This is a genomic window from Methylobacterium nonmethylotrophicum (assembly GCF_004745635.1).
GTDB lineage: Bacteria > Pseudomonadota > Alphaproteobacteria > Rhizobiales > Beijerinckiaceae > Methylobacterium > Methylobacterium nonmethylotrophicum.
This window is the reverse complement of the sequence record NZ_SRLB01000010.1, coordinates 112,460-168,339: the sequence shown is the minus strand read 5'-3', so window position 1 is coordinate 168,339 and position 55,880 is coordinate 112,460. Positions and strand designations below refer to the sequence as shown.

General features: G+C 70.5%; 55 protein-coding genes, 1 pseudogene and 1 riboswitch (2 of these 57 running past the window's edge). Of the genes and pseudogenes, 24 read left to right on the top strand and 32 right to left on the bottom strand.

Annotated features, from left to right (window positions below; genetic code table 11):
• The 7 genes from EU555_RS15325 to EU555_RS15295 all read right to left on the bottom strand — a co-directional run.
• A protein-coding gene (locus tag EU555_RS15325) for an NAD(P)/FAD-dependent oxidoreductase (protein ID WP_135415513.1) crosses the window boundary here: on the bottom strand, positions 1-1,424 show its 5' portion. It extends 10 nt beyond the left edge of the window; the window shows 1,424 of its 1,434 coding nt (coding positions 1-1,424); the start codon lies at positions 1,422-1,424; its stop codon lies off the left edge, out of view.
• A complete protein-coding gene (locus tag EU555_RS15320; protein ID WP_135415512.1) occupies positions 1,421-1,717 on the bottom strand; it encodes a (2Fe-2S)-binding protein in 297 nt (98 codons plus the stop codon). The genes EU555_RS15325 and EU555_RS15320 overlap by 4 nt, the downstream gene beginning before the upstream one ends.
• Positions 1,718-1,967: 250 nt before the next feature.
• Positions 1,968-3,107: an NAD(P)/FAD-dependent oxidoreductase gene (locus EU555_RS15315; RefSeq protein ID WP_135415511.1), complete on the bottom strand. Its 1,140-nt coding sequence runs from the start codon at positions 3,105-3,107 to the stop codon at positions 1,968-1,970.
• 35 nt (positions 3,108-3,142) lie between these two features.
• A complete protein-coding gene (locus EU555_RS15310) occupies positions 3,143-3,943 on the bottom strand; it encodes an ABC transporter permease (protein WP_135415510.1) in 801 nt (266 codons plus the stop codon).
• Positions 3,940-4,830, bottom strand: coding sequence for an ABC transporter permease (locus tag EU555_RS15305; protein WP_425375117.1), 891 nt, complete (start codon positions 4,828-4,830; stop codon positions 3,940-3,942). The genes EU555_RS15310 and EU555_RS15305 overlap by 4 nt, the downstream gene beginning before the upstream one ends.
• A 20-nt stretch (positions 4,831-4,850) precedes the next feature.
• Positions 4,851-5,927, bottom strand: coding sequence for an ABC transporter ATP-binding protein (locus EU555_RS15300; RefSeq protein ID WP_135415508.1), 1,077 nt, complete (start codon positions 5,925-5,927; stop codon positions 4,851-4,853).
• Between the two features lie 352 nt (positions 5,928-6,279).
• Positions 6,280-7,317, bottom strand: coding sequence for an ABC transporter substrate-binding protein (locus EU555_RS15295; protein WP_135415704.1), 1,038 nt, complete (start codon positions 7,315-7,317; stop codon positions 6,280-6,282).
• A gap of 167 nt (positions 7,318-7,484) precedes the next feature.
• On the opposite strand from EU555_RS15295, the gene EU555_RS15290 reads away from it, so the two are divergent.
• Positions 7,485-8,390 carry a LysR substrate-binding domain-containing protein gene (locus tag EU555_RS15290; RefSeq protein WP_135415507.1) on the top strand — a complete coding sequence of 302 codons (906 nt, stop codon included), beginning with the start codon at positions 7,485-7,487 and terminating at the stop codon, positions 8,388-8,390.
• An 87-nt stretch (positions 8,391-8,477) separates the two neighbouring features.
• On the opposite strand, the gene galU is transcribed toward EU555_RS15290, so the two are convergent.
• Positions 8,478-9,344 (bottom strand): UTP--glucose-1-phosphate uridylyltransferase GalU, encoded by an 867-nt coding sequence (gene galU, locus EU555_RS15285; RefSeq protein ID WP_135415506.1) that lies wholly within the window; start codon positions 9,342-9,344, stop codon positions 8,478-8,480.
• Positions 9,345-9,523: 179 nt separating this feature from the next.
• Between galU and galE the strand changes: the two genes are divergently transcribed.
• The 3 genes from galE (at position 9,524) to EU555_RS15270 (ending at position 12,588) form a co-directional block, all read left to right on the top strand.
• The gene (galE, locus tag EU555_RS15280) at positions 9,524-10,516 is read left to right on the top strand and encodes a UDP-glucose 4-epimerase GalE (protein WP_135415505.1); all 993 of its coding nucleotides are present in this window, start codon (positions 9,524-9,526) and stop codon (positions 10,514-10,516) included.
• Positions 10,517-10,518: 2 nt separating this feature from the next.
• Positions 10,519-11,715, top strand: a complete 1,197-nt coding sequence (locus EU555_RS15275) for a lytic murein transglycosylase (RefSeq protein ID WP_135415504.1) — start codon at positions 10,519-10,521, stop codon at positions 11,713-11,715.
• A gap of 69 nt (positions 11,716-11,784) precedes the next feature.
• Positions 11,785-12,588: an aldolase gene (locus EU555_RS15270; RefSeq protein ID WP_135415503.1), complete on the top strand. Its 804-nt coding sequence runs from the start codon at positions 11,785-11,787 to the stop codon at positions 12,586-12,588.
• Here EU555_RS15270 and EU555_RS15265 read toward each other — a convergent pair.
• The 7 genes from EU555_RS15265 to EU555_RS15235 all read right to left on the bottom strand — a co-directional run bounded on the left by EU555_RS15265 (position 12,576) and on the right by EU555_RS15235 (position 18,806).
• On the bottom strand, positions 12,576-13,010 hold the full coding sequence (locus EU555_RS15265; protein WP_135415502.1) for a DUF4267 domain-containing protein: 435 nt from the start codon (positions 13,008-13,010) through the stop codon (positions 12,576-12,578). The genes EU555_RS15270 and EU555_RS15265 overlap by 13 nt on opposite strands.
• A 245-nt stretch (positions 13,011-13,255) precedes the next feature.
• Positions 13,256-14,266, bottom strand: coding sequence for a zinc-binding alcohol dehydrogenase family protein (locus EU555_RS15260; RefSeq protein ID WP_135415501.1), 1,011 nt, complete (start codon positions 14,264-14,266; stop codon positions 13,256-13,258).
• Between the two features lie 540 nt (positions 14,267-14,806).
• Positions 14,807-15,589 carry a transporter substrate-binding domain-containing protein gene (locus EU555_RS15255; protein ID WP_135415500.1) on the bottom strand — a complete coding sequence of 261 codons (783 nt, stop codon included), beginning with the start codon at positions 15,587-15,589 and terminating at the stop codon, positions 14,807-14,809.
• 23 nt (positions 15,590-15,612) lie between these two features.
• The gene (locus EU555_RS15250) at positions 15,613-16,341 is read right to left on the bottom strand and encodes an amino acid ABC transporter ATP-binding protein (RefSeq protein WP_135415499.1); all 729 of its coding nucleotides are present in this window, start codon (positions 16,339-16,341) and stop codon (positions 15,613-15,615) included.
• Positions 16,325-16,978 (bottom strand): amino acid ABC transporter permease, encoded by a 654-nt coding sequence (locus EU555_RS15245; protein ID WP_135415702.1) that lies wholly within the window; start codon positions 16,976-16,978, stop codon positions 16,325-16,327. Before EU555_RS15245 ends, EU555_RS15250 begins: the two co-directional genes overlap by 17 nt.
• A gap of 14 nt (positions 16,979-16,992) precedes the next feature.
• A complete protein-coding gene (locus EU555_RS15240) occupies positions 16,993-17,676 on the bottom strand; it encodes an amino acid ABC transporter permease (RefSeq protein ID WP_135415498.1) in 684 nt (227 codons plus the stop codon).
• A complete protein-coding gene (locus EU555_RS15235) occupies positions 17,673-18,806 on the bottom strand; it encodes a mannitol dehydrogenase family protein (protein ID WP_135415699.1) in 1,134 nt (377 codons plus the stop codon). Before EU555_RS15235 ends, EU555_RS15240 begins: the two co-directional genes overlap by 4 nt.
• A 214-nt stretch (positions 18,807-19,020) precedes the next feature.
• Between EU555_RS15235 and EU555_RS15230 the strand changes: the two genes are divergently transcribed.
• The gene (locus tag EU555_RS15230) at positions 19,021-19,980 is read left to right on the top strand and encodes a GntR family transcriptional regulator (protein ID WP_135415497.1); all 960 of its coding nucleotides are present in this window, start codon (positions 19,021-19,023) and stop codon (positions 19,978-19,980) included.
• Positions 19,981-20,327: 347 nt separating this feature from the next.
• On the opposite strand, the gene mmsB is transcribed toward EU555_RS15230, so the two are convergent.
• The 3 genes from mmsB to EU555_RS15215 form a co-directional block, all read right to left on the bottom strand.
• A complete protein-coding gene (gene mmsB / locus EU555_RS15225; protein WP_135415496.1) occupies positions 20,328-21,215 on the bottom strand; it encodes a 3-hydroxyisobutyrate dehydrogenase in 888 nt (295 codons plus the stop codon).
• A 51-nt stretch (positions 21,216-21,266) separates the two neighbouring features.
• Positions 21,267-22,409, bottom strand: coding sequence for an acyl-CoA dehydrogenase family protein (locus tag EU555_RS15220; protein ID WP_135415495.1), 1,143 nt, complete (start codon positions 22,407-22,409; stop codon positions 21,267-21,269).
• A 175-nt stretch (positions 22,410-22,584) separates the two neighbouring features.
• Complete coding sequence (locus tag EU555_RS15215) at positions 22,585-24,081, bottom strand: CoA-acylating methylmalonate-semialdehyde dehydrogenase (protein ID WP_135415697.1); 1,497 nt, start codon at positions 24,079-24,081, stop codon at positions 22,585-22,587.
• Positions 24,082-24,176: 95 nt separating this feature from the next.
• On the opposite strand from EU555_RS15215, the gene EU555_RS15210 reads away from it, so the two are divergent.
• The gene (locus tag EU555_RS15210; RefSeq protein WP_135415494.1) at positions 24,177-25,088 is read left to right on the top strand and encodes a LysR family transcriptional regulator; all 912 of its coding nucleotides are present in this window, start codon (positions 24,177-24,179) and stop codon (positions 25,086-25,088) included.
• Positions 25,089-25,304: 216 nt separating this feature from the next.
• Here the strand turns inward: EU555_RS15210 and EU555_RS15205 are convergent, their stop codons facing one another.
• The gene (locus tag EU555_RS15205; RefSeq protein WP_135415493.1) at positions 25,305-26,183 is read right to left on the bottom strand and encodes an oxidoreductase; all 879 of its coding nucleotides are present in this window, start codon (positions 26,181-26,183) and stop codon (positions 25,305-25,307) included.
• 66 nt (positions 26,184-26,249) lie between these two features.
• Here EU555_RS15205 and EU555_RS15200 point away from each other — a divergent pair, with 66 nt between their 5' ends.
• Positions 26,250-26,693 carry a helix-turn-helix domain-containing protein gene (locus EU555_RS15200; RefSeq protein WP_135415492.1) on the top strand — a complete coding sequence of 148 codons (444 nt, stop codon included), beginning with the start codon at positions 26,250-26,252 and terminating at the stop codon, positions 26,691-26,693.
• A 429-nt stretch (positions 26,694-27,122) separates the two neighbouring features.
• Positions 27,123-27,269, top strand: a complete 147-nt coding sequence (locus EU555_RS36170; RefSeq protein WP_167858554.1) for a hypothetical protein — start codon at positions 27,123-27,125, stop codon at positions 27,267-27,269.
• 6 nt (positions 27,270-27,275) lie between these two features.
• Here EU555_RS36170 and EU555_RS15195 read toward each other — a convergent pair whose 3' ends face one another.
• Complete coding sequence (locus tag EU555_RS15195; protein ID WP_135415491.1) at positions 27,276-27,506, bottom strand: BrnA antitoxin family protein; 231 nt, start codon at positions 27,504-27,506, stop codon at positions 27,276-27,278.
• 161 nt (positions 27,507-27,667) lie between these two features.
• On the bottom strand, positions 27,668-28,474 hold the full coding sequence (locus EU555_RS15190) for a cyclase family protein (protein ID WP_135415490.1): 807 nt from the start codon (positions 28,472-28,474) through the stop codon (positions 27,668-27,670).
• 113 nt (positions 28,475-28,587) lie between these two features.
• Between EU555_RS15190 and EU555_RS15185 the strand changes: the two genes are divergently transcribed.
• Complete coding sequence (locus tag EU555_RS15185; RefSeq protein WP_135415489.1) at positions 28,588-29,010, top strand: GNAT family acetyltransferase; 423 nt, start codon at positions 28,588-28,590, stop codon at positions 29,008-29,010.
• Between the two features lie 254 nt (positions 29,011-29,264).
• On the opposite strand, the gene EU555_RS15180 is transcribed toward EU555_RS15185, so the two are convergent.
• Both EU555_RS15180 and phaR read right to left on the bottom strand, forming a co-directional pair.
• A complete protein-coding gene (locus EU555_RS15180; protein WP_135415488.1) occupies positions 29,265-29,477 on the bottom strand; it encodes a hypothetical protein in 213 nt (70 codons plus the stop codon).
• Positions 29,478-29,547: 70 nt separating this feature from the next.
• On the bottom strand, positions 29,548-30,144 hold the full coding sequence (phaR, locus tag EU555_RS15175) for a polyhydroxyalkanoate synthesis repressor PhaR (protein ID WP_135415487.1): 597 nt from the start codon (positions 30,142-30,144) through the stop codon (positions 29,548-29,550).
• A gap of 291 nt (positions 30,145-30,435) precedes the next feature.
• Here phaR and EU555_RS15170 point away from each other — a divergent pair, with 291 nt between their 5' ends.
• Positions 30,436-31,617 (top strand): acetyl-CoA C-acetyltransferase, encoded by a 1,182-nt coding sequence (locus EU555_RS15170; protein WP_135415486.1) that lies wholly within the window; start codon positions 30,436-30,438, stop codon positions 31,615-31,617.
• 190 nt (positions 31,618-31,807) lie between these two features.
• The gene (phbB, locus tag EU555_RS15165) at positions 31,808-32,536 is read left to right on the top strand and encodes an acetoacetyl-CoA reductase (protein WP_135415485.1); all 729 of its coding nucleotides are present in this window, start codon (positions 31,808-31,810) and stop codon (positions 32,534-32,536) included.
• A gap of 98 nt (positions 32,537-32,634) precedes the next feature.
• Here phbB and EU555_RS15160 read toward each other — a convergent pair whose 3' ends face one another.
• Entirely contained in the window at positions 32,635-33,870 is a 1,236-nt protein-coding gene (locus EU555_RS15160; RefSeq protein WP_135415484.1) for an ABC transporter substrate-binding protein, read from the bottom strand.
• Between the two features lie 245 nt (positions 33,871-34,115).
• Here EU555_RS15160 and secA point away from each other — a divergent pair, with 245 nt between their 5' ends.
• Both secA and EU555_RS15150 read left to right on the top strand, forming a co-directional pair.
• Positions 34,116-36,986, top strand: a complete 2,871-nt coding sequence (gene secA, locus EU555_RS15155) for a preprotein translocase subunit SecA (protein WP_135415483.1) — start codon at positions 34,116-34,118, stop codon at positions 36,984-36,986.
• A 183-nt stretch (positions 36,987-37,169) separates the two neighbouring features.
• A complete protein-coding gene (locus tag EU555_RS15150; RefSeq protein WP_135415482.1) occupies positions 37,170-38,165 on the top strand; it encodes an alpha/beta fold hydrolase in 996 nt (331 codons plus the stop codon).
• A gap of 57 nt (positions 38,166-38,222) precedes the next feature.
• Here the strand turns inward: EU555_RS15150 and EU555_RS37715 are convergent.
• The 7 genes and pseudogenes from EU555_RS37715 to EU555_RS15115 all read right to left on the bottom strand — a co-directional run.
• A pseudogene (locus tag EU555_RS37715) lies at positions 38,223-38,768 on the bottom strand (dihydroxy-acid dehydratase); the annotation flags it as partial.
• 264 nt (positions 38,769-39,032) lie between these two features.
• Positions 39,033-39,479, bottom strand: a complete 447-nt coding sequence (locus tag EU555_RS15140; protein WP_135415481.1) for a hypothetical protein — start codon at positions 39,477-39,479, stop codon at positions 39,033-39,035.
• A gap of 9 nt (positions 39,480-39,488) precedes the next feature.
• On the bottom strand, positions 39,489-39,728 hold the full coding sequence (locus EU555_RS15135; protein ID WP_135415480.1) for a dihydroxy-acid dehydratase domain-containing protein: 240 nt from the start codon (positions 39,726-39,728) through the stop codon (positions 39,489-39,491).
• A gap of 60 nt (positions 39,729-39,788) precedes the next feature.
• Entirely contained in the window at positions 39,789-40,739 is a 951-nt protein-coding gene (locus EU555_RS15130) for a ketopantoate reductase family protein (protein ID WP_135415479.1), read from the bottom strand.
• Between the two features lie 102 nt (positions 40,740-40,841).
• Complete coding sequence (locus EU555_RS15125) at positions 40,842-41,297, bottom strand: hypothetical protein (protein ID WP_135415478.1); 456 nt, start codon at positions 41,295-41,297, stop codon at positions 40,842-40,844.
• A gap of 294 nt (positions 41,298-41,591) precedes the next feature.
• Positions 41,592-41,798: a hypothetical protein gene (locus EU555_RS15120; protein ID WP_135415477.1), complete on the bottom strand. Its 207-nt coding sequence runs from the start codon at positions 41,796-41,798 to the stop codon at positions 41,592-41,594.
• A 357-nt stretch (positions 41,799-42,155) separates the two neighbouring features.
• Entirely contained in the window at positions 42,156-43,400 is a 1,245-nt protein-coding gene (locus EU555_RS15115) for a metal-dependent hydrolase family protein (RefSeq protein WP_135415476.1), read from the bottom strand.
• Between the two features lie 135 nt (positions 43,401-43,535).
• On the opposite strand from EU555_RS15115, the gene EU555_RS15110 reads away from it, so the two are divergent.
• The 8 genes from EU555_RS15110 to EU555_RS15075 all read left to right on the top strand — a co-directional run bounded on the left by EU555_RS15110 (position 43,536) and on the right by EU555_RS15075 (position 52,520).
• A complete protein-coding gene (locus EU555_RS15110; protein WP_135415475.1) occupies positions 43,536-44,189 on the top strand; it encodes a TetR/AcrR family transcriptional regulator in 654 nt (217 codons plus the stop codon).
• 126 nt (positions 44,190-44,315) lie between these two features.
• Positions 44,316-45,176 (top strand): ABC transporter permease, encoded by an 861-nt coding sequence (locus EU555_RS15105; RefSeq protein ID WP_135415474.1) that lies wholly within the window; start codon positions 44,316-44,318, stop codon positions 45,174-45,176.
• The gene (locus EU555_RS15100; RefSeq protein ID WP_135415473.1) at positions 45,176-46,267 is read left to right on the top strand and encodes an ABC transporter ATP-binding protein; all 1,092 of its coding nucleotides are present in this window, start codon (positions 45,176-45,178) and stop codon (positions 46,265-46,267) included. Before EU555_RS15105 ends, EU555_RS15100 begins: the two co-directional genes overlap by 1 nt.
• The gene (locus tag EU555_RS15095; RefSeq protein ID WP_135415472.1) at positions 46,264-47,289 is read left to right on the top strand and encodes an extracellular solute-binding protein; all 1,026 of its coding nucleotides are present in this window, start codon (positions 46,264-46,266) and stop codon (positions 47,287-47,289) included. The genes EU555_RS15100 and EU555_RS15095 overlap by 4 nt, the downstream gene beginning before the upstream one ends.
• Positions 47,290-47,525: 236 nt before the next feature.
• Positions 47,526-48,353, top strand: a complete 828-nt coding sequence (locus tag EU555_RS15090; RefSeq protein WP_135415471.1) for an ABC transporter permease — start codon at positions 47,526-47,528, stop codon at positions 48,351-48,353.
• 27 nt (positions 48,354-48,380) lie between these two features.
• Positions 48,381-50,006, top strand: coding sequence for an amidohydrolase family protein (locus tag EU555_RS15085; RefSeq protein ID WP_135415470.1), 1,626 nt, complete (start codon positions 48,381-48,383; stop codon positions 50,004-50,006).
• Positions 50,003-51,031 (top strand): CobW family GTP-binding protein, encoded by a 1,029-nt coding sequence (locus tag EU555_RS15080; protein WP_135415469.1) that lies wholly within the window; start codon positions 50,003-50,005, stop codon positions 51,029-51,031. Before EU555_RS15085 ends, EU555_RS15080 begins: the two co-directional genes overlap by 4 nt.
• Positions 51,032-51,173: 142 nt before the next feature.
• Positions 51,174-52,520 (top strand): AmpG family muropeptide MFS transporter, encoded by a 1,347-nt coding sequence (locus tag EU555_RS15075; RefSeq protein ID WP_135415468.1) that lies wholly within the window; start codon positions 51,174-51,176, stop codon positions 52,518-52,520.
• A 227-nt stretch (positions 52,521-52,747) separates the two neighbouring features.
• Here the strand turns inward: EU555_RS15075 and EU555_RS15070 are convergent, their stop codons facing one another.
• Complete coding sequence (locus EU555_RS15070) at positions 52,748-53,170, bottom strand: RidA family protein (protein ID WP_135415467.1); 423 nt, start codon at positions 53,168-53,170, stop codon at positions 52,748-52,750.
• Positions 53,171-53,281: 111 nt separating this feature from the next.
• Here EU555_RS15070 and EU555_RS15065 point away from each other — a divergent pair, with 111 nt between their 5' ends.
• From EU555_RS15065 to EU555_RS15055, 3 genes are all read left to right on the top strand, one after another.
• Positions 53,282-53,869 carry a TetR/AcrR family transcriptional regulator gene (locus EU555_RS15065; protein ID WP_135415466.1) on the top strand — a complete coding sequence of 196 codons (588 nt, stop codon included), beginning with the start codon at positions 53,282-53,284 and terminating at the stop codon, positions 53,867-53,869.
• Between the two features lie 40 nt (positions 53,870-53,909).
• Positions 53,910-54,035, top strand: a riboswitch (TPP riboswitch).
• Positions 54,036-54,118: 83 nt separating this feature from the next.
• The gene (locus tag EU555_RS15060) at positions 54,119-55,195 is read left to right on the top strand and encodes a LuxE/PaaK family acyltransferase (protein WP_135415465.1); all 1,077 of its coding nucleotides are present in this window, start codon (positions 54,119-54,121) and stop codon (positions 55,193-55,195) included.
• Positions 55,192-55,880, top strand: partial view of an acyl-CoA reductase gene (locus EU555_RS15055; RefSeq protein ID WP_135415464.1) — the start only. It continues 766 nt past the right edge of the window; only the first 689 of its 1,455 coding nucleotides appear in the window; the start codon lies at positions 55,192-55,194; its stop codon lies off the right edge, out of view. The genes EU555_RS15060 and EU555_RS15055 overlap by 4 nt, the downstream gene beginning before the upstream one ends.

Genomic DNA, 55,880 nt, shown 5'->3' with positions numbered 1-55,880 from the left:
ACCACCGCCTCGGTGTCGGCCTGGGCCTTCGGCAGGGCGGCGAGCTCGGACAGCGCGATCGGCTTCACCGGGGCGCGCAGGCGGTAGTAGCCGATCTCCTGCGGCGTCTTCCCCCGCGCCTCGGCCATCAGCTCGGTGACGGTCAGCCCGCAGAGCCGGCCCTGGCACGGGCCCATGCCGGTGCGGCGATAGGCCTTGAGCTGGTTGGGTCCCGTCGCCCCTGTGGCGACGGAGTCGCGGATGTCGCGGGCGGTGACCTCCTCGCAGCGGCAGACGATGGTGTCGTCGGCAGGGATGCGGAACGGCTTCGAGGGTCGGAAGAGCAGGTCGAGGAAGGGCCGGCCGCGCTCGGCCCGGGCGAGATCGGCCCGCACGCGCGCGGCGGGTTCGAGCGTCGCCAGCGCCGCCGGCGCCAGGGCCTCGACCGCGGCGAGCGCCGCGAGGCGGCCGCGCAGGGCCGCGGCCTCCGCCCCGCCGATCCCGGCGCCGTCGCCGGCGACCGCGATGCCGTCGATCGAGGTCGCGCCGTCACGCCCCAGCACCGGCAGCCAGGCGAGCTGGACGTCGTCCCAGGCATGCTCGACGCCCGCCGCCATGGCGAGGTTGACGTTCGGCACCACGCCCTGGTGCAGGAGCAGCAGCGAGGCCGGCAGGGTCTCCTCCCGCGTGGCGACCCGGTAGGTGACGCTCGACAGCCGCCCCTCTCCCTTCGCGGCGAGTGCGGTGACGCCGGAGACCACCCTCACCCGGGCGCGCACCTCGCGCATCAGGGCGAGACCTTTCCGGAAATACGGCGAGGTCGCGAAGGCGAGCGCGTGCGGCAGGGCGCTGAGGGCATTTCTCCGGTCGGTCGTGTCGAGGATGTGGTCGATCCGGCCGCCGAGGCGCAGGATCTGCGCCGAGAGCAGCCAGAGCAGCGGCCCCTGCCCGGCGATCACTGTCGGCTCGTCCGGCACCAGTCCGGAGGATTTCAGCATCGTCTGCGCCGCGCCCGCGGTCATCACCCCGGGCAGCGTCCAGCCGGGGACCGGGAACGGGCGCTCGAGCGCGCCGGTCGCCAGGATCACCCGCCGGGCGGTGACGAAGGCCGAGCCGCCGCCGACCGAGACGGCGATCTCGAGGCTCCTGTCGAGGCTCCAGACCGTGGCGCGGTGGATCACCTCGGCGCCGCTCGCGCGCACCGCCCGCACCAGGTCCTCGCCGCTCCAGAAGTCGGCCCCGAGCTGCGCGCGGTCGGCGAGCGGCGTCGAGGTGATGGCGCGCCAGACCTGGCCGCCGGGGCCGGCATTCTCGTCGAGGAGCAGCACCGAGAGGCCGGCCTTCGCGGCGGTGGCGGTGGCGGCGAGGCCCGCCGGGCCCGCGCCGATCACCACGACGTCGTAGGCGTCGCGACGAGGTGCCGTGATCGTCGGGGCGCTGCTCATCGGCCGATCTCCCGCCTGCCTTTCTGGATCTCGATGCGCATGCCGTCCGCCACGGGCACCAGGCAGCCCTGGCGGTTGCCGACGCCGTCGATGGTGACGAGGCAGTCGAAGCACACCCCCATCATGCAGTAGGGCAGCCGCGGCGCCCCGCTGACGGCGGTCAGCCGGCGCACGTCGCGGCCGGAGGCGAGCAAGGCGGCCGACACGCTGTCGCCCGCCCGCGCCTCGACCGGCGCACCCTCGACGAGGATGCGCACGATGGGTCTGGTGTCGTGGTCGGATCGCTTGAACATGGGCGTCTCCGGGCCCTGGGCCCTCGTGGAATCTCAGAATCTGTCCGGATGTTTCGTCGCTGGATCCCATCCTGAACCTCATCCTGAGGCGCTGCTGCTTGCAGCAGCCTCGAAGGAGGGCTCCAGATAGCTCCGCGACCCCTGGAACCCTCCTTCGAGGCCGGCGATCGAAGATCGACTCGATCTTCGATCGCCGGCACCTCAGGATGAGGTTCAGGATGGGATGGATCGTCGAAGGATTGTGTCGTCCTCAATAATACCCGCTGCCGGCCCGGCTCTCCTCCGCCTCGAACCGCTTGGCCGTGAAGGCGCCGACCAGCTCCGGCTCCAGGTGGCCGGCCGCCACCATCCGGGCGATCTCGAAGGCGTGGTTGGAGGCGAGGGTCACGCCGGAGTGGCAGCAGGCCACGAAGGCGCCGGGATGCGTCTGCGACTGGTCGTAGATCGGGAACCCGTCCCGCGGCATCACCCGGATGCCGGACCAGCTGCGCACCACGTTGAGCCGGGCGAGATGCGGGAAGGTGCGCTGGGCCCGGTCGGCCATCACGGCGTTGATGCCCTGGCGCATCGACCGGTCGTCGAGGATGTCCTCCTTGCTGTCGCCGATCATCACCGTGCCTTCGTCGGTCTGGCGCAGGGTCGAGAGCGGGTGGGGCAGGAAGGGCGCGGTGCGCTCGGTGACGACGATCTGGCCCCGGGTCGGGCCCATCGGGGCCGAGAGCCCGACCATCGGGGCGAGGTCCTGGTTGGCGTTGCCGGCGGCGAGCACGACCTTCCCGGCCCTCACCTCCCCCATGGGCGTCGTCAGCCGGAACTCGGCCCCCTCGCGGGTGATCCCCGAGACCGGCCGCTCCGGCAGGTAGTCGATGCCGAACGCCTTCAGGCCCATGTGAAAGGCCCGGTAGGTGCGCAGGGAGTTCACGTGGCCGTCGAGGGGGCAGTAGCTGCCGCCGGAGACCTCCGGGCCGATCCCCGGCAGCGCCCGCTCGACCTCGCCGCGGGAGACCATCTCCATCCGGTAGTCGGCGGCGCCGATCTGGTTGTGCATCCGGGCGACGAGGTCGGCGCGCCTTCCATACTCGTCGTCCCCGAGGGTGATGTGGAAGCCGCCGTTCTGCTGCAGGGCGACGTCGAGCCCGGTCTGCTCGCGCAGCGCCGCGGCGAGCTCTCCCCAGCTTTTCGCCGCGCGGACGGTCCAGCCGGTATAGGCCGGCATCCCGAGGCCCTTGCTCTGCACCCACACCAGGGCGAAGTTCGCCCGCGAGGCGCGCTTGGTGACGTCGCCCTCGTCAAGGACGGCCACCCGCTGGCCGAGCCGGCCGAGGCCCCAGGCGATGGCCGAGCCGAGCAGGCCGCCGCCGACGACGGCGACGTCGTAGTCCTTGGACATGTGAACTCCTGTACGCCGGCGATGGGCCGCGATTGTCAGTGGCTGCCCTTGCCGGCGAGCACGCGGTCGAGGCCGTAGAGGCGGTCAAGGACGACGAGGAACACCAGGGTGATCGCGATCACGCAGGCCGAGACCGAGGTCACCAGGGGGTCGATGTTGTCCTGAATGTAGAGGAACATGCGCACCGGCAGCGTCTCGGTGCCGGGCGCGGCGAGGAAGACCGTCATGGTCAGGTCGTCGAAGGACTGGATGAAGGCGAGCGCCCAGCCGCTCACGACGCCCGGCAGGATCAGCGGCAGGGTCACCCGGCGAAACAGCGTGAACCCGCCGGCCCCGAGCGAGACCGCCGCCCGTTCCAGGGCCGGATCGAGCCCGGCCGCCGCCGCGAGCGTCAGCCGGAACGCGAAGGGGAAGACCACGACGATATGGGCGGCGAGCAGCGCCAGGAAGGTGCCGCCGAACCCGATCGCGGTGAAGAAGCGCAGGAAGGCGACGCCGAGCACGACGTGCGGGATCATCAGGGGCGACAGGAACAGGGCCTGGAGCGCGCCCCGGCCGGGGACCGCGTAGCGGGTGAGCGCCAGCGCCGCCGGCACCGCGAAGAGCAGGGCGATGAAGGAGGACAGCGCGCCCAGCCCGAGGCTGACCCAGAAGGCGTGGACGAATTCGGGATAGTCCGCGATCGCCCTGAACCAGCGAAGGGAAAAGCCGTTCGTCGGCAGCGAGAGGAAGCCCTCGGGCGTGAAGGCGACGAGGCAGACGACGACGATCGGCGCCAGCATGAATATCACGAACAGGCCGTGGAAGGCGAGCGCGAGGGGGCCGTTGCGGCTCATCGGAACACCTCCGCGTAACGCCGCTCGACGAGCGCGTTGGCGCCGACGACGATCAGGACGAGGCCGGCGAGCAGCAGCACCGCCACCGCGGCGCCGAGCGGCCAGTTCAGGGTGTTGAGGAACTCGTCGTAGGCGAGCGTCGCCGCGACCTTGAGGCGGCGCCCGCCGATGATCGCCGGCGTCGCGAAGGCGCTCGCCGAGAGCGAGAACACGATGATCGCGCCGGACAGCACGCCCGGCATGACCTGCGGCAGCACGATGCGGCGCAGGATGGTGAGCGGCCCGGCGCCGAGCGACATCGCGGCGTGCTCGACTTGGCTGTCGAGGCGCTGGAGCGCGGCCCAGACCGACAGCACCATGAACGGCATCATCACGTGGACGAGGGCGATGACGACGCCGGTCTCTGTGAACAGGAATGGCAGCGGCGAGGCAATGAGCCCGAGCGACAGCAGCAGCTTGTTGGCGAGCCCGTTAGACCCGCCGAACAGCAGCGCCCAGCCGAGGGTGCGCGCCACCACCGAGATGAGGAGCGGCCCAAGGATCAGGAGCAGGAAGATCCCGCGCCAGCGCCCGCTCATCCGGTTGAGGATGTAGGCCTCGGGCGCGCCGAGGAGCGCCGTGAGGAGCGTCGTGATCAGCGCGATGCGCAGCGTCCGCCCGAACATCTCGGCGTAGTACGGGTCGGTGGCGATCTCGTGCCAGTTCTTCAGGATCAGGACCGGCTCGATGCCCTTGTACTGGCCCCAGTCGTGGAACGAGAGCAGGACCGTCATCGTCAGCGGCACCAGGACGATGCCGGTGAACAGCATCAGGGCCGGCAGCACCAGCCAGAGCGGCGCGCGGCTGGCGCGGGGCTCCGGAACGGTTGCCGGGGCGGCGGCCGGCAGCGTGGTCGCGGCGGCGGCGCTCACGCGGCGGCCCCCGCCCTGAGGCTCATGTCCCGGATGCTCATGTCTTCTTCGCGCCAGGCGAGGCGCACCGCCTCGCCCTCGCCGGGCTGGGCCAGCCCGTCGTTGGGGCGCACCACGATCGCCGGGCCGCACTCGGTCTCGCACTGGAAGAGCCAGTGGTTGCCCTGGAAGATGCGGGCGGCGACCCGGGCCGGCAGGCCGGATTCGGAAAAGCTGATCCGCTCGGGCCGGACGCTGATCGTCACCGGGCCGCGCAGGCCCGCCGGCGCCGGTGCGCTCCAGCCGCCGGCGACGATCCGGGCCGGAGCCGCGCCCTCGATGCGGGCGGAAAAATCGTTGGTCTTGCCGAGGAACCGGGCGACGAAGGCGGAGGCCGGGCGCTCGTAGGTGTCCTGCGGCGTGCCGATCTGCTCGATCCGGCCCTTGCTCATCACCACGACGCGGTTGGAGAGGGAGAGCGCCTCGGTCTGGTCGTGGGTGACGAGGATCGTGGTGGTGCCGAGGTCGCGCTGGATCTGGCGCAGCTCGATCTGCATCTCCTCGCGCAGCTTGGCGTCGAGGTTCGAGAGCGGCTCGTCGAGGAGCAGCACGCTCGGGCGGATCACGAGGGCGCGGGCGAGCGCCACCCGCTGCTGCTGGCCGCCGGACATCCGGCGCGGATGACGGTCCTCGTAACCGGCAAGTCCCACCATCGCCAGCGCGGCGCGGACCCGCTCGGTGCGCTCCGCCTTGCCCACCCGCTGCATCTCGAGCCCGAAGGCGACGTTCTCGGCCGCCGTCATGTGCGGGAAGAGCGCGTAGCTCTGGAACACGATGCCGAGGCCGCGCTTCGACGGATGGACCTGCGTCAGGTCGCGGCCCTGAAGCCGGATCGTCCCGCGGGAGGGGCTGAGGAAGCCGGCGATCATCTGCAGCGTCGTGGTCTTGCCGCAGCCCGAGGGTCCGAGGAACGAGACGAACTCGCCGGGGGCGACCGCGAGGGTGAAGTCCTCGACCGCGACGTGGCTGCCGAAGGCCTTGGCGACGTGCTCGAGTTCGAGCAAAGGCGCGGAGGGGCGGAGGTTCGTGGTCATGCGCGGATCCGGGGCTGTCCGGGGAAGGAAAGGCGTAGGTCTCCCCTCTCCCACACGGGAGAGGGGATCCCGCGTCTTAGAGCCTGTTTGACTGCGGAGAGCGGGATCGCATGGGCCCGATCTATCCCATCCACGGCCTCATCCTGAGGTGCGACTGAAAGGAGCCTCGAAGGAGGGCTCCAGAAGCCACTGCGATCCCTGGAGCCCTCCTTCGAGGTCAGTCGATCTTCAATCGACTGACACCTCAGGATGAGGTGGAGGGTGGGATAGATTTCCCAGACATGTCAAACGGGCTCTTACACAGCGATGTTTTGGATATTCTCAGGGTAAAGTAGAAGAAGCAGGCTTGCTCTCACCGCTCGACCTCCCGGTTCCATCGTTTCGTCCACTCCTCGCGCTTCTCGTTCACCACCGCCCAGTCCGGTGTGTAGAGGGCGGCGGCGCGGGCGCCGACGGGGGCCATCTTGACGATCTCCGGCGGCGCCTCGACCGACTTCACGACCGGGCCGTAGCCGTACTCCTTGAGCATCGTGAGCTGCACCTTGGGGTCGAGCAGCGCCTTGATGAAGGCGTTGGCGAGCGGCGAACCCTTCGGCTTGGCGACCGGGCAGGCGGCGGTGAGGAGCGCGACGGCGCCCTCCTTCGGGTAGACGAAATCGACCGGGAAGCCGGTATTGGCCAGCCCCTGCACCCGGCCGGTGCCCCAGACCGCGATCACCGCCTGGCCGGACTGGAACAGCTCCGTCATCTTGCCGGGCGACGGCTCGTAGGCGAGCACGTTCGGGTTGATCTCGGACTTGAAGATCTTGAATGCGCTGTCGACGTTCTTCTCGCTGCCGCCGTTCATCTTCGCCAGCATCACCAGGACGTTGAGCCCGTAGGTGTTGTTGATCGGCGGGATGACGAGTGTCTTTCGGTACTTCGGGTCCTTGAGGTCGTTCCAGGAGGTCGGCGGCGCCCAGCCCCGCTCCGCAAAGACCTTGGTGTTGTACATGAGCCCGGTGGCGACGAGGCCGGTCGCCACCGCACGATCGTCCGTGAAGCGGGCGAGGTCGTAGAGGTCGGCGGTCGGCACGCCCTCGACACGATCGCAGAAGCCGAGCTGGATCGCCTGGTACATCGGGCCGTCGTCGACGATCGCGACGTCGATCTGCTGGTTGCCCTTCTGGGCCTGGAGCTTGGCGAGCGTGTCGGTGGAGTTGCCGGCGACGTACTCGACCTTGACGTCGTTGGCCTTCTCGAAGGCCGGGATCACCTCGGTGCGGATCGTCTTCTCGAACGACCCGCCATAGCCGGCGACGTAGAGCGTCTTCTGCTGCGCCAGGGCGGGGGTCAGCGAGGTGGCCACGGCCGTGAGGCCGAGGGCGGTCAGGAGGCCGAGCTGCTTCACCAAGAACCTGTCTCCTCTGGCGGGCGCGATGCGGCATTGCACAAGAAAGTGCCATGCCGTCGCGATGGGCAGAAAGGTGCCGGGCCGGCTCGGCCCCGTCCAATGCGAAATGGCGCGCCGTTCATGTCGAAATGTTATGGTTCGCACCGGGGCGGCGGGAGGCGGGCGTGGCACGGATCAACCTGCGGCAGGTCGAGGCCTTCCGCGCCACGATGCTGACCGGCAGCGTCACCGAGGCCGCCGCCCTGATGGGGGTGACGCAGCCCGCGGTGAGCCGCCTGCTGCGCGACCTCCAGGCCGTCCTCAACATGCCGCTGTTCGAGAAGCGCGGCACCGGCCTGGTGCCCACGGCCGCCGCGAGCGCGCTCTATACCGAGGTCGAGCGCTCCTTCGTCGGCCTCGAGCGGATCGGGGCGGCGGCCGAGGAGATCCGCAACCGGCGCACCGGCTTCCTGCGGGTCGCGGCGCTGCCGGCCCTCGCCAACGGCTACCTGCCGCGCCTCACCGGCCACTTCCTCAAGGAGCGGCCGAACCTGAACCTGTCGCTGTTCGGCGTCATCTCGCCGATCGTGGTCGACTGGGTGATCAACAACCAGTGCGACGTCGGCTTCGCCGAGGTACCGATCGCCCATGCGGGCGTGCCGAGCCTGCGCCTGCCGGGCGTGGCGCGGGTCGCGGTGCTGCCCGAGGGGCACCGGCTGGCCGGAAAGGCGCGGCTCGAGCCGCGGGACTTCGCGGGCGAGACCTTCGTGTCGCTCACCGCCGGCTCGACCGGGCGCCACCTCGTCGACCAGGCCTTCCACCGCGACGGCGTGCGCCGCATTTTGCGGATCGAGACCGCCCTGTCGGAGATAATCTGCGGGCTGGTCTCGTCGGGGATCGGGGTGTCGATCTCCGATCCGTTCACCGCTCGGGAGTTCGAGGGCCGGGGCGTCGTGGTGCGGCCCTTCGTGCCGCGCATCGAGTTCGAGTTCGCGGCGGTGTTCCCGCCCCAGCGCAGCCCCTCCCCGGTCGCCCTCGACCTCGTCGAGGCGGTGCGGCACTCGCTGACGAAGCCGCCCTTCGTGGAGTGAGGGCGATGCCACTCACCGTGATCCCGGGGCCGCGCGGTGGAACCCGGGACGACGGCGAGGCTCGTCGTTTCGCGAGGCCGACCGCGCTCACTTCCCGCCGAGCAGCGCCGCGATCTCGCGCTTCAGGTCCTCGCGCAGCTCCGGCCGCTCCAGGCCATAGGCGAGGTTGGCGACCAGGAAGCCGAGCTTCGAGCCGGTATCGTAGGTCTTGCCGCGGTAATGCATGCCGTAGAACTTCTGCGTCTCCGCCAGGCGCTTCATGCCGTCGGTGAGCTGGATCTCGCCGCCCGCGCCGCGCTCGCCGCGCTCGAGGATGGAGAAGATCTCCGGCTGCAGGATGTAGCGGCCCGAGATGATGTAGTTCGACGGCGCCGTGCCCTTCGGCGGCTTCTCCACCATGCCGGTGATCTCGAAGGTGTCGCCGAACTCCTGGCCGACGCTGACGATGCCGTACTGGTGGGTCTGGTCGGGAGCGACCTCCTCGACCGCGATGATGTTGCCGCCGTGCTTCTCGTAGGCCGCCATCATCTGCACCATGCTGCCGCGGCTGAGCATGTCGGGCAGGATCACCGCGAAGGGCTCGTCGCCGACGATCTCGCGGGCGCACCAGACCGCATGGCCGAGGCCCAGCGGCTCCTGCTGGCGGGTGAAGCTGGTCTGGCCGGCGGCCGGCAGATCCTTCTTCAGCGCCTCGTAGGCCTCCGTCTTGTTGCGCTCCTGCAGGGTGCGGTCGAGCTCGAACGCGATGTCGAAATGGTCCTCGATCACCGCCTTGCCGCGGCCGGTCACGAAGATGAAGTGCTCGATCCCGGCCTCCTTCGCCTCGTCGACCACGTGCTGGACCACCGGACGATCGACGACCGTCAGCATCTCCTTGGGCACCGCCTTGGTCGCCGGCAGGAAACGGGTCCCGAGGCCCGCGACCGGGAGGACGGCTTTGCGAATGCGTTTCATCGTGCGTGATCCAGTGAACACCGAGGAGCTGCCGGACCGCCCGGCGGGAGCGGGCGCATCCGGACGCACGCGCCCGGCCGACATCCTCCCTCCGGGCTGCCTTGCCACCCGACAGCTTAATTGACGCTGAAGCATTGCGAGGTATGGATCAACCCGTCTCTGGGCGGGGAGCGCGCGGAATGGCGGTACTTGTCACGGGTGGGGCCGGCTATATCGGCAGCCACATGGTGCTCGCCCTGATCGATGCCGGGCACGACGAGGTCGTGGTCCTCGACGATCTCTCGACCGGCTTCGACTGGGCGCTGCCGCCGGAAGTCACGCTGGTGCGCGGCGACGTGGCCGACCAATCCCTCGTCGCCGAGACCATCCGCCGGCACAGGATCGACGCGCTGGCGCATTTCGCCGCCAAGATCGTGGTGCCGGATTCGGTGTCGGATCCCCTCGGCTACTACCTCGCCAACACGGTGAAGTCGCGGGCGCTGATCGAGGCGGCGATCGGCGCGGGCGTGCGCCACGTGATCTTCTCCTCGACGGCGGCGGTCTACGGCGAGCCGGCGATCGTGCCGGTGCCCGAGGACCTCGCGCCGAACCCGATCAACCCTTATGGCCGCTCGAAGCTGATGACCGAGTGGATGCTGGAGGACGCCGCCCGCGCCCACGGCATCAGCTACGTGGCGTTGCGCTACTTCAACGTGGCCGGCGCCGATCCGCGCGGGCGCTCCGGCCAGTCGACCCCGAACGCCACGCATCTCATCAAGGTCGCGACCCAGGCGGCTCTCGGCAAGCGCGGCCAACTCGAGGTGTTCGGCACCGATTATCCGACGCCCGACGGCTCGTGCCTGCGCGACTACATCCAGGTCTCGGACCTCGCCGCCGCCCATCTCGTGGCGCTCAACCACCTGCGCGGCGGCGGCGACAGCCTGACGCTCAATTGCGGCTATGGCCGCGGCTACTCCGTGCTCGAGGTGATCGACGTGGTGAAGTCGGTCTCCGGCGTCGACTTCCCGGTGAAGCTGTCGCCGCGCCGTCCGGGCGATCCGTCGCGGATCATCGCCGGGGCCGACCGGATCCGGGCCGAGCTTGGCTGGGTGCCGCAGCACGACGACCTGCGCGCGATCGTGACCCAGGCGCTCGCCTGGGAGGAGGCGCTCGGACGGCGCAACCTGCGCTGACCATGCGCCACCTCCGCGCGGCGGCCGCGGCGGTCGCCCTGGCGCTCGGCGCCCTTGTCCTCTCCCTTGCCCCGGCCCCGCCTGCCCGGGCGGGCGATTTCCGCGCCTTCGTCGAGGGGCTGTGGCCGGCGGCTCAAGGCCGCAACGTCTCCCGCGCGACCTTCGACGCCGCGTTCCGGGGCGTCACCCCGGACCCGGCGGTGCTGGCGCGGCTGCGCCGCCAGGGCGAGTTCGGCCGCCCGGTCTGGGAATACCTGACCGGGGCGGTCTCCGGCGGCCGCATCGCCCGCGGGCGGGCGGAGGCCGCGCGCCGGGCCGACACGCTGGCGGCGATCGAGGCCCGGTACGGCGTGCCCGGGCCGGTGGTGCTGGCCTTCTGGGGCATCGAGTCGGATTTCGGCGCCAGCGCCGGTACGCTGCCGGTGGTGCGGGCGCTCGCCACCCTGGCGGAGGCGGGCCATCGCGGCACGCTGTTTCGCGACGAATTGCTCGCCGCCCTCGAGATCCTCGAGCACCACGACGTGAAGCCGGAGCGGATGCGCGGCTCCTGGGCCGGCGCCATGGGACAGACGCAGTTCCTGCCCTCGGCCTACCTGCGGGCGGCGGTGGATTTCGACGGCGACGGCCGGCGCGACATCTGGGATTCGGCGCCGGATGCGCTGGCGTCGATCGCGAGCTTCCTCGCCCAGGCCGGCTGGCGGCGGGATCTGCCCTGGGGTGTCGCCGTCACCCTGCCGCCGGACTTCGACCTCGCGCGCTACCGCGCCCCGTTCGCGGAGTTCGCCCGGCGCGGGGTGCGGGCGCTGGACGGCGCGGCCCTGCCGGAGGCCGGCGAGGCGAGCCTCTTCCTGCCCGGCGGCGCCGGCGGGCCGGCCTTCCTGATCACCGCCAATTTCGAGGCGATCCGCGCCTACAACACCTCGGACGCCTACGCCCTCGCGGTCGGCCACCTCGCCGACCGGATCGCCGGCGGGCCGGCGCTCGCCGCGCCCTGGCCGACCGGCCCGCGCCTCGACCAGGCCGGGCTCACCGCCCTGCAGCGCGCGCTCTCCGCCCGCTCGCTCTATGACGGCCCGTTCGACGGCCGGGCGGGACCGCGCCTGCGCGAGGCGGTGCGGCGCTACCAGATCGAGGCCGGCCTGGCGGCGGACGGCTACGCCACCCCCGCCCTGCTGGAGCACCTGCGCGGCGCGCACTGACCGGCAGCCATGGACAAGCGGGGGAGGCATCCGCCAGGATCGGTCTCCCATCAGGAGAGACCAGACCCCATGGCTCACGCACTGGCCGCGACCTCGCCTGCCGCCGAGCGGACCCCGAACGGCCTCAACCAGCCCGACCTCGCCGGACCCGAGGTGCGCCGGGCGAAGGAGGAGTTGGCGGCCTGCTTCCGCATGGCGGCGCGGCTCGGGCTGGAAGAGGGCATCTGCAACCACTTCTCGGCGATGGTGCCGGGCTACGACGACCTGTTCATCGTCAACCCCTACGGCTACGCCTTCGCCGAGCTTTCCGCCTCGAAGCTGCTGATCTGCGATTTCCACGGCACCGTCGTCGCGGGCGAGGGCCAGCCGGAGGCGACCGCCTTCTACATCCATGCCCGCCTGCACAAGCGCATCCCGCGGGCGCGGGTGGCGTTCCACACCCACATGCCCTACGCCACCGCCCTCTCGATGACCGAGGGCGACCCGCTGATCTTCGCCGGCCAGACCGCGTTGAAGTTCTACGGCCGCACCGCCTTCGACCGGAACTACAACGGCCTCGCCCTCGACGCCGCGGAGGGCGACCGCATCGCCGACAGCGTCGGCGAGGCCGACATCGTGTTCATGAAGAACCACGGCGTCATGGTGCTCGCGCCCACCATCGCGGAGGCCTGGGACGACCTCTACTACCTCGAGCGGGCGGCGGAGGTGCAGGTGCTCGCCCTCTCGACCGGCCGCCCGGTCCTGCCGGTCGACCCCGCCATCGCGGAGGCCGCCTACCGGCAGATGCGCGAGGGCGACCCCGAATCGGCGCGCCTCCACCTCGCGGCGATCCGCCGGCGGCTGGACCGCGAGGAGCCGGACTATGCGGAGTGACCGCGACCCGCCGGCCATCCCGCCAGCCATGACGCCATGAGCGCCAGCACGCCGGCGCTCAGCCCGTGCAGGGCCACCTGCCACCAGGCCGCGGTGCCGGCCAACAGGATCAGCGTCAGGTCGCAGGCCGGGATGACCAGGCTCGCCGCGAGCACCAGGGCGACGGCGAGGCGGGTCGCGACCACCGCGAGGCCGGCGAGGTAGAGCGCGAGGGCCGCGTCGCGGGCGCCGATCGCCCGCAGGTAGGTGCGGCCGATTCCGTCGGGCTCCGGCACGCCGTAGATCAGCGCGCCGAGGGAGGGCGCCGCCAGGAACAGGGCGCCGAGGGCGAGGAAGACCAGCGCCAGGGCCAGCACGACCCAGAGGCGCGGATCTGCGGCGGTGAGGCGATCGTCTCCGGCGATGGGGCTGCGCAGGTTCATCCTGCTGGCATGCCGAAAGGGACGCCCGGGCGCCTTCACCTGGGTTGAGCACGAGCGGGTTGGGCTGCTGCGCTCCTCGCGCGACGCATCATGCGCCGACATGTGTGGGCAGGGAGGATAGAAAGATCTCGCGATCCGACATCGCAAGGCCAAGCATCGTGCGCTTTACCGGATCCCTCCCCGTTCGTGCAGTGACGATCGATTTGAGGCCGCGAGCGTCTTTCTTGACAGGTCTCGATTGGCTTCTACAGCTCCAGGATCGCCTTGATCACCCCGGCCTCCGGCCGCAGCCAGTCGCGAAACAGCTCCGGCCCGTCCGACAGCGCCCCGCGATGCGTGCGCAAAGCCTGCGTCGGCACGCGACCGGCCTGCATCTGGCGCACCACCTCGGCGAAGTCGTCGGGCTGCGCGTTGCGGCTGGCGAACAGGGTGGTCTCGCGCTTGTGGAACTCGGGGTCCGAGAACACGATGTCGTCGCGCACCACGCTCACCAGCACGTAGCGGCCGCCATGGCCGACGAAGCCGAAGCCGCGCTGCATCGCGGCGCGGTTGCCGGTGCAGTCGATCACGCAGTCGTAGAAGTCGTTCGCGGTGGCGGCCCCGGCCTTCGCCTCGGCCTCGTCGTCGGCAAGCAGCAGCGCGTCGGCGGCGAGCGCGCCCTGCGTGAAGGCGAGCCGGTCCTCGCGCAGGTCCATCACGGTGACGTGGGCGCCGCGCGCCTTGGCGAAGATCACCGCCGACATGCCGATCGGCCCCGAGCCGACGACCAGCACCCGGTCCTCGGCGGTGATGCCGCCGCGCTTCACCCCGTGGGCGCCGATGGCCAGGAACTCGATCATCGCGGCATCGTCGAGCGGCGTGTCGCCGACCGGCACGACGTTCCCCGCCGGCACGCTGATCAGCTCGGCCATGCCGCCGTCGCAATGGACGCCGAGCACGCTGATGGCCTGGCAGGCATTGGTCACGCCCTTGCGGCAGGCGACGCAACGCCCGCAGGACAGGTAGGGCACCACGTAGCAGGTCTGGCCCGCCACGAGGCCGCTGCCGGCGGGCGCCCGCTCGATCGTGCCGGACAGTTCGTGCCCCATCACCCGCGGGTACTGCAGGAACGGGTGCTTGCCCTGGTAGATGTGGAAATCCGTGCCGCAGATGCCGACCCGGCGGATGCGCACCAGCGCCTCGCCCTCGGCCGGGACCGGTTCCGGCCGCTCGGTCAGCCGCAGCCGGCCCGGCTCGTCGCAGAGGAGCACCTTCATGGGATGGGTCTTTCGCAATCTTGGTTGAGGACATGCCGCTGGCGCGAGGATGGAGCGCCGGATCCTCCTCGTCCCGCCCGAAACCGGGCCCGCCGGGCCTCGGTCGCGGCTCGCAGATCCCGAAGAAGCCCGGGATCTGTCGGGGAGAGGAGTGCCGTCGCGCGTGCCCCGGCTAGAGCATTGTCCGACGAAGTGGATACCGGTTCGTCGAAGAAAACGCTGCGAAATCAAACGCCTCGAGCGCTGCCCGATTGCAGCGTCATCGTGCACGACAGTGCGATTTTTTGCGGTGACGCACCTCCGACCCGCGACCTCATCCTGAGGTGCCGGCGATCGAAGATCGCACGCGATCGGAGATCGACTCGATCTTTGATCGACGGCCTCGAAGGAGGGCTCCAGAAGGCTCAGGTCCATCTGGAGCCCTCCTTCGAGGCTGCTGCAAGCAGCAGCACCTCAGGATGAGGGTGCGGATGGGAGAGGCTGGCACCGCCACCAAACCACACTGTCGTGTACCGTGATGCAGCGTGATCGGGCAGTGCTCTAGGCCAGCATCTCGGCCGGCAGGTCGCTGCCGTGGTACTTCTTGTAGATCGCGTTGAGCTGGCCGTTGCGCAGGTTCTTGCGCACCCACTCGTTGAGCGCCGTCTGGAGCTTGGCCTCGCCCTTGCGGATGCCGATCGCGTAGGGAAACGTCCGCATCACGATCTTGGTCTCGAACGGCACCGGGGGGTTGCGGCCGTTGGCGGTGTTCATCACCTGCGGCGAGGTCGCCACCATGTCGACCTGGCCCGACACCATCGCGGTGATGAGGGTCGCGTCGTCGTCGTAGCGCACCATCTGGGCGCCCTGGGCGCGGGTGGTGGCCTCCTTGTCGTTGGTGCTGCCGCGGGTGGTGCCGAGGCGCTTGCCGACGACCGCCGCGTAGTCCTTGACCTCGCGGCCCTTCGGCCCGGCGATCACCGCCTGGATGACCCCGTAGGGGTCCGAGAAGTCGATCACCTTCTGGCGCTCCTCGTTCACGCTGAACGAGGCGATGACCATGTCGGCCTTGCCGGTGAGCAGGAACGGCACCCGGTTCGGGCTCGTGACCTGCACGATCTCGAGCGGCATCTCCCACGCGGCGGCGAGCAGCCGCGCGGTCTCGACGTCGGAGCCGGTCGGCTGCATCGCGGCGTCGGTCATCCCGAAGGGCGGCGAGCCGAGATCGAGGGCGACGAGCAGCTTCTTGCGGCTCCTGATCGTGTCGAGCGTGTCGGCGAGCGCCGGCATCGCCAGGGTGGAGGCGGCCGCGAGCCCGCCGGCCAGGAAGGTCCTGCGCTTCATCCCCGAATCTCCTCTGATCGCAGTCACAGCCCGCTGCCGACGAAGTCGCGCAGCTCGGGCGTTCTCGGGTTGTCGAGATCGCGGCCCGGGAGGGTCTCCCAGACCCGGCCCTGGCGCATGTAGATGACGGTGCCGGCCACCCGCCGTGCGAAGCCCATCTCGTGGGTGACCAGGATCATGGTCATGCCGCCGCGGGCGAGGTCCTCCATGACCTTCAGCACCTCGCCGGTGAGCTGCGGGTCGAGGGCCGAGGTGACCTCGTCGAACAGCATCACCTGCGGCTGCATGGCGAGCGACCGGGCGATGGCGACCCGCTGCTGCTGCCCGCCCGAGAGCTGCTCGGGATAGTGCTCGGCCTTCTCGGCGAGGCCCACCCGGGCGAGGCAGTCCAGCGCCAGCGCCCGGGCCTCACCTCGCTTGAGGCCCTTCACGCAGGTCGGCGCCAGCATGATGTTCTGGAGGGCCGTCAGGTGCGGGAAGAGGTTGTAGCTCTGGAACACGATGCCGACGGAGAGCCGCAGCGCCCGCTTGTCGAGGGTGGGGGCGTGGATCGCGTGGCCGCAGACCTCGATCGCGCCCGCCTCGATCGTCTCGAGGGCGTTGATGCAGCGCAGCGCCGTCGACTTGCCGGAGCCGGACTGGCCGATCAGCGCCACGACCTCGCCGCGGCCGACCTCGAACGAGACGCCGTCCAGGACCTTCAGCGTGCCGAAGCTCTTGTGGACGTTGGCGAGCTTAACGACGGCCGACATTGAGCCTCCTCTCCAGCCCGCGGCTCCAGGCCGACAGCGGATAGCAGATGGCGAAGTAGAAGATCGCCACGGTCACGAAGATGATGAACGGCTGGAACACCGAGTTGTTGATGAGCTTGCCGGCCTGGGACAGTTCGACGAAGCCGACGACCGAAGCGAGCGAGGTGTTCTTGACGATCTGGACCAGGAAGCCGACCGTGGGCGCGGTGGCGAGGCGCATCGCCTGCGGCAGCACCACCCGGGTCAGGCGCTGCCAGCGCGACAGCGCCAAGCACTCGGCCGCCTCCCACTGGGTCCGCGGCACCGCCTCGATGCAGCCGCGCCAGATCTCGCCGAGGAAGCCCGAGGCGTAGATGGTGAGCCCGGCACCCGCCGCGACCAGCGCCGGGAGCTGGTCGAAGCCCGCGATGGCGAGGCCGAAATAGATCATGAACAGCAGGATCAGGAGCGGCGTGCCCTGCACCACCTGGACGTAGGCGGAGGCCGCGCCGCGCAGGACCCGGTTCGGCGCGATGCGGGCGAGCGCCACCCCGAAGCCGAGGAGGCCGCCGCCGATGAAGGCGATGGCCGAAAGCGCCAGCGTCCAGCCGGCCGCCTGAAGCAGGAACCAGAGGTGCTGGGGGCCGAACGTGGGCATCATCCCCCTCCCCGCTAGAGGGCCGTGCCGAGCTTGCGCCGGCGGGTGAACACGAGGAGGCCGAAGCCCCAGAACGCCCAGCGCACCACGAAGGAGAGCGCCAGGTAGACGAGGCCGACGACGATGTAGGTCTCGAAGCTGCGGAAGGTGTCGGACTGGATGCGGTTGGCGACCGCCGTCAGCTCCTCGGCCGAGATCTGCGAGCAGATCGACGAGGCGAGCATCAGCAGCACGTACTGGCTGACCAGCGCCGGATAGACCCGCTCGATCGCCGGGCGGAGCACCACGTGCCAGTAGATCTGGCGGCGGTTCATCCCGAGGCATTCGCCGGCCTCGACCTGCGCCGTGTGGATGCTCTCGATCCCGGCGCGCATGATCTCGCAGGTATAGGCCACCACGTTGACGACGAGCGCCAGCACCGCCGCGACGTTCGCGTCGACCCGCACGCCCAGCACCGCGATGCCGAAATAGACGAGGAAGATCTGGACGAGCAGCGGCGTGTTGCGGATCACCTCGACATAGGCGCCGACGACCCGCTTGAGCCAGGGCGGGCCGTCGGCCCGCGCGATGGCGCAGAGTGCGCCGCCGACGAAGCCCAGCACCGTCGCCACCGCCGAGAGCTGCAGGGTGAGCCAGACGCCCGCCGCGAACTCGCGCCAGTACGGCAGCAGGGACGCGAAGTCGAACTGGTAGGTCATGCCGCGCCCGGCGGGTAGGCGGCGGCGAGCGCCCGCAGGACCGGCGCGGGCAGGCGGGCGCCCGCCTCCTCGACCCAGGTCAGGAAGGCGTGGACCCGGCGCTCGACCTTCTGGACGTGGTTCTGGGCGATGTCGGCGATGCGGTGGTTGAGGGAGGGGTTGCGGAAGCGGTCGAGGGTGGCGGCGACGTAGGTGTTCGCTTCCGCCTCCATCCCGCGGGCGGAAAAGCCCGGCACCACCTCGTCGCGGTAGAGCGCGTCGAGCCGCGCCCGAACCGCCGGATCGGCCAGGATCTCGCGCACGGTCTCCGCGTCGGGCCGGCCCTCGCGCTGCCAGATCTCGGCGAGGTAGGTGTGGCCGAGGTTGAGGATGTGGAGCTTCAGCCGCTCGAACGGCTCCAGGTCGTCGGCGAGCACGATGCAGGGGTGCTCGCACGGGAGCGTGAGGCCGGGCCGGCGCTCGATCGCCCACAGCGCGTAGGGCTCGGCGACCGCGCCGATCGGCTCGATCGGCTCCGAGACGATGCGGTCGACGAGGGTGTCGGTCCAGATCACGCCCGCGCGCAGCCAGACCCGGAAGTCCTCCGGGAGGCCGGCCTCCGCCGCGAGGTCGAGCACCAGGCCCTGCAGCACCCGGCCGTTGCGGTTGACGAGCTCGCAGGGGAGCAGCGTGAGGCTGCGCCCGCCCGCCTGCCAGCGCCGGTAGAGGAGCTGGGTCAGCTTGGCCGGAAACGAGGCCGGGGGCCGGGCCTCGATCAGCGCCGGACCGCGATCGGCCTCCGCGAGGGCGTAGCCGGTGTCGCCGGTATTCGACAGGACGATCTCGGCCTCCTCGACGAACAGCGCCGTCACGGCGTCCCAGTCGGTGGCGGCCGAGAGCCCGCGGTCGATGCTGGTGACGGTGACCTGCCGCTCGACCGGCGCCCCGCCCTCGATGCCGCGGATGATCACCGGGTAGCCGCCGGGCGCCCCGAAGGCGGCGACGCGGCCCGCCCGCGCCGAGGCGCCGGAGGTCTGCACCACCGCCACCGGGCCGACGTCCTGGCCGGCCGCGCGGGCCTCGTGGAGGAAGAGGTCGGCATGGGCCTGCAGGAAGCGGCTGGTGCCGAACTGGATGACGCGCCGGGTCACCGGGACGGCCCGCATGCGGCGCGAGCCGCGCAGGAAGGGGTGCCGAGAAGGGCCAAGGGCGTGTCCTCACCGCGTGGGTCTTATGTATTATCATGCATAAAGAACCGCGCGTCGCCCGCTGTCAAACGGTTTTTTATGCGCAAAGAACCGCCATGGGACGGATGGACGGGAGGCCCGCCGCCGTGCTGGACTGGGTGCGCCTCGGGAGGGTGGTATGCGGGCGAACACGGTCCACAAGCGGGCCTACAACCAGTGCCTGTCCGTGCTGGCGGCGCGGCCGCTCGGCGTCTGGCCGGTGTCGGAGGCCGAGCTGTCCGAGCGGCTCGAGGTCAGCCGCACCACGGTGCGGGGCGTGCTGGCGGGGCTCGCCGCGGCCGGGATCGTCGGGACGGACGGGGCCCGGCGGTCCCTGCGCCGCCACCCGGTGTCCGGAGACTACTTTCCGGGGCTCGAGACCGAGACGGTGGCCGAGGCGGTCGAGCGCAAGTTCATGCAGTGGGTGCTGCAGGGCGATTGCCGCCCGGGCCAGGTGGTCAACGCCGCCGAGCTGGCGCGCCTGTTCGGCACCTCGACCACGGCGGTGCGGGAGTACCTGACCCGCTTCAGCCAGTTCGGGCTCCTCAAGCGGCGGGAGAACAGCGGCTGGATCTTCGCCGGGGTGACCCCGGACTTCGCCGCCGAGATCTACGAGATCCGCGAGATGTTCGAGCTGCGCTCGGCACGGCGCTTCGTCGAGCTGGCCCCCGAGTCACCGGCCTGGGCCGAACTCGACGCCATCGCGCGGGAGCACCATGCCCTGCTGGCCGAGATCGACGCGCGCTATCGCGACTTCTCCCGCCTCGACGAGCGGCTGCACCGGCTGATCCACGACGCCTCGCGCAACCGCTTCATCCGCGACTTCTACGACGTGATCTCGATCATCTTCCACTATCACTACCAGTGGGACAAGACGGACGAGAAGGAGCGCCACCGCGTCGCCCTGCAGGAGCATCTGGACTACATCGCGGCCCTGCGCTCCCGCGACCTGCGCCTGATCGACCAGACCTGCCGGGCCCATCTGCGCACCGCCCGGGCCACGCTGCTGCGCTCGATCGCGGCCGGCCCGCTGAGCGGCGTGAAGCGCCCCCAGAGCCCCGGGACCGGGGAGTCTGCGCCGATGGCTTCCACCGGGTGAGGGCGAAGGCCCGGGCGCGGCGGGCGGCTGACGTATCGACGTCGTCCTTCGGCGGATCTCGCCCATCGCCACGGCCGGATCTCCGTCGATGACCCGGACGAGACCGTGTCCGCCGGCCGCTCACTCTCACGTCATGACGGTCGAGTGAGTGTCGTCTGCGAATGACGAAGCCGGATGCGCGGAAACGCGCCTCAGGGGGCCATTATTGTTGCCGCCGGACCGGTGACCGCTTCGGCGCCGGTCGACCCGACCGGCGGGATGATGCTGACTGCACCTCACGAAACTCCCGCTGCGCCGAGGCCGCCACACTGAGCCATGCCGGCGATCGGGAGTTTTGCGAGAGACATTTAGGCGCGCTCCGCCTCCCGCAGGTGCCGGACGATGCCGGAGAAGTCCGTGCCGCCCTGCCCCGCCGCCTCGAAGGCGGCGTAGATCGCCTCGGCGTGCGCGCCGAGCGGCGTCGCGGCGCCGGCGCTCGCGGCGGCCTCCTGCGCCAGGCGCAGGTCCTTCAGCATCAGGGCGGCGGCGAAGCCCGGCTTGTAGTCGTTGTTGGCCGGCGAGGCCGGAACCGGGCCCGGGACCGGGCAGTAGGTGGTGAGCGACCAGCACTGGCCCGAGGAGGTCGAGGCGACGTCGAACAGCGCCTGGTGCGACAGGCCGAGCTTTTCCGCCAGGACGAAGGCCTCGGCAACGCCGATCATCGAGATGCCGAGGATCATGTTGTTGCAGATCTTCGCCGCCTGGCCGGCACCGGCCTCGCCGCAATGCACGACCTTGCGGCCCATCCTCGCGAGGATCGGCTCGGCGCGGGCGAAGGCCTCGGCGCTTCCCCCCGCCATGAAGGTCAGGGTCGCCGCCTTGGCCCCGCCGACCCCGCCGGAGACCGGGGCGTCGAGGCTCGCGAGGCCGCGTCCCCGCGCCCTCTCGTGCGCCTGGCGGGCGCTGGCGACGTCGATGGTCGAGCAGTCGATCATCAGCGCGCCGGGCGGGACCCGGGGCAGCACCGCGTCGTAGACGGAGAGCACGTGCTTGCCCGCCGGCAGCATCGTGACGACCGCCTCGGCCCCCGTCACCGCCGCCTCGGCGCTGTCCGCGACCACGACGCCGGCGGCGCGGGCCGCCTCGAGCGCCTCCGGCACGAGGTCGAAGCCCGTCACCGCGTGCCCCGCCGCCACGAGGTTGGCGGCCATCGGCCCGCCCATGTTGCCGAGGCCCAGGAAGGCGATCTGCGTCATGGCTCAGCGTTTCCCTCTGTTGGTGTCCGGTTCTGCAATGGGAGGCGCGACTCAACCCGCTACGAGCCCTCGCGCCACGATCACCCGCATGATCTCGTTGGTGCCCTCCAGGATCTGGTGCACCCGCAGGTCGCGGACGATCTTCTCCACCCCGTATTCCGACAGGTAGCCGTAGCCGCCGTGGAGCTGGAGCGCCTCGTTGGCGACCCGGAAGCCGGTATCCGTCGCGAACCGCTTGGCCATGGCCGAGCGCTGGGTGGCGTCGGGGTCGCCCCGGTCGAGGGCAGCCGCCGCACCGTAGAGGAGCGCGCGGGCGGCCTCGAGCTCGGTCGCCATGTCGGCGAGGCGGAACTGCAGCGCCTGGAAGTCGCTGAGGCGCTTTCCGAAGGCCTTGCGCTCGGCCATGTAGGAGAGGCTCTTGTCGAGGGCCGCTTGCGCGCCTCCGAGGGAGCAGGCGCCGATGTTGAGCCGGCCGCCGTCGAGCCCCGCCATGGCGATGCGAAAGCCGATCCCCTCCTCGCCGAGGCGGTTCTCCACCGGAACCCGGCATTCCTCGAAGATCACGGCCCGGGTCGGCTGGGCGTTCCAGCCCATCTTGCGCTCGTTCGGCCCGAAGGACAGGCCCGGCGCACCGGAGGGCACCACGAGGGTCGAGATGCCCTTCGGTCCCGCCTCGCCGGTGCGCACCATCGTGACGTAGACATCGGCCGCGCCGGCGCCGGAGATGAACTGCTTGGCGCCGTTGAGGACGTAATGGTCGCCCTCCCGCCGGGCGGTGGTGCGGAGCGCCGCGGCGTCCGATCCGGAGCCCGGCTCGGTCAGGCAATAGGCCGCGACCTGATCCATCCGGCAGAGCGCGGGCAGGAAGCGCTCGCGCTGGGCCGGCGAGCCGAACCTGTCGATCATCCAGGCGGCCATGTTGTGGATCGACAGGAACGCCGCGACCGTCGGGCAGCCGAGGCTCAGCGCCTCGAAGATCAGGGCGGCGTCGAGCCGGGTCAGGCCCGAGCCGCCATGCTCCTCGGCGATGTAGACCCCGCCCATGCCGAGCCCTGCGGCTTCCCGCAGCACGTCGAGGGGGAAGTGCTTGCGCTCGTCCCAGTCGAGGGCGTGCGGCGCGATCCGCTCGGCCGCGAAGCTGCGCGCCATGTCGCGGATGGCGACCTGGTCCTCGGGCAGGGTGAACAGGGTCATGCGGCGGTTCCTCCGGGCTCCTCTCCTCCCCCTTGTGGGGAGGAGCCGGAGGTGGGGGTGGTGCCGCGTATGGCGCGGCGATTTATCCAGAACCACCCCCACCCCTAACCCCTCCCCACAACTTGCAGCGATTCCGGGCAAGCCCGGGATCGCCAGGGGAGGGGAATCGACGCGCTTACTGCATCACCGGCATCGAGAACTGCGCGCCTTCCTTCACCCCCGACGGCCAGCGCTGGGTGACCGTCTTGGTCTTGGTGTAGAAGCGCACCGCGTCGGGCCCGTGCTGGTTGAGGTCGCCGAAGCCCGAGCGCTTCCAGCCGCCGAAGGTGTAGTAGGCCAGCGGCACCGGGATCGGCACGTTGATGCCGACCATGCCGACCTGCACCTTGGCGGCGAAGTCGCGGGCCGCGTCGCCGTCGCGGGTGAAGATCGCGACGCCGTTGCCGTATTCGTGCTCGTTGGGCAGCCGCAGCGCCTCGGCGTAATCCTTGGCCCGGACCACCGAGAGGACGGGGCCGAAGATCTCTTCCTTGTAGATCCGCATCTCCGGCGTCACGTGGTCGAACAGGCAGCCGCCCATGTAGAAGCCGTTCTCGTAGCCCTGCATCTTGAAGGCCCGGCCGTCCACCGCGAGCGTGGCGCCCTCGCGCACGCCGATCTCGACGTAGTTGCGCACCCGCTCGAGCGCCGCCTTCGTCACCAGCGGGCCGTAATCGGCGCTCGGGTCGGTCGAGGGGCCGATCTTCAGGCTCTCGACCCGCGGGATCAGCTTGCTCATCAGGGCGTCGGCGGTCTTCTCGCCGACCGGCACCGCCACCGACACCGCCATGCAGCGCTCGCCGGCCGAGCCGTAGCCGGCGCCCATCAGGGCGTCGACGGCCTGGTCCATGTCGGCGTCCGGCATGATGATCATGTGGTTCTTGGCGCCGCCGAAGCACTGGGCGCGCTTCCCCGTCGCGGTCGCCCGGGCGTAGACGTACTGGGCGATGTCGGAGGAGCCGACGAAGCCGACCGCCTGGATGATGTCGTCGTCGAGGATCGCGTCGACCGCCTCCTTGTCGCCGTTGACGACGTTGAGGATGCCGGCCGGGAGCCCGGCCTCGATCATCAGCTCGGCGAGCCGCATCGGCACGCCGGGATCGCGCTCCGAGGGCTTGAGGATGAAGGCGTTGCCGCAGGCGATGGCGGGGGCGAACTTCCACATCGGGATCATCGCCGGGAAGTTGAACGGCGTGATGCCGGCCACCACGCCGAGGGGCTGGCGCATCGAGTAGATGTCGATGCCCGGGCCCGCCCCTTCCGTGTACTCGCCCTTCTGGAGGTGCGGGATGCCGCAGGCGAACTCCACCACCTCGACGCCGCGCTGGATGTCGCCCTTGGCGTCGGGGATCGTCTTGCCGTGCTCGCGGGCGAGCAGGTCGGCGAGGCTGTCCACCTCCCGCGCCACGAGGTCGAGGAAGCGCATCATCACCCGCGCCCGGCGCTGCGGGTTGGTGGCGGCCCAGGCCACCTGTGCCTTGGCGGCGTTCTCGATCGCGGCGCGCATCTCGGCCTGGCTCGCCAGCGCCAGGCGCCCGACCACCTCGCCGGTCATCGGCTGGTAGATGTCGGAATACCGGCCCGAGCGGCCGGGAACGTGCTCGCCGCCGATGAAGTGCCCGACCTCGCGCAGCATGGGATCCTCCCTGGATCGATCGTGTTGGGGGGCACCTTGCCCTGGCGGCCCACATAGCGGAAGGGGCGGAAAAGCGGAACGGGTGTGCGCGGATGCGGGAACCGGATGGCGCGGGATGGGACGATTACCGCTTCGTGCTGGCGGTGCACCGGGCCGGCACGGTCTCGGCGGCGGCGCGCCGCCTCGGGGTCGACCACGCGACGGTGATCCGCCGGATCGACCGGCTCGAGCGGCGGCTGGGCGAAAAGCTCTTCCACCGCCGTGCCACCGGCTACACCGCCACGCAGGGCGGCCTCGCGCTGGTGGCGACCGCGGACACGGTCGAATCGGCGATCATCCACGGCGAGGCGGCGATCGGGCGCGCCGCCTCGCAGCTCGTCGGCACGGTGCGGATCGGCGCGCCGGACGGCTTCGGCAGCACGTTCCTGGCCCCCCGCCTCACGGGCCTCGTCGAGCGCCATCCCGAGCTCGACATCGAGCTCGTGGCGACGGCCCGGCTGTTCAGCCTGTCGAAGCGCGAGGCCGACATCGCGATCGGCCTGAGCCTGCCGCCGGAGGGCCGGATCGTCGGGCGCAAGCTCACGGACTACGCGCTCAAGCTCTACGCCGCCCCCGCCTACCTCGCCCGCCATCCGCCGATCGGTGAGCGGGCCGACCTCGCGGGCCATCGCTTCGTCGGCTACATCGACGAGCTGCTCTACTCGCCGGAACTCGACTACCTGCACCAGGTCGCGCCGGGGGCCCATGCGCGCCTGCGCAGCGCCAATCTCAACGCCCAGCTCCAGGCGACCGTGGCGGGCCTCGGCCTCGCGGTCCTGCCCTGCTTCATGGCGGCCGGACGCCGGGACCTGACCTGCGTGCTGCCGGACGAGGTGTCGCTCACCCGCAGCTTCTGGCTGATGATGCACGCCGACAGCCGCGACCTCGCCCGCATCCGGGCGGTGGCGGAGCACATCTACGCGGTGGTGGAGGCGGAACGGGGGCTGTTCGCGCCGGCGGGGTGAGGGTCGGGCATGTCCGGTCGCGAGGGCGTTCCGGGCCTGTGATCGCGTGACGCCGTCCCCTGGTGTCCATGCCCTCGATCTCCGTGGCTGCGCCGTGCTCGCGCGCCGACGGCGCCTCTCGGGGCCGCTCGGGAACGTCCGTTCTGCCGGCGGCCATTCCCGAAGCGACCCGCAGGCAACTCCCATCCCCCGGACGGGGCCCGCCTGCCCGGCGCGTCACGCTGGCGAAACCGGGTCGCGGGCCGCCTTCGCCGGCAAGCTCCGCTCGTTCCGTTCGGCTTGCGAGCCGGCCCACATCAGCCGGTCGAAGGCCCGGTCAGACAGGACGCGCCGCACCGCCAGGATCACGGACGCGCCGCCGCCGACGGCGTAGCGGGTCCGCGGGCGCCGTGCGGCAACCGCGCGGGCGATGGCCCCGGCCACGACCTCCGGAGGCGAGCCGAAGCTCGCCTGATCGGCGCGGGCGAGCATGCCGGCGTGGCGCCGAGCCCAGGGGGCGTAATCCGAGGCACCCGAGCGCTCGACGAGGCTCTCGTGGGCGATGCCGCCCCACTCGGTCTTGATCGCCCCGGGCTCGATGACCACGACGCGCACGCCGAACGGAGCCACCTCCATGCGCAGGCAATCGCTCAGACCTTCGAGGGCGAACTTGGTGGCGTGATACCACGCGCCGAAGGGCTCGTGCACCTTGCCGCCCACCGAGGTGACGTTGACGATCGTGCCCGCGCGGGCCGCTCTCATCATCGGCAGGGTGAGCTGGATCAACCGGGCCGCGCCGAACAGATTGACCTCGAACTGCCGTCGCGCCTCGGCGAGCGGCACGTCCTCCAGAGCGCCGTAGCTGCCGTAGCCCGCATTGTTGACGAGGACGGACAATCCTTGCCCGGCCTCCTCGATGGCGGCGACGGCTGCGACGATGGACGCGTCGTCGGTCAGGTCGAGTTCCAGCAGGCGCGCGCCGGCCCGGCGCAGGCCGTCCATCCGGCCGACCCGCCGTGCTGCGGCGTAGACCGTGAACCCGTCCTGCATCAGCCGTTGGACCGTGGCTGCGCCGATACCCGAGGAGGCGCCGGTGACGAGAGCGACCTTGTGCATGCTGCTGCTCCTGCTAAGGAGCGCCGCCTATAAGTCTGGAGCGTGGTCCATGGTCAAGGACGTCCCATGCTGATCTCGGAATTCGCGCGGGCGACGGGCCTCAGCGCCGACACGATCCGGTTCTACGTGCGCCGTGGGCTGATCGATCCGCAGGCCGGCACGAAGGGCGGGCGCAACCCCTACCAGCTTTTCACGCCGGAGCACGTCCGCACCGCCCAGCTCATCCGCATAGGCCAGGCGCTCGGCCTGTCCCTGAAGGAGATCGGCGCGCTTCTGGCGGACGTCAGGGACGGCCGGATGGATCGCGACCGAAGCTTGGCGATCATGCTCGACCAGCGCGACCGCCTCCGGCGCAAGGCGTCCGAGATCGGCCGCATGGCAGGCTACCTCGACGCCAAGATCACCTGGGTCGAGGCGGGCTCGACCGGAGAGCAGCCGCAATTCGCGGATTTCGTACCGATGCGCGACGAGAGCGTCGCGGTCGCCCCCTGTCACGGAACGGCGGATTGAGGCCGCGATGTCCTGCCTCGTCCGGCCGGGCCGTCGCCAATTTGCGGAGGACCGCCGTCGCATGACAGGCGGCCTACTCGGCGGCAACGATCGAAGGTCCCGCCGCGCCGCATCCGCCGATGCCCTTGATGCGATGACCGGACCTCCACGGCCCAGCCCTCGCGCTCCTTCGCACGAGCGAGCCGACCGGGCGACCTCCGCTCGGCCACCTGCCGCGCCGGCACCAGCATCGCGCGCCCCGGCAACCGCAAGGTCCCGCCCTGCCGCACCGCTTCCCGCCCCGCCGGCCGCCCATCCGCCGCGGTCGTATCGAACAACGGCGTCCGAAGCCCGCCGATCACCTTGCCCAGCTCCAGGCGACGGTGGCGGCCTCGGGCACTCGCGGTCCTGCCCTGCTTGATGGCGGCCGATCGCTCCGATCTCGCTTGCGTGCCGCCGGACGAGGTGTCGCTCACCCGCAGCTTCTCGCTGATGAGGCACGCCGACAGCCGCGACCTCGCCCGCATCCAGGCGGTGGCCGAGCCCATCGACGCGACGGTCGGGGCCGGGCGGGAGCTGTTTGCCCCCGGGGGATGAGCGTTGTCAGGGCGGCGGCAGCGCCTCGGCGGACCGGCGCAGGGCATCGGCCATCCGCGCCGTCCAGCCGGGGGTGGTGGCCGTGAGCCGGGCGACGATGTCCGCGTCGCGCGTCAGGGTGACGCCCGTCTCGCGTCCGGCCGCGATCGCCGCACGGTCCTCCATCAGCCCGGCATAGAGCTCCGGGAACGCGCCCCGGAGCGGAACGGCAGCGCGGAAATCATCCTCCTCGGTCAATTCCGGATTGTCGCAAACCTCGTCCCAATCGTCCTGCGGATAGTCGGGATTGGGTCGGTAGCCGGGAGCGTGGCCGGATCCTTCTCATGAGGTTCGTTCGACATGACGACGCTCCCTCGGGCTGGCGGGACGCAAGCTGACGACGGCGTGTGCCTCCGCGGTCAGCCGATCGCCTGCCGCGGCACCGGCGCGCCCTCCTCCTCCAGGATCGCCACCGCCCGGGTCCAGCCGCCCGACGCGCCCTTGATCTTCACCGGGAAGCACGCGACCGTGAAGCCCGTGGCCGGCAGGGCTTCCAGGTTGGCGAGCTTCTCGATCTGGCAGTAGCCGGCCTCGCGCCCGGCCTTGTGGCCCTCCCAGATCAGGCTGGCGTCGCGGGTCTCGGCGTAGCGGCGGGCGGTGTGGGAGAACGGCGCGTCCCAGCTCCAGCCGTCGGTGCCGACGACGCGCACCCCCTGCCCCGTCAGGTGCAGGGTCGCGGCCCGGCCCATGCCGCAGCCGCTGTCGACGTAGTCCGGCTGGCCGAAGCGGGCGCCCGCGCGCGTATTGACCAGCACGATGTCGAAGGGCTGCAGCACGTGGCCGATGCGGGCGAGCTCGCGGTCGATCTCGTCGGGGCTCACCACGTGGCCGTCGGGCAGGTGGCGGAAATCGAGCTTCACGCCGGGGCGGAAGCACCAGTCGAGGGGCACCTCGTCGATGGTGATCGCCCGGGCGCCGCCATCCATGGTCGGATGGTAGTGCCAGGGGGCGTCGAGATGGGTGCCGTTGTGGGTGGAGAGCTGCACGCTCTCGACCGCCCAGCCCTGGCCGTCCGGCAGGTCCTCGGGTCGCAGGCCCGGGAACAGCCCGGCGACCATCGCGGCCGAGGTCGCGTGGTCGATATAGGTGACGGTCGGGCGCTGGAACGGCGGATCCGCCGGCACGTCGTTCTCGATCGCGATCGAGAGGTCGATCAGTCGGGGCATTCCGGAGGCTCCTTCGATGGTGTAGCGGCCTCCCATCGCCCCGCCGGACCGCCCTGGCAAGATTGTCCTGGCAAGCCGGCCCCGAGAGACGAGCCTCCAGAGACGAGCCGCCCATGATGCCGACCTTCCGCGAGATCGAGGATGCCGACGTGCCGGCGGTGATCGTCCTGTGGCACGAATCCGGGGTGGCGCGGCCCTGGAACGATCCGGCGACCGACATCGCCTTCGCCCGGCGCGGGCCGCACGGCACCGTGCTGGTGGCGGAGATCGACGGCCGGGTGGTGGCGAGCGCCATGGCGGGCGAGGACGGCCATCGCGGCTGGCTCTACTACGTCGCCGTGGCGCCCGACCAGCAGGGCACCGGGCTCGGTCGGCGCATGGTCGCGGCGGCGGAGGCGTGGCTCGCCGCACGCGGCGTCTGGAAGGTGCAGCTGCTGGTGCGGCGGGAGAACGCGGCCGTGCTCGGCTTCTACGACCACCTGGGCTATCGCGACACCAATTCCGTTTGCCTGCAGAAGGTAATCGCGAAGGCCTGAGACAAATCGATAAGTAAATACCATATCGTATTGATACGGACAGCGACGTCTCCCGGTGTCATCCGATGGCTCGCCGAAGGCGAGAGCCCGGGCTCCCTCACGGCCGACGCCGGAGAACGGGGCCGGACGCGCTCCGCGTCACCCCGATGCCTCGGCGGTCATGGATCCCTGGTTCCGCCTTCGCGCCCCCGGGATGACCGGGAGTGTGGCAGGACGGGGTCTGACCCCCCCCTCGTCCGGGTCAGCCGCTTCGATCATCGCCCACCCGCCGCGTACCGCGCCGAGGCCACCCGCGAGCGGTCGAGCCGGGACGGCCGCAGCGTGCCGTTCGGGCCGTCGATCAACTGGACCAGGAAGGTCGCCAGCGGCCGGGCCGGCACGATCGCGGAGCGCTCGGGGGTTTGCATCGGCACGAGGGCCCGGCCGGGTGCGTCCGGATCCGGGACGGGCGTGTCGGGGTGGGACATGGCGCGGGCTCCGCGGTCATTCGGCGGACCAACGCCGCAAGCCGCCTGCCGTGTCCCTGCCCGGCCGGTCCTACTTCTTGGCCAGGGCCTCGAGCCGGCTCTGCATCTCCGCCATCTGGCGCTTGAGGTCGTCGAGCTCGCCCTTGGGTGCGGCGACGGCCGTCGCCTCGGCCGGCTTCTCGGCCGCGGCGGCCTGGCCGCCGGGGCCGAAGGGCGTGAACATCCGCATCGCCTCGGTGAAGAAGCTCATATTGGCCCGCACCTGCTCCTCCATCGCGTGCTGGAAGGCGCTTGGGCCGAAGGTCTGGGACATCTTCTCGCGCAGGCCGTCCTGCTCGCGGGCGAGGTGATCCATGGAGAATTCCAGGAAGCTCGGCACCATCGCCCGCATGCTGTCGCCGTAGAAGCGGATCAGCTGGCGCAGGAAGGCCACCGGCAGGAGGTTCTCGGACCCGGCCTTGTTCTCCTGCTCGAAGATGATCTGCGTCAGCACCGAGCGGGTGATGTCCTCGCCCGACTTGGCGTCGTAGACCACGAAGTCCTCACCGCCCTGCACCATGGCGGCGAGGTCCTCGAGCGTGACGTAGGTCGACGTGCCCGTATGATAGAGACGCCGGTTGGCGTACTTCTTGATGACGGTGGGTGTGGACTTGCCGCTGTCCGCCATCGGTGCGTTGTCTCCCTCTTGGCGAACCCGGCGGGAACTGGACGGCGCCGAGCGAGCCGAATTTTCACCATGTCTCATGATCGGACCTTAAGGCCTTCGTGTGCTGGCGAAAATAGCAATCTGCGCGCCGTCCACGCAAACTGGTCGCGCTGCCAGCGCCGGAACCGGCCATGCGCGCCTTGACTTCCCGCAAGCCAACGCTTTCATCCAACCCAAAGCGCGCGGGACGACGGCCTCGGCGGCAGGCCGCGGCTCTCCGTGACGCTGGGAGAGGCTCGAGAGGAGAGGCGCATGGCTCAGAAGGCAGATATCGTGATCGTGGGGGCCGCGCGTACCCCGGTCGGGTCGTTCAACGGGGCCTTCGCCACCGTGCCGGCCCACAAGCTCGGCGCGGTCGCCATCAAGGCCGCCCTGGAGCGGGCCAAGGTCGCCCCCGAGGAGGTCGACGAGGTGATCTTCGGCCAGGTGCTCGCCGCCGGCGAGGGCCAGAACCCGGCCCGCCAGGCCGCCATGGCCGCCGGCATCCCGCAGGAGAAGACCGCCTGGGGCCTCAACCAGCTCTGCGGCTCGGGGCTCCGCACCGTCGCGGTCGGCATGCAGCAGATCGCCAACGGCGACGCCGACATCATCGTGGCGGGCGGCCAGGAATCGATGTCGATGGCGCCCCACGCCCAGTACCTGCGCGGCGGCCAGAAGATGGGCGACCTCAAGCTCGTCGACACGATGCTGAAGGACGGCCTGATGGACGCCTTCAACGGCTACCACATGGGCAACACCGCCGAGAACATCGCCCAGCAGTGGCAGCTCACCCGCGAGGAGCAGGACGCCTTCGCGGCCCGCTCGCAGAACAAGGCCGAGGCCGCCAAGAAGGAAGGCCGCTTCAAGGACGAGATCGTCCCGGTCACGGTGCCGGGCCGCAAGGGCGACGTGGTGGTGGACACCGACGAGTACATCCGCGAGGGCGCGACCCCCGAGGCGATGGCGAAGCTCAAGCCCGCCTTCTCGAAGGACGGGACGGTCACGGCCGGCAACGCGTCGGGCATCAACGACGGCGCCGCCGCCCTGGTGCTGATGTCGGCGGCCGAGGCCGAGCGGCGCGGCCTCAAGCCGCTCGCCCGCATCGCGTCCTGGGCCACCGCCGGCGTCGACCCGAAGATCATGGGCACCGGCCCGATCCCGGCCTCGCGCAAGGCCCTCGAGAAGGCCGGCTGGAAGGCCTCCGACCTCGACCTGATCGAGGCCAACGAGGCCTTCGCGGCGCAGGCGCTCGCGGTCAACAAGGACCTGGGCTTCGACGACGCGAAGGTGAACGTGAACGGCGGCGCCATCGCCATCGGCCACCCGATCGGCGCCTCGGGCGCCCGCGTCCTCGTCACCCTGCTGCACGAGATGCAGCGCCGCGACGCCAAGAAGGGCCTCGCCACGCTCTGCATCGGCGGCGGCATGGGCGTCGCCATGTGTCTCGAGCGCTGAGGCTCCGCCTCGCGCTTTGAAAATTCAATCGAATGAGAGGCGGCCGGGAGCCCGGCCGCTTCTCCCAAGTTAATACCGACAGAAGCGGGACAGCACCCGCCTTCGCTGTGGAACGGCCGCCTTCCGTAACGTATCGAAGGAAGTGCGCCGAGGGACGGATATCGCTCGAACGCTTGTCAGGAGAGGGCACATGGCAGAACGCGTCGCACTGGTCACCGGGGGCACGCGCGGCATCGGCGCTGCGATCTCGAAGGGGCTGAAGGACGCCGGCTACAAGGTCGCGGCGAATTACGGCGGCAACGACGAGGCCGCGCAGGCCTTCAAGGACGAGACCGGGATCCCGGTCTTCAAGTTCGACGTCGGCGACGCCGCCGCCTGCGAGGCCGGCATCCGCGCCGCGGAAGCCGAGCTCGGCCCGATCGACGTCCTGGTGAACAACGCCGGCATCACCCGCGACGGCATGTTCCACAAGATGACCTTCGAGCAGTGGCAGGCGGTGATCCGCACCAACCTCGACTCGATGTTCACCTGCACCCGCCCGCTCATCGACGGCATGCGCGCGCGCGGCTTCGGCCGGATCATCCTGATCTCGTCCATCAACGGCCAGAAGGGCCAGATGGGCCAGACCAACTACTCCGCCGCCAAGGCCGGGGTGATCGGCTTCGCCAAGGCGCTGGCGCAGGAGAACGCCAACAAGGGCATCACCGTCAACGTGATCGCGCCCGGCTACATCGCCACCGAGATGGTCAAGGCGATCGCCCCCGAGGTGCTGAAGGCCAAGATCCTGCCGCACATCCCGGTCGGCCGCCTCGGCGAGGCGGAGGAGATCGCCCGCGCGGTCGAGTTCCTGGCCGGCGAGCAGGCGGGCTTCATCACCGGCTCGACCCTGACGATCAACGGCGGCCAGTACTTCGCGTGACGAGGTGGGGGCGTCCCCGAGACGCCCCCGTTTCCGCCCCTCCGTCTCACCCCGGGGCTCGCCGAGAGAGCCAGTCAGGGCCCTCCCGGTTCGAGGTTCTACTGCGTCAGCGGGCAGCCGCTCGCCTTGGCCGACAGGAACGCCTTGTCGCCCGGGATCGTAGCGAGCAGCTTGTAGTAGTCCCATGGCGCCTTCGATTCGGCCGGCGACTTGACCTGGAACAGGTACATGTCGTGGACCATGCGGCCGTTGGCCTGCACCTTGCCGCCGCGGGCGAAGAAGTCGTCGACCGGGAGTTCGCGCATCTTGGCCGCCACCGCGTCGGTGTCGTCGGTGCCGGCGGCCTTCACGGCCTTGAGGTAGTGCGTGACCGACGAGTAGGTGCCGGCCTGGATCATGTTCGGCATCTTGCCGGTCCTGGCCATGTAGCGCTTGGCGAAGCCCCGCGCCTGGTCGTCCAGGTCCCAGTAATAGCCCTCCGTCAGCACGATGCCCTGCGCCGCCTTGAGGCCGAGGCCGTGGACCTCGGCGAGCGTGAACAGCAGGGCCGCGAGGCGCTGCCCGCCCTGGACGATGCCGAACTCCGCCGCCTGCTTGATGGCGTTCGCGGTGTCGAGGCCGGCATTGGCGAGCCCGATGATCTTGGCGCCCGAGCCCTGCGCCTGGAGCAGGAAGGACGAGAAGTCCTGGGCGCTCAGGGGGTGGCGCACGGCGCCCACGACCTTGCCGCCCTTCTGGGTCACGTACTGGGTGACGTCGGCCTGGAGCGCGGTGCCGAAGGCGTAGTCGGCGGTGAGGAAGAACCAGGTGTCGCCGCCGGTCTCGACCAGCGAGCCGCCGGTGCCGACCGCCAGCGCGTGGGTGTCGTAGGCCCAGTGGAAGCCGTAAGGCGTGCACTGCTTGCCGGTGAGGTCCGAGGTCGCGGCCCCATCCACGATGGTGATCTTGCGCTTCTCCTTCGACAGGCCCTGGACGGCGAGCGCCACCGAGGAGGTGGTGAGCTCCATGATCGCGTCCACCTTGTCGGTGTCGTACCACTGGCGGGCGACGTTCGAGGCGATGTCGGGCTTGTTCTGGTGGTCGGCGTCGACGATCTGCACCGGCACGTCGAGGACCTTGCCGCCGAAATCCTCGACCGCCATCCTGGCCGCCTCGACCGAGCCGCGGCCGCCGAAATCGGCGTAGACGCCGGACTGGTCGTTGAGGATGCCGATCTTCACCACCCCGTCGGAGGCGCCCTTCTGCGGCGCGGTCTGGGCGTGGGCGGCGACCGCGATGCCCAGGCCGGCGACGAGCGCGGTGGTGCGGGCGAGCGCCCGGCGCAAACGTGTCATGTCCATCCTCCCCGACCGCGTCGGTTTCCCTTGCGGTCCTTGTCCTGCTCTCGGCAGGCTGGCAGGTAGGGCGGTGTCGGCGCGAGAATCAAGCGGCGCGGTCCCGCTCCTCCCCCCGTCTTTCGCAGCACGGCCACGGTTCGTGCCCGCCCGACCGGTGCCTTTTGGGTGCACGGCTCCCTATATGGGCCTATAAGGCGCCCGCGGCGCGCGCCCAGACTGTTACGATCGATCGCAGGTTCACGATGCTCGGTTCCATCGCCAAGAAGATCTTCGGGTCGTCCAACGACCGCCGGGTGAAGGGATACCGGCCCCGCGTCCAGGCCATCAACGCCCTCGAGCCCGAGCTGGCGGCCCTGTCCGACGAGGCGTTGCGCGCCCGCACCGATGCGCTGAAGGCCGAGCTCGCCGCCGGCAAGAGCCTGGACGACATCCTGGTGCCGGCCTTCGCCACGGTGCGCGAGGCGGCCAAGCGCGTGCTCGGCCAGCGCCACTTCGACGTGCAGCTGATCGGCGGCATGGTGCTGCACGAGAGCGGCATCGCCGAGATGAAGACCGGCGAGGGCAAGACCCTGGTGGCGACGCTCGCCACCTACCTCAACGCCCTGTCGGGCAAGGGCGTCCACGTCGTCACCGTCAACGACTACCTCGCCCGCCGCGACGCCGAGTGGATGGGCCGGGTCTACCGGTTCCTCGGGCTCTCGACCGGCATCATCGTGCACGGCCTCGACGACGCCGAGCGCAAGGCGGCCTATGCCTGCGACATCACCTACGGCACCAACAACGAGTACGGCTTCGACTATCTCCGCGACAACATGAAGTACGAGCTGGGCCAGATGGTCCAGCGCGGCCACAACTTCGCGATCGTCGACGAGGTCGACTCGATCCTGATCGACGAGGCGCGCACGCCGCTGATCATCTCAGGTCCCATCGACGACCGCTCCGACCTCTACACCGCCATCGACGCGATCATGCCGAGCCTCGCGCGCGAGGATTACGACCTCGACGAGAAGCAGCGCACGGTCTCGCTGACCGAGAACGGCAACGAGCACATCGAGGAGCTGCTGCGCGAGGCCGGCCTCCTCAAGGAGGGCGACCTCTACGACGCCCACAACGTCACGCTCGTCCACCACGTCAACCAGGCGCTGCGGGCCCACACCCTGTTCACCCGCGACAAGGACTACATCGTCCGCAACGACGAGGTGGTGATCATCGACGAGTTCACCGGCCGCATGATGCCCGGCCGGCGCTACTCGGAGGGCCTGCACCAGGCCCTCGAGGCCAAGGAGCGGGTGGCGATCCAGCCCGAGAACCAGACGCTCGCCTCGATCACCTTCCAGAACTACTTCCGCCTCTACAAGAAGCTTGCCGGCATGACCGGCACCGCCTCGACGGAAGCCGACGAGTTCCAGGAGATCTACAACCTCGAAGTGGTCGAGATCCCGACCAACAAGCCGGTCGAGCGCGTCGACGAGGACGACGAGGTCTACCGCACCGTCGACGAGAAATACGCCGCGATCATCCAGGAGATCGACAAGGCGCATTCGCGCCTGCAGCCGGTGCTGGTCGGCACCGGCTCGATCGAGCGCTCGGAGCACCTCGCCGGCCTGCTGGTCAAGCACGGCTACAAGCCGCTCGACTACAGCGATCCGTCGGCGCTGGAGGACGTCTACGCGGCGGCCCGCGAGGGCCGGGTGACCAAGCGCTTCGCGGTGCTGAACGCCCGCTTCCACGAGCAGGAGGCCTACATCGTGGCCGAGGCCGGCGTGCCCGGCGCGATCACCATCGCCACCAACATGGCCGGCCGCGGCACCGACATCAAGCTCGGCGGCAACCTCGACATGCGCATCGAGCAGGAGCTCGCCGGCGTGCCGGAGGGGCCGGAGCGCGACGCGCGCATCGCGGGCCTCAAGGCCGAGATCGAGCAGAACCGCGCCAAGGTGCTCGCTTCCGGCGAGCCCGCCGACCCGGCCGCCGGCCGTAAAGTGGCTCTGCCCGGCGGCCTCTACATCGTCGGCACCGAGCGCAACGAGAGCCGGCGCATCGACAACCAGCTGCGCGGCCGCTCCGGCCGCCAGGGCGATCCCGGCCGCTCGAAGTTCTACCTCTCGCTTCAGGACGACCTGATGCGGATCTTCGGCTCCGACCGCATGGACGGCATGCTCCAGCGCCTCGGGCTCGAGGAGGGCGAGGCGATCATCCATCCCTGGATCAACAAGGCGATCGCCAAGGCGCAGCAGAAGGTCGAGGCGCGCAACTTCGACATGCGCAAGAACGTGCTCAAGTACGACAACGTCATGAACGACCAGCGCAAGGTCGTGTTCGAGCAGCGCCGCGAGTTCATGGCCCAGGAGAGCGTGCGCGACACCGTCGACGAGATGCGCCAGGGCGTGATCGACGACGTGGTGGCGCGCCACGTGCCCGAGGACGCCTATCCGGAGCAGTGGGACATCGCGGGCCTGCGCGAGAGCGTGACCCGCGACCTCAACCTCGACGTGCCGGTCGAGGATTGGGCGAAGGAAGAGGGCATCGCCGACGAGGAGATCCGGGAGCGCCTGCGCAAGGCCGCCGACGAGGCCTATGCCGAGCGCGTGACCCGCAACACCCCGGAGGTGATGGCCTACGTGGAGAAGCAGGTGCTGCTCCAGAGCCTCGACCACCTGTGGCGCGAGCACCTCGTCACCCTGGACCACCTGCGCCAGGTGATCGGCTGGCGCGGCATCGCCCAGCGCGACCCGCTGAACGAGTACAAGTCGGAGGCCTTCGACCTGTTCAACGGCCTCGTCGGCAACCTGCGCGAGCAGGTCACCGGCCAGCTGATGCGGGTCGAGATCCTGTACCAGGAACCCGAGCCGCAGGGCCTGCCGCCGATGTTCGCCCAGCACCTCGACCCGGTCACCGGCGAGAACGAGTTCGACTTCGCGCAAGGGACGGCCGGCGGCGGGGGCGGCGCCTACGAGTTCGCCGGCCAGGCGCTCGCCGCCGATGCCCCGGTGCTGGAGCGCAACCCCGACGACGCCTCGACCTGGGGCCGGGTCGGCCGCAACGAGCCCTGCCCCTGCGGCTCGGGCAAGAAGTACAAGCACTGCCACGGGCGCTACGCCGCCGAGGCGTGAGGCGCGGCCTCGGGGCGGCCGGATCGTCCGGTCGCCCCTTCCTCTCATCGGGTGACGCTGCGCCGGGTCGGTCGCGGATCCCGCACGGGACGACGGCGCGCACGAGGACGTGGCGGCTCAGGACCGGGGGCAACGTTTGCGCCGCGCGGCACGTTGTGCCGGCACGATGTCCGCGAGGTGCCCATGGCCCATCGGCCCCATTCCGTCCTGCCGCTCCTGGCGCGACAGGCCGCCAAGGTCTTGAGCCTCGCGGCCTTCGGCGGTGCGGGCGCGTGGCTCGCCTATAGCCGCTTCGCCGTCGACCACCGCGTGCCGCTGCCGCGGGCCCTGCCGGATCCTCTCGACGAGCTGGACAGTGCGGCCGGCGTCGTCGCGCTCTACGGCAACGCGACGGGGGACGGCCCTCCCCTGCTCCTCGTCCACTCGGTCAACGCCGCGGCGAGCGCCTACGAGGTGCGCCCGCTCTACCTGCATTTTCGCGGAGAACGGCCCGTCTACGCCCTCGACCTGCCGGGCTTCGGCGCGTCCGAGCGCCGCCGGCGCCGCTACACGCCCGGCCTGATGGTCGAGGCGATCCATACCGCCACGGCCGAGATCCGGCGGCGCCACGGCGGCGTCGCCCTCGACGCCCTCGCGCTGTCGCTCTCGGCCGAGTACCTCGCGCGCGCGGCCCTCGAACGCCCGGAGGATTTCCGCAGCCTCGCGCTCATCAGCCCGACCGGGTTCGACGCCCGGCTCTCCGGCCGTTCTCCGCCCGGCGGTCACCGGGGCAAGGACGGGCTGTTCGCGGCCCTGGACCGGCCGCCCTGGGGCCGCGCCCTGTTCGACGCCCTGGTCAGCCGCCCGAGCATGCGGTTCTTCCTCGAGAAGACCTTTGGCTCGCGCGACATCGACGAGGGCCTGCTCGACTACGGCTACGCCTCGGCGCACCAGCCCGGCGCCGAGCACGCCCCGTTCTCGTTCATCGCCGGCCACCTCTTCCCGACGGATGCGACCGCGCTCTACGAGGCGCTCACGCTGCCGGTCCGGGTGATCCACGGGACGCGCGGCGACTTCGTCGATTACCGCGACCTTCCGCGCTTCGCCCGCCGCCCGAACTGGACCGTCGCCCGGCTGCCGACGGGGGCCTTCCCGCATTTCGAGGACCTGCCGGCGGTCACGCGCTTCCTCGCGGCGTGAACCCTCAGCCCGCCTCCGGTCCGTCCCGGTCGGTGACCGCGCCGCGCGTGTCGGCCGGACGCGGCGTGAGGCGATCTCGTCGTCGCTCGGCACCACGTCGAGGCCGGCATCCACATCGACCGTGACCTCGTCGCCGTCCCGGATCGCTGCGGTCGGTCCGCCCTCGAACGCTTCGGGCACGACGTGGCCGATGACGAAGCCGTGGGTCGCGCCGGAGACGCGGCCGTCGGTCATCATCGCCACGTGCCCGCAGAGGCCAGATCCCTGGAGCGTGCCGGTCACAAGCGGCATCTCGCGCGTCCCGGGCCCGCCCCGCGGACCCTCGTTGCGCCGTACCAACACGTCGTTCGGAGCGATCCTCCCGTCCGTGATCGCCGCGAAGGCGTTCACCTCGCGCTCGAAGACCCGCGCCGGGCCCTCGGGCAGGTGCTTGATCTGGCCGGAGATCTTCATCGCCGCGCCGCCCGGCGCGAGTTTGCCGCCCAGGAGCACCAACCCGACGCCGCCCTTGGAGGGGTCGTCGGCGGTGCGGATGATGGTCTGGCCCTCGGACTCGGGCGCCCGGGCGGTGTCTTCGACCGCGTCGCCGCTCCAGCCCTGCACCCCCAGGGACCAGCGTCCCCACCAGCCGCCCGGCCTGGTCGTCGCTGACGCTGCGTCTGGGCGGGATCGATGGTGTCGGTGTTGAGCGCCTGCAGGTTCAGCCCGTCGTCGCCCCACCAGTGATAGCGCGCGATCAGGCGCGGGCCGCCTGAGGCCTGGTCGAGGGACAGGCCGTCGAGCCTGTCCTCCCGACTCCGGTTTGAGAACGAGCCAGACCTGGCCCCTTGTCGCGAGGCCTGCCCCAATGGGCGAACACTCATGAAGCTACAACTTAGGAACAGCGTCGATTGCAGCTCGGTACGACTCCGCCGCACGCAGTTTCCGAACTGCTTGAACGGCCGGATATTTATCTGTGTCGTAGCGATATCGACCCCTGACGGCACAGGCGACAGTCATCTTGAATTTCGGCACAGACAACTTCGACTCGTTCGCCAGCACGGGGACGGAGAATATTGACCATAACAGTCGATATGGAATGCTCTTGAGTCCGCCAAATGGAGGAATTACAGTCAAGTCTACAATATCGTAGTATCGACCATCGGCATCTACTAAGTGAAACTCGCCGTTGCGCGCGCGCTGCACGGCTTCGTTGAACAGTGAGCGCGGATAGGCGCAGAGTGAAAGAGGAGTTGTAGCCAAATAGATGTATCCCTCCCGCCAAAGAAGCGCAGGATACGAAATATGCGGCATTTCGGCTCTCACTTGCTGCATGTGTCATCCTTATTGAACGCCGAGTTCGCAGACCCCGCTGCGCTCCCTGCGACCGATCCGCCCACCCAACCAGGGATGCGCAGCAACTGCCTGTGGGCGGATTCTAGCTTGTCTGAGGGTGGACTGCGCCTTGTCGGCGTGGCTGGCCGGGATGTCGTTGGCGGCCATCGGCGAGATCCCGAGCATCTGGCAGGCGGTCGCCATCGTGTTGGTGGTGAACTGGCCGCCGCAGGCCCAGCTCCCGGGCATGCATGGTCCTCGACGTCGCGGAGCTCCTCCGCGATCGACGGCCGATCGGGTGCCGCCGGCCTAGACCGGACAGGACTCGCCGGTCGGCGGCAGGAGCGCCTCGCGCGCCTTGATGAGGGCCACCACCGTGGCGTTGACCGGGGTCGGCACGCCGTGCGCGCGCCCGAGCCGCGGGATCGACCCGTTGATCGCCTCGACCTCGCCGCGCCGCCCGGCCCGGTGGTCGAGGAGCATCGAGGGCCGCGCGTCCGGAATCTTGCCGCCGAGGCGCCGGATGTGCTCGACCGGGTCGCCGACATCGAGGGCGATCCCCATGGCGCCCGCCACCGCAATCGCCTCCCGGGCGCAAGCCTGCGCCACCTGCCAGGCATCCGGATCCGCCATCACCCCGCCGATGGTCAGGCCCGTGAGGGTGGTGGTGCCCGAGAAGGTGACGTTCATGATCAGCTTCTCCCACACCATCCGGCCGATATCGTCGAACAGGCGGACCGTGAACCCGGCCGATTCCCACACCGCCGCCGAGGCTTCGAGGCGCGCGCGGGGGAGTCCCGCGAAGGCGCCGAAGCGGATCATCTCGAGGCCGTTGTGGTGGGCGTGGCCGGGCCCGCGCATCGACGCGCCGAAGCCCCCGACCACCCCGACGGCGATCCGGTCCGGGTCGATGACCGTCGCGGCGGTCTCGGGCGAGCCGAGCCCGTTCTGGATCGTCTGGACGACCGTGGCCTCCCCGATCAACGGCGCGCAGGACCGGGCCGCCGCCGCGACGTCGAAGGCCTTGGTGGCGATGATGACGAGGTCGCAAGCACCGATGCCCTCGGTGGTGGTGCCGGCGCTTGCGAGGCGCACGGTCCGGTCGCCGCTCGCGCCCTCGACCCGCAGGCCCTTCTCGCGCATCGCCGCGGCGTGATCGGGCCAGAGCGTGACCGCGTGCACCGCGTGGCCGGCCGACGTCATCAGCGCCGCGTAGACCGACCCCATGGCACCGCAGCCGACGATCGCGACCTTGGCCATTTTCGTCCTCCCGGTCCGTTCCTGCCGGGCCGCGGCTGCGCGCGGCCTTCGGGCGACCCTATCGCGGACGCGCCGATCGCGACATGCCCGAAAGGACCCCGCTCAAGGCCGCGCGGCGAGGCAGGGATCGAGGACGATATGCGTCTCGTCCTGACGATTGTAGCCGCCCCTGAGGACGACGCGCTCGCCCGCCTGCATGCCGTTGCGCGCGTAGGTGATGCACAAGACCCGCACCGCGGGCGAGTGGCACACCGCCAGGTACCAGAGGGCGCCGTCGGTCTGGACCAGGGTCAGCGCGTCCTGGATCGACAGGTCGATCCGCGTCGAAGGCGCCGGCAGCCCGGCGAGCTGCCCGGGGAGGTCGGCGCAGGTCGCAGGCCGCCGCGCCGGTTCCTCGGCCCGCGAGAAGGCGGGACGGGCGGCGAGACCGTCATCCTGCGCGCCCGCCGGCACGCCGGCGGCGAGACAGGCCAGCAGCGCGCAGGCGGTCCGATATGCGAAGGACGCTGCGGCGGCCGGAGCCGTCGGGCGGTGCGCGGAAGCGGTCGGATCGTCCATGCCATGAGCGTAGGCGGGGTGGGCGGCGGCGACAACGCCGCCGGACGGGTGGCCGGCTCCCCTCGCCGAATCTGTCCTTCCGGATCTGAAAGAGCCTGTTTGACGCACAACGCCTGTAGTCGCGCGGACGTCGACACCTCTCACCGCCGTACCGGGGCTCGACGACGTCGAGACCCCGGGATGCCGTCGAGGGGGTTCCTCCTGTCGAGGGAGTCAAGCAAGCTCCGAAGCGAAGGCCCTTACGGTATCGCCGTCCGCGACACGCTCGAGATCCGCTTCGCCGGCGGATCCGTTTCAGGAATTCGAGAGGTGCGCGGCGGAGTCCAGCGTGTCGACGAGATGCGTGCGAAGGTCGTCTGCAACGAGGCGCGGCACGAGCACGGCCAGCTCGCGGCCGTCCGCCGCTTCGAGGCGCATGGCGAGCGTCCTCCCACTGTCGATGACCTGGACCTGAAGCAGCCGGGAGACCGCGACGACGACCTGCTGTGCTTCATCATTCATGACCGTAGGCTTTCGGGGGCTCGCGGATGCACGTCTCCCGCACCTTCGGTGCGATTGCGGACTGACTGCACGATACTCCTGGTTAAGAACTAACATTTTGTAATGCGATCGTCAGTTCCGCCGAAGGGCGGGACCTGCCCTCACGCCGACGAACGGGTCGGAGATTCATCCGGTCGTCGGCTGCGTCGGGCGGGCGCATGGCGCGCCAGTCTCACCGCGGCCCTGCCAGATCAGGCGCACCGAGTCTGGGTTTCCCCTGCCCCGTCCGGAGACGGAGAGTGCAGGACGGAGGCCCCCTCTCGCCCCGCCCGGAGCCTGCGCGGCGAGGCTCGGGACGGTGCCGCGGGTCGAGCGACCTCACGCCGCGAGATCGTCCTTCACGAAGCGGCCGTCGATCATGATCGCCGGCATGTGCCGGCCCTGGCCGGTGAGGAGCGAGAGGTCCGCGAGGGGATCGCCATCGACCACGATCAGGTCGGCGAAGGCGCCGGGGGCCACCAATCCCGCCTTGCCCTCCAGGCGCACGACCTTGGCGGCATTGATCGTGGCCGAGCGGATCACCTCGATCGCCGGCAGGCAGCGGCCGCGGATCACGAACTCCTCCGACTGGTGGCGGTGCATCTCGCCGAGGAGATCGGTGCCGTAGGCCATCATCACGCCCGCCGCGTGCAGGGTCTCGAGGGCGGAGAGCCCCGCCTCGCGCACGTCCTCGATCTTGGCGACCGAGGCCGGCGGGAGCCCCAAGGAGGCGCCCTCACGCGCGAGCGCGTCGAAGGTGACGTTGGTCGGCACCACGTAGGCGCCCTTGTCGCGGATCAGCCGCGCGGTCTCAGGCCGCACCAGGTTGCCGTGCTCGACCGAGATCACCCCGCACTCGACCGCCCGGCGGATCGCCTGGTCGGTGTAGAGGTGGGCGGCGACATAGGTCTGGGCGTTGCTCGCCTCCTCGACGATCGCCCGCATCTCCTCGACCGAGTAGCCCAGGAAGGCGATCGGATCGGTCGGCGAGGAGACGCCGCCATTCGCCATGATCTTGATGAAGTCGGCCCCGGCCTTGATCTCCTCGCGCGCCACCCGGCGCACCGCGTCGACCCCGTCGCAGACCCGGCCCATCGCGCCGAGCTTGGTCCCGTAATGGCTCACGTCCCGGGCGTGGTAGCGGCCGCGGTAGTCGGTGTGGCCGCCGGTCTGCGACAGCGCCTTGCCGCAGATCACGAGCCGCGGCCCCGCGATCAGCCCTTCCTTCACGGCCATGACCAGCCCGTGATCGGCGCCGCCGAGGTCGCGCACGGTGGTGAAGCCGCGCATCAGCATGCCGTGCATGATCCTGGCGGTGCGCAGGGCAACGAGGGAGTCCGGCAGGTCCGCGTTGGCGCCGAGGTCCGGGATCGTCGCGATGACGTGGACGTGGCAATCGATCAGGCCCGGCATCAGCGTGCGCCCGGCGAGGTCGATCACGCGGGCGGAGGATGCGGTCAGCGGCCGGTCCGAGACCTCCCGGATCGTGCCGCCTTCCACGAGCACGTCGTGGCCCTCGAGGGCGTGGTCGTGGGTGCCGTCGAGGATCGCGGCGTTGCGGAACAGGACGAGGTCGGCGCTCATGCGGGCGATCCCTTCGGGTGCGGGGCGGGCCCGGACGGGCGCGCGGATCGGAGCGGCACACTGGACAGCGGGAAAAAAGCAGGCAAGCTTGTTTTTTTCGCGGGCGCCCCGCGCCGGCAGCTCCCCGGAGGAAAGGTGCCGCAGACCGGACGCCAGCAGCAGGCGCGCAGCCTCGCGACCCGCGAGCGGCTGGTGCGCGCCACCCTCGATGAGATCCACGCCGTCGGCTACCACGGCGCCACGACGCAGCGGATCGCCGCGCGCGCCAAGGTCTCGCGCGGGGCGCTCCTCCACCATTTCCCGGCCCGGTCCGACCTCGTGCTCGCAGCGCTGGAAACCTTGCTCGCCGACGGCACCGCCGAGATCAAGGCGGTGTCGCGGGACGTGCGCAGCGGCGCGCTGCCTCTGTCGGACTTCGTCGAGTTCCTGTGGCAGCTCTTCTCCGGCCGGTTCTTCCAGCTCTCGATGGAGATGATCACCGAGGCGCGCAACGATCCCGCCCTGCGGCAATGCCTGATCCCGGTGGTGCAGCGCTTCCACGCCGCCCTCGACGCGATCTGGACCGAGTTCTGCGACGCCGAAACCCGGCCGCCGCGGGAGGCCCGGATCATCCTCAACCTGACGGTGAACCTGATGCGCGGCATGGGCGTGCAGACGGTGCTGCGGCCGGACCCCGACTATTACCGCGACCTGATCGAGGCCTGGAAGGCGGTGCTGCCGCAACTGATCAGCGGGCAGGCCGGGGACGCCGCCTTCGCGGGCCCGCGCTTCCGCGAGGCGGTGGCGTGAGCCGGAGCCGGTCCGGGGACAAGCGTGGCACCCGTCTTGCCAGCCGGCCCGGCACCTGTCTTAAAAATGGGTCAGGTACGAGCCGGCCCCGGCCCGGACACCGTCACCCGTGAAGCCGTGACCCGCATGCGCGCCGCCCCCCTCTCCCCCCTCGCGGCTCCGGCCCTGGCCGGGCCCGGCCTGTCGGTCCGGCTCGGCCGCCTCGCCTTCCTGGCCGCGGTGTTCCTCGCCTACGCCATCGTGTTCGCGCCGATCGTGATGGTGGTCGTGACCTCGTTCTTCGACCAGGAGATCGTCACCTTCCCGCCGGACGGCCTCACGATCCGCTGGTACCTGAACGCCTGGGCGCAGCGCGACTTCGCCCGCGGCTTCCTCACCTCGCTGCAGATCGCGCTCGCCGCCACCGCCATCGGCGTGCCGCTCGGCACCGCCGCGGCGCTGGCGCTGGTGCGGGCCACCATCCCGGGACGCGGGTTCATCAACACTGTCCTGCTGGCGCCGCTTGCCGTGCCGGCGATCGTGGCGGGCTCGGCCCTCTACATGTTCTATCTCCGGGCCGAGGACTGGCTCGACATGGACATCAAGGCGACGCTCGGGGGCCTGGTGGCGGCCAACGTGCTGATCACCATCCCCTGGACGGTACGCCTCGTCACCGCGAGCCTCGCGGGCCTCGACCGCGCCGCCGAGGAGGCGGCGGCCAATCTGGGGGCGCGTCCGCTCACGGTGTTCACCCGCATCACCCTGCCGATGCTGCGCCCCGGCATCGTGGCGGCGGCCCTGTTCTCCTTCGTGGCGAGCTTCGAGAACCTCGAGCTCAACCTCCTCCTCGTCGGCCCGGGGCGCACGACGCTGCCGGTCGCCATGCTGAGCTACCTGGAATTCCGAATGGACCCGACCCTGGCCGCCGTCGCGACCGCGCAGATCCTGATGGTGACGATCCTGATGCTGGTCACCGACCGCTTCGTGAAGCTGTCGCGGATCGTCTGATGGGCACGCTCCTCCTCGACGGCGTCTCGAAGCGCTACGGCGAGGCGGTCGCCGTCGACCGCGTCGACCTCGACATCCGCCAGGGCGAGCTCGTGGCTTTGCTCGGGCCGTCGGGCTGCGGCAAGACCACGACGCTGCGGATGGTCGCGGGCTTCATCGAGCCCACGGCCGGGCGCGTGGTGATCGGTGGGCGCGACGTGACGCGGCTGCCGCCCTATGCCCGCGACACCGGCATGGTGTTCCAGTCCTACGCGCTGTTCCCGCACATGAGCGTCGCCGACAATGTCGGCTTCGGGCTCGAGATGCGGAAGGTGGCGCGCGCCGAGCGCGACCGGCGCGTCGCCGAGGCCCTGCGGCTGGTGCGCCTCGACGCGCTCGCCGACCGGCTGCCGCGCCAGCTCTCCGGCGGCCAGCAGCAGCGCGTGGCGCTGGCGCGCGCCCTGGTGGTGAGCCCGGCGGTGTTCCTCCTCGACGAGCCCCTGTCGAACCTCGACGCCAAGCTGCGCGCGGAGGTCGGGCTCGAGATCCGCGAATTGCAGAAGCGCCTCGGGCTGACCACCCTGATGGTCACCCACGACCAGGACGAGGCGCTCGCCATGGCCGACCGGCTGGTGGTGATGGAGCACGGAAGGGTGCTGCAGGTCGGCACGGCGGAAGACCTTTACGAGCGCCCGGCCAACACCTTCGTCGCCGGCTTCGTCGGGCGCTGCAACCTGCTCCCCGGCGCGCGCGAGGGCGCCGACGTGTTCCGGCTGACGAGCGGCGCCGCCGTGCCCTGCGCCCCGGACGCGGCCGCGCCCGGGGGCCTCCTGGCGATCCGGCCCGAGCGGATCGAGGTCGCCCCCGATCCCGCCGGCGCCGGGCGCCTGCGGGCCATGACCTATCTCGGCGGGCGCACCGAGTACCACCTCGACCTCGCCGGCGAGGCGATCGTCGCGGTGAGCCCGACGCCGCTCCCCGACGATCCCCGCCGCCGGCTCAATGCCGGCGATCCCGTCCGCATCACCTGGATCCCCGACGCCGCCCGCGTCATTCCCACCGCAGACGCGGCCAGCGTCACCCCTACCCCAGAGAAGAGCCCCGCCCGATGATCGACCGTCGCACCCTTCTCGCCGGCAGCGCCGCCCTCGGCCTCGCCGGAACCCTGCCCGCCCGGGCCCAGTCCGCCGCGATCGTGGTGGGCACATGGGGCGGCGATTACGGCGCTCTCCTGCAGCAGAACATCGATGTCCCGCTGATGAAGCCGCAGGGCATCGAGGTGTCGCAGGACATCGCCAACCAGGATCCGCGCCGCACCAAGCTGATCGCCGAGAAGACCAGCCGCCGCGCCAGCATGGACGTCGCCTGCATCAACGACATCGACAGCTACATGCTGAGCCAGCTCGGGGTGCTGGAGACGGTGCCGAGCGCCGAGGTGCCGCGCCTCTCCGAGGTGATCGACGTCTTCCGCAAGCCGCACTCGATCCCGCACATCTACTCGGCCCTGGTCGTGCTCTACAACCCGAGCAAGGTCACGACCCCGCCGACCCGCTACGCCGACATCTTCGACCCCAAGTACAAGGGCCGGGTCGGCTTCTCGGACATCCTCTGGAACTTCAACATGGCCGGCGCCAACATCGGGGCCGGCGGCACGCCCACCGACTTCACCAAGGGCAAGGCCGCCCTCCTCGACCTGAAGAAGCTGTCGCCCAAGGTCTATCCATCGAACGAGACCCTCGCCGCCGCCCTCAAGTCGGAGGAGGTGTGGATCTCGACGATGTGGCTCGCCCGCGGCTTCATGTGGAAGCAGGCCGGCATCCCGGTCGAGATGGCGGTGCCGGAGGAGGGCGCGCTGCCGATCCTGTTCGAGGCCGGCGTGCCGAAGAACTCTCGGGCCAAGGACGGCGCCTTCAAGTACCTCAACGCGATGCTCGACCCGCGCGCCCAGGTCGCCTTCGCGCAGAAGATGGGCTACGTGCCGACCGTCAAGGACGCCAAGCTGCCGGACGACCTGGCCAAGCAGATCAGCCTAACCGAGGCCCAGCAGGCCAAGCTCCGTCCGCTCGACTACGCCACGATGCAAGCGCAGCAGGCGGCGCTCAACGATTTCTGGAACAAGGAGTTCAAGGGGTAGGCTTTCGACTCGGCATCTTACCCTCACGAACACTTCGACTCATCCCACACAGAACCTCATCCTGAGGTGTCAGTCGATCAGAGATCGACTGACCTCGAAGGAGGGCTCCAGAAGCCTCTGCGATTCCTGGAACCATCCTTCGAGGCTGCTGCAAGCAGCAGCACCTCAGGATGAGGTCGCGCGCAGGATGAACCGGCAACACAATCGAACAGCCTCCAAGATCGAGACCCCCACCCGTGTTCGCCCTCATCCTGCCGGCCGTCCTCGTCGTCGCCGCGCTCCTGGTCGGCCCGATGGTGCTGCTCGCGCGCATCTCGCTCAACCAGTACAGCGCGACGCAGCTGATGATCGAGGCGACGACGGCGCAGAACTACCTCAACGCCGTCGCCGACCCGTATTATCGCGGCGTGATGCTGACCACGCTGGTCATGGCCTTCATCTGCACGGCCCTGACCCTGGCGCTTGGCTTCCCGGCGGCCTACCGGCTCGCCCGGATGGAGAGCCGCTGGAAGAGCCTCGTCACCGTCCTGACCCTGATCCCGCTCCTCGTCGGCAACGTCGTGCGGGCGGCCGGCTGGCTCGGGCTCCTCGGCAACGATGGCCTCATCAACGCGACCCTGCGGGGCCTGGGCCTGACCTCGGAGCCGCTGCGGCTGGTCTACACGCCCGGCGCGGTCGCGGTCGGGACGATCGCGGTCGTCCTGCCCTACATGATCCTGACCCTGTCCTCGGTGATCGAGAGCATCCCGCGGGCGGTCGAGGAAGCGGCGGCCAATCTGGGTGCGAGCGCCTTCACGGTGTTTCGCCGGGTGGTGTGGCCGCTGGCCCTGCCCGGCACCGTGGCGGGCTGCGTCCTCGTCTTCATCCTGTGCATGAACACCTACGCGACCGCGGTGCTGCTCGGCGGCTCGCAGTTCAAGATGATGGCGCCCGCCGTCTACGACCAGTTCTCGAAGGGCATGAACTGGCCGTTCGGCGCTGCGCTGGCCTTCATCCTGCTCGCCGCGACCCTGGTGCTGACGGTGCTCGGCACCGCGCTCCTCGGCCGCCGCTACGCGCGCTGAGACCGAACAAGAACACGGGAGGACACCATGAGCGACGCCATCGTCCTGGCTGGCAACGAGCTCGCGGCCGAGCGGGAGAAGGCCGGCCAGCCGCCCCTGGTGCCGTCGACCTCCCGCGACCGCGGGATCGGGCCGCACCGGCGCCTCGTGCTGCGCGGCGCCACCGTCATCGACGGCACCGGCGCGCCGCCGATCGGCCCGACCGACATCGTGGTCGAGAACGGCCGCATCGTGCAGCTCAAGAAGGTCACCGGCAACCTCGCGACGAACGCGAACCGGCCCGCCCCCGGCGACCACGAGATCGACTGCAGGGGCAAGTGGGTGACGCCGGGCTTCGTCGATTGCCACGCCCATGCGGGCGTCGCGTATCATGCCGCCAACGGCTGGGTGCCGCCGGTCGAGTACGTCTACAAGCTCTGGCTCGCCCATGGCGTCACGACCGTGCGCGAAATGGGCTCGTTCAACGGCCTCGACTGGATGCTCGACCAGAAAAGGCGCTCGGAGGCGAACGAGATCGCGGCGCCGCGGCTCCTCGCCTACAGCTACTTCCCGGCCGTCAACGACATGCTGAAGCTGATCCACACGCCCGAGGAAGGGCGGGCCTGGCTGCGCAAGCTCAAGGAGCGCGGCGCCGACGGGGTGAAGTTCTTCGGGGCGCCGCCCGCCATCATGGAGGCGGCCCTCGACGAGTGCCGCACGCTCGGGCTCCGGTCCGGCTGCCACCACGCCCAGATGGCGGTGACGCGGATGAACGCGCTCACCACCGCCGGCTGGGGCCTGACCAGCGCCGAGCATTATTACGGCCTGCCCGAGGCGCTGTTCGAGGACCGGGTGGTGCAGAACTTCCCGCTCGATTACGACTACAACGACGAGTATTTCCGCTTCTCGGTCTCCGGCCAGATGTTCCGCCAGGGCGCCGAGCCCGGCTCCAAGAAGTGGAACGAGACCCTGGAGCGGTTCCTGGAGCTCGGCTTCACCTTCGTGCCGACCTTCACGATCTACGACGCCAACCGCGACCTGATGCGGGCGCGCCAGGCCGACTGGCACAAGGAGTATACCTGGAAGTCGATGTGGGACTACTTCACGCCGCAGCGCGGCGGCCACGGCTCCTACTGGTATCGCTGGTCGACCCAGAACGAGATCGAGTGGAAGGAGAACTACCGGCTCTGGATGGCGTTCATCAACGAATACAAGAACCGCGGCGGGCGGGTCTGCACCGGTTCGGATTCAGGGTTCATCTACCAGATCTTCGGCTTCGGCTACATCCGCGAGCTGGAGCTGCTGCAGGAGGCGGGCTTCCACCCGCTGGAAGTCGTGCGCGCCGCGACCTCTCAAGGAGCCGCCCTGTGCGGGCTCGAGGACGAGATCGGCACGGTCGAGGTCGGCAAGCGCGCCGACCTTCTGGTCCACGACCACAACCCGCTCACCGACTTCAAGCTGCTCTACGGCACGGGCGCCTTGCGCCTCGACGAGGCGACGAACGGCGCCACCTGGCACCGGGGCCTCAAGTACACGATCAAGGACGGGGTGATCTACGACACCGCCGAATTGCTCGCGGACGTGCGCGCGCTGGTGAAGGCGACCTGGGACGAGGCGGTGCCGGCGAAATACGCGAAGGGTCCGGGTGGCACCTCGCAGCAGGCGGCGCAGTGACCGACATCCTCGACTTCGTCGTCCTGACCGGCTTCCTCGGCTCGGGCAAGACGACGCTCCTGCGCGACACCCTCTCTCGGCCGGAGGCGGCCGACACCGCGGTGATCGTCAACGAGGCCGGCGAGATCGGCCTCGACGGGCTGATCCTGCGCGAGACGGGGGGTGATGTCCCCATGACCATGCTGGCCAATGGCTGCGTCTGCTGCCAGATGACGAGCGACCTCGCCCGCACCGTCGAGGCCCTGCTCGCCGCCGAGCGGCCGGAGGCATCGGGGCCGCTCCGACGAATCGTGCTGGAGACGAGCGGCCTGTCGAAGCCCGGCCCGGTCCTGCGCCAGCTCGCGAGCCTCGGCGGTTTCCCGATGCGGGTCTCGGTCGTCGCCACCTACGACGCGCTCCGCGGCCCCGGGACGACCGCCTTCGAGGAGGCCGCGGCGCAATGGGCCGCCGCCCACCGCATCGTCCTGACCAAGCTCGACGCCGCGCCGCCCGAGCGAGTGGGGCAGGCCCGGGCCGAGGTCGCGGGCCTGAACCCGCTGGCCGAGATCGTGGCCGATCCCGATCGCTCGGCCGCCGTCGCGGCGGCCTTCGCGCCGCTCCCCGGCGCGGGACTCGATCCGGCTTTGCTGGCGCCGGAGGCAGCCGGGGCGCATCCCCGCGTCGCTGTCTGGCTCGCGCGGCCGGCGGCCCCCCTTCCCTACGACGACCTCGCCGCCTGGCTCGACAACCTCGCCGGCCATCTCGGCGAGCGGCTGTTGCGCCTCAAGGGGCTGGTGCGGGTCGTCGAATCGGACCGCCCGCTGCTGGTCGAGAGCGTCGGCACGCTGTTCTCGCGCCCGCGGCCCTTCGGCCGGCCGGGCGAGGACCCGGCGCCGTTCGTCGTGGTGATCGCCCGGGACCTGAACGTGGGGGAGCTGGAAGGGGTGGCGCCCGTGGGCCTGTTCCGGTTCGCGCCGCGGGTCCCGGACAATCCCTTCGCGCGGGCGGGGGCCGGCCTGCCGCGGGCGGAGGCGGCGCGGGCCTGACGGAGGCGACAGTCGAACCGCCGTCGTCGCGAGCCGAGGGATCGTCCGGGCGCATCGACGGGAACGGCCGGCGGGACCGCCGGTTATCGCGCGAGGCCTCGACCTGAGCCGTATCGCAGCCCATCCGCGAGCCCGATCGAGCATGACCGCGCCGGCCGTCACGTCCCCCGAGAGAACGCCACCCGAGAGAACGCCACCCGAGGGCACGCCGTTCTGGTCGGCGCTCTTCACCGACCGGCGGATCGCGCCGGCCCTCGGGCTCGGCTTCACCTCCGGCATCCCGTTCCTGCTCGTCTACGGCACGCAGGCCGCGTGGCTGTCCGATGCCGGCATCTCGATCGCCGCGATCGGGCTCCTGAGCGAGATGACGCTGGCCTACAAGTTCAAGTTCCTGTGGGCCCCGTTCCTCGACCGCTACGATCCGCCCCTGCTGGGGGCCCGCCTCGGCCGGCGGCGGGGCTGGATCGTGGTGGCGCTGCTGAGCGTGATGGCGATGCTCGCCGGCATCGCCTTCGGCGATCCCGCGCAGTGGCTCGCCTGGACGATCGCGTTCTCGGTGGCCCTCGGCTTTGCCGGCGCGACCCTCGACCTCGTCATCGATGGCTGGCGCATCACCAGCGTGCGGCCGCCCGAGAAGCAGGCCGTCCTCTCGTCCTGGACCGAGATCGGCTGGCGGATCGGCAACCTGGCGGCGGGGGCCGGCGCGCTGTTCCTGGCCGACCGGATCGGCTGGCGCGGCGCCTATCTCTGCATGGGCGCCCTGATGCTGGTGGGCATGCTCGCCGCGTTGTTCGCCCCGGAGCCGCCCTCCGACCAGGCGCCCCACCCGGCCCGGGCCGGCTTCGTCGATACGGTCTGGGCGCCGATCCGCGACCTCCTGAGGCGGCTCGGACCGATGGCGCCGGCGATCCTGCTCCTCGTCGCCGGCTTTCGCATGCCCGGCTACGTCGCGACCGCGATGGCGGTGCCGCTGTTCAAGCACCAGGGCTTCTCGAACACCGACATCGCCACCGTCACCAAGCTGTTCGGCTTCTGGATCGGGCTCGGCGGCACCTTCCTGGCCGGCGCGCTCATCCCGCGGATCGGCATGCTGCCGAGCCTCCTCATTGGCACGATCGCGGCCTCGGCGTCCCACCTGAGCCTCGCCTACCTCGCGGCGCATGGCGGCGACGGCGGACAGGCCTTCTGGACCTTCGCGGTCACGGTCGGCATCGACGGCTTCGCCTACGCCTTCGCGTCGGTGGTGCTCATCACCTACATGTCGACGCTCGCCTCGACCGAGCACGCCGCGAGCCAGTTCGGGCTCCTGACCTCGCTCTGCGCCTTCCCGGGCAGCGTCCTGGCCGGCTTCTCCGGCTTCATCGTCGAGCGGACGGGGTTTCCCCTGTTCTTTGTCCTGACCTCGCTCATCGGCGTGCCGGTGGCGCTCCTGGCCGTCTATGTCTGGGCGAAGGTCGGCATCTCCGACGAGGCGCCCGCCAAACCCTGACGCGTCGCCGGGAAAAGAGTCAGAGCCTGTTTGACCGGCGAGAAGGGCATCGCATGGACCTGATTCATCCCATCCACCACCTCATCCTGAGGTGCGACTGAAAGGAGCCTCGAAGGAGAGTTCCAGATAACACAGTGATTACTGGAGGCCTCCTTCGAGGTCAGTCGATTTCTCATCGACTGACACCTCAGGATGAGGTTGAAGGTAAGATAAATTTGCCAGCCACATCAAGCAGGCTCTAAGGCTTGGCCCGGGATACGCGCGATCACCTTGATCTCGAAGTCGAACCCGGCGAGCCAGGTCACCCCGACCGCCGTCCAGTTCGGATAGGGCGCCTCACCGATCACGCCGTCGCGCACCCGCATCACCGCGTCGAACTGCGTCGCCGGGTCGGTGTGGAAGGTCGTGACGTCGACGACGTCGTCGAAGGTGCAGCCCGCCGCCTCCAGCACCGCCGCGAGCCGGGCGAAGGCCAGGGCGACCTGGGCCTCGAAATCGGGCTCGGGCGAGCCGTCCTCGCGGCTGCCGACCTGGCCCGACACGAACAGCAGGTCGCCGGAGCGGATCGCCGCCGAGTAGCGGTGCTGCTCGTAGAGGGCCTGACGGCCGGGCGGGAACACGACGTCGCGCTTCGAGAGGGCCTGCGCCATGGATTGCTCCTTCGGTCCCGCGCTTGATATACGGAGCGTATGTGAGAAAGCACGGATACGCGCCGTATGTCAATTCACATACGGACCGTATGTAGAGAAGGGTGGGGCGAGGTGGCCGGACGACGCGCGCAGATGATGGAGGAGACGCGAGGCAAGCTCCTCCGGGCGGCCCGGGCGGCCTTCGCGGCGAGGGGCTATGCCGGTGCCTCGATGGACGAATTGACCGCCGAGGCCGGGCTGACGCGGGGGGCGCTCTATCACAATTTCGGCGACAAGAGGGGCCTGCTCCAGGCCGTGATCGACCAGATCGACGCCGAGATGGCGGCGCGCCTGCGCGCCGTCGGCGAGCGGGCCTCGCACCCCTGGCGCGGCCTCCTCGACGAGTACCGGGCCTATATCGAGATGGCGGTGGAGCCAGAGATCCAGCGCATCCTGCTCCTCGACGGGCCGGCGGTCCTGGGCGATCCGTCGCTGTGGCCGAGCCAGAATGCCTGCCTCGCCGAGACGACCCGGCGCATCCGGACGCTCGTCGAGGACGGCGCGATCCCGCCGGTCGACGCGGAGGCCGCCGCGCGGCTCCTCAACGGCGCGTCGCTCCACGCGGCTCTGTGGATCGCGGCGTCGAAGGAGCCCGAGGCCACCCTGGGCAAGGCGCTCGAGGCCTTCCGGCGGCTCGCCGAGGGCCTGGCGCGCCCGTGAGGCCTCAAACTTGACACCCGTCCCCGCGCCCCCCACTGTCATCGGCTCCCAGGGGAGCCTCGCTGAGGGGGCTGAGATTCCGCCGGTCTGGATCGTCCGGGCGCCGCGGTGACCCTATGAACCTGATCCGGGTCATGCCGGCGTAGGGATGCGGGACCGGCGCGGCCGCGGGGCCGGGAGAGCCGTCACTTCGCGCATGATCTCCGCCGCGCATGGCCGACGCCCGGGACCGGGCGCGAGGTAGCCGTGATGTCGCAAGCGGAGATCGTCGACGCCCTTCTCGACTTCATCGGGCGGCCGGGTGCGACCGAGGACGCGTTCGAGGCGCTGGCGCTGCGGCTCTTCGCCTACCAGTTCCGGAACAACGCCCCCTACCGCCGCTTCGCCCAGGCCCGGGGCCGCACGCCGCTGACGGTGCGGCGCTGGCGCGACATCCCGGCGGTGCCAATCAAGGCGTTCAAGGACCTGACCCTGAGCTGCTGCCCGCCGGACGCGGCCGAGCGGGTCTTCATGACGAGCGGCACGACCGGTGCCGGCCGCGGCCGCAGCTACCACCCGACGCTCGCAGTCTACGACCGCTCGATGCTGACTGGCTTCGCCGCCCGGATCATGCGCGGGCGCGCGCGGATCCGCATGGGGATCCTGTTTCCGGACGAGGCGGTCCTGCCGAACTCGTCGCTCGCCCATTACCTGGCGCTTGCCAAGGACCATTTCGGCACGCCGGACAGCGCTGTCTTCGTCGGCCCGTCCGGTCTCGACCTCGACGCGCTCCTGTCGGCGCTGGCGGAGGCCGAGGCCTCGGGCGAGCCTTATGCGCTGCTCGGCGCCACCTACGCCTTCGTGCCGGTGATGGACGCGCTCGCCGCGCAAGGGCGCCGCTTCGCCCTGCCGGCGGGGAGTTTTCTCTTCGACACCGGCGGCTTCAAGGGCCAGTCGCGCGAGATCGAGCCGGACGCGTTCTACGACGGGCTGTCGCAGGCCTTCGGGGTGCCGCGCGCGGCGTGCCTCAACATGTACGGCATGACCGAGCTGAGCACCCAGTTCTACGACGACGGCAACGCGGTCTGTCCGCCCGTGAAGTCCGGCCCGCACTGGATCCGCAGCCGCGTCGTCGATCCGCTCACCGGCGCGGACCTGCCGGAGGGCGAGACCGGCGTGCTGGTCCACCACGACCTCGCCCATTTCAACTCGGTCTCGGCGATCCTGACCGAGGATGCCGGCGTGATCGTGCCCGGCGGCTTCCGGCTGCTCGGCCGGGTCGAGGGGTCGGCGTCGCGCGGATGCTCGGTCGCCGTGGCCGAGTTCCTGGCCGCGGCGCAGGGATGAGCGCGATCGAAGAGGCCGGCCACCTTCCGGGGCTTCCCGCCGAGACGGTCGGCCGGCGCGTGGTCGAATACGGCGCCTGGGGCGAGACCGTCGCGGTGGCGCTGCCGTCCTTGAGCGGGGATCAGGCGAAGGTCCTGTGCGGCCACATCCGCACCCGCGCCCGCGAGACCTTGCGGCGCATGCCGACCGCCCGCATCGTCGCGGCCATCGACCGGGCGAGCGCCGGCCTGCTCGACCGCGCGCACCCGCTGCGCCGCAAGGCCGAGGCGCTGCTGCCGGTCGTCACCGGCTACGACCGCGAGACCGTGCGGCTCGGCCTGACGAGCACCCTGAAGACCTTCCGGCAGCCGCAGCTGCTGCGCTTCCTGGCGGAGGATTTTTCCAACCCGGGCGTGCTCGACGGATTCCAGCCGGCGGTGAAGGGCGGCCTCGTCCGCGCGAAGGGCCCCGACCTGCTGCTGCATGTCTGGGCCGGCAACGTCCCGGCGCTCGCCTTGTGGAGCCTCGTTGCCGGCCTGCTGGTGAAGGCCGGCACGCTCGGCAAGCTCGCCACGGCCGAGCCCCTGACCGCCGGGTGGTTCGCGCAGGCGATCGCGGAGGCCGATCCCGAACTCGGCGATTGCCTCGCCGTCACGTGGTGGAAGGGCGGCGCCGGCGGGGTCGAGGCCGCCTGCCTCATGCAAGC

Coding starts and splice junctions, on each gene's coding strand:
- EU555_RS15200 (WP_135415492.1), top strand. CDS start 26,250: ATGCTGATCTCGGAATTCGCGCGGGCGACGGGCCTCAGCGCCGACACG.
- EU555_RS15135 (WP_135415480.1), bottom strand. CDS start 39,728: ATGCCCGGGAGCTGGGCCTGCGGCGGCCAGTTCACCACCAACACGATG.
- EU555_RS15160 (WP_135415484.1), bottom strand. CDS start 33,870: ATGACACGTTTGCGCCGGGCGCTCGCCCGCACCACCGCGCTCGTCGCC.
- galE (WP_135415505.1), top strand. CDS start 9,524: ATGGCGGTACTTGTCACGGGTGGGGCCGGCTATATCGGCAGCCACATG.
- EU555_RS15250 (WP_135415499.1), bottom strand. CDS start 16,341: ATGTCGGCCGTCGTTAAGCTCGCCAACGTCCACAAGAGCTTCGGCACG.
- EU555_RS15130 (WP_135415479.1), bottom strand. CDS start 40,739: ATGGCCAAGGTCGCGATCGTCGGCTGCGGTGCCATGGGGTCGGTCTAC.
- EU555_RS15075 (WP_135415468.1), top strand. CDS start 51,174: ATGACCGCGCCGGCCGTCACGTCCCCCGAGAGAACGCCACCCGAGAGA.
- secA (WP_135415483.1), top strand. CDS start 34,116: ATGCTCGGTTCCATCGCCAAGAAGATCTTCGGGTCGTCCAACGACCGC.
- EU555_RS15320 (WP_135415512.1), bottom strand. CDS start 1,717: ATGTTCAAGCGATCCGACCACGACACCAGACCCATCGTGCGCATCCTC.
- EU555_RS15245 (WP_135415702.1), bottom strand. CDS start 16,978: ATGCCCACGTTCGGCCCCCAGCACCTCTGGTTCCTGCTTCAGGCGGCC.
- EU555_RS15100 (WP_135415473.1), top strand. CDS start 45,176: ATGGGCACGCTCCTCCTCGACGGCGTCTCGAAGCGCTACGGCGAGGCG.
- EU555_RS15230 (WP_135415497.1), top strand. CDS start 19,021: ATGCGGGCGAACACGGTCCACAAGCGGGCCTACAACCAGTGCCTGTCC.
- EU555_RS15210 (WP_135415494.1), top strand. CDS start 24,177: ATGCGGGAACCGGATGGCGCGGGATGGGACGATTACCGCTTCGTGCTG.
- EU555_RS15205 (WP_135415493.1), bottom strand. CDS start 26,183: ATGCACAAGGTCGCTCTCGTCACCGGCGCCTCCTCGGGTATCGGCGCA.
- EU555_RS15105 (WP_135415474.1), top strand. CDS start 44,316: ATGCGCGCCGCCCCCCTCTCCCCCCTCGCGGCTCCGGCCCTGGCCGGG.
- mmsB (WP_135415496.1), bottom strand. CDS start 21,215: ATGACGCAGATCGCCTTCCTGGGCCTCGGCAACATGGGCGGGCCGATG.
- EU555_RS15070 (WP_135415467.1), bottom strand. CDS start 53,170: ATGGCGCAGGCCCTCTCGAAGCGCGACGTCGTGTTCCCGCCCGGCCGT.
- EU555_RS15275 (WP_135415504.1), top strand. CDS start 10,519: ATGCGCCACCTCCGCGCGGCGGCCGCGGCGGTCGCCCTGGCGCTCGGC.
- EU555_RS15115 (WP_135415476.1), bottom strand. CDS start 43,400: ATGAGCGCCGACCTCGTCCTGTTCCGCAACGCCGCGATCCTCGACGGC.
- EU555_RS15125 (WP_135415478.1), bottom strand. CDS start 41,297: ATGGACGATCCGACCGCTTCCGCGCACCGCCCGACGGCTCCGGCCGCC.
- EU555_RS15185 (WP_135415489.1), top strand. CDS start 28,588: ATGATGCCGACCTTCCGCGAGATCGAGGATGCCGACGTGCCGGCGGTG.
- EU555_RS15140 (WP_135415481.1), bottom strand. CDS start 39,479: ATGCAGCAAGTGAGAGCCGAAATGCCGCATATTTCGTATCCTGCGCTT.
- EU555_RS15255 (WP_135415500.1), bottom strand. CDS start 15,589: ATGAAGCGCAGGACCTTCCTGGCCGGCGGGCTCGCGGCCGCCTCCACC.
- EU555_RS15315 (WP_135415511.1), bottom strand. CDS start 3,107: ATGTCCAAGGACTACGACGTCGCCGTCGTCGGCGGCGGCCTGCTCGGC.
- phbB (WP_135415485.1), top strand. CDS start 31,808: ATGGCAGAACGCGTCGCACTGGTCACCGGGGGCACGCGCGGCATCGGC.
- EU555_RS15240 (WP_135415498.1), bottom strand. CDS start 17,676: ATGACCTACCAGTTCGACTTCGCGTCCCTGCTGCCGTACTGGCGCGAG.
- EU555_RS15265 (WP_135415502.1), bottom strand. CDS start 13,010: ATGAACCTGCGCAGCCCCATCGCCGGAGACGATCGCCTCACCGCCGCA.
- EU555_RS15095 (WP_135415472.1), top strand. CDS start 46,264: ATGATCGACCGTCGCACCCTTCTCGCCGGCAGCGCCGCCCTCGGCCTC.
- EU555_RS15190 (WP_135415490.1), bottom strand. CDS start 28,474: ATGCCCCGACTGATCGACCTCTCGATCGCGATCGAGAACGACGTGCCG.
- EU555_RS15060 (WP_135415465.1), top strand. CDS start 54,119: ATGTCGCAAGCGGAGATCGTCGACGCCCTTCTCGACTTCATCGGGCGG.
- EU555_RS15220 (WP_135415495.1), bottom strand. CDS start 22,409: ATGACCCTGTTCACCCTGCCCGAGGACCAGGTCGCCATCCGCGACATG.
- EU555_RS15300 (WP_135415508.1), bottom strand. CDS start 5,927: ATGACCACGAACCTCCGCCCCTCCGCGCCTTTGCTCGAACTCGAGCAC.
- EU555_RS15170 (WP_135415486.1), top strand. CDS start 30,436: ATGGCTCAGAAGGCAGATATCGTGATCGTGGGGGCCGCGCGTACCCCG.
- galU (WP_135415506.1), bottom strand. CDS start 9,344: ATGAAACGCATTCGCAAAGCCGTCCTCCCGGTCGCGGGCCTCGGGACC.
- EU555_RS15310 (WP_135415510.1), bottom strand. CDS start 3,943: ATGAGCCGCAACGGCCCCCTCGCGCTCGCCTTCCACGGCCTGTTCGTG.
- EU555_RS15120 (WP_135415477.1), bottom strand. CDS start 41,798: ATGAATGATGAAGCACAGCAGGTCGTCGTCGCGGTCTCCCGGCTGCTT.
- phaR (WP_135415487.1), bottom strand. CDS start 30,144: ATGGCGGACAGCGGCAAGTCCACACCCACCGTCATCAAGAAGTACGCC.
- EU555_RS15180 (WP_135415488.1), bottom strand. CDS start 29,477: ATGTCCCACCCCGACACGCCCGTCCCGGATCCGGACGCACCCGGCCGG.
- EU555_RS15150 (WP_135415482.1), top strand. CDS start 37,170: ATGGCCCATCGGCCCCATTCCGTCCTGCCGCTCCTGGCGCGACAGGCC.
- EU555_RS15270 (WP_135415503.1), top strand. CDS start 11,785: ATGGCTCACGCACTGGCCGCGACCTCGCCTGCCGCCGAGCGGACCCCG.
- EU555_RS15260 (WP_135415501.1), bottom strand. CDS start 14,266: ATGAAGGTGCTCCTCTGCGACGAGCCGGGCCGGCTGCGGCTGACCGAG.
- EU555_RS15085 (WP_135415470.1), top strand. CDS start 48,381: ATGAGCGACGCCATCGTCCTGGCTGGCAACGAGCTCGCGGCCGAGCGG.